Annotated in this window: 45 protein-coding genes and 1 riboswitch (1 of these 46 running past the window's edge); of the genes, 3 read left to right on the top strand and 42 right to left on the bottom strand. The window is 42.7% G+C overall.

Annotation, left to right across the window (positions count from 1 at the left end; genetic code table 11):
• The 23 genes from T541_RS19560 to T541_RS0112545 form a co-directional block, all read right to left on the bottom strand.
• Nucleotides 1–950, bottom strand: partial view of a sensor histidine kinase gene (locus T541_RS19560; protein ID WP_051538238.1) — the 5' portion only. 385 nt of this gene lie to the left of the window's left edge; only the first 950 of its 1,335 coding nucleotides appear in the window; it begins with the start codon at nucleotides 948–950; its stop codon lies off the left edge, out of view.
• A gap of 54 nt (nucleotides 951–1,004) precedes the next feature.
• Nucleotides 1,005–2,624, bottom strand: a complete 1,620-nt coding sequence (locus tag T541_RS0112650; protein ID WP_034467065.1) for a response regulator — start codon at nucleotides 2,622–2,624, stop codon at nucleotides 1,005–1,007.
• A 69-nt stretch (nucleotides 2,625–2,693) separates the two neighbouring features.
• The gene (dusB, locus tag T541_RS0112645; protein WP_026653075.1) at nucleotides 2,694–3,686 is read right to left on the bottom strand and encodes a tRNA dihydrouridine synthase DusB; all 993 of its coding nucleotides are present in this window, start codon (nucleotides 3,684–3,686) and stop codon (nucleotides 2,694–2,696) included.
• 60 nt (nucleotides 3,687–3,746) lie between these two features.
• On the bottom strand, nucleotides 3,747–4,226 hold the full coding sequence (locus T541_RS0112640) for a DUF6145 family protein (protein ID WP_242840784.1): 480 nt from the start codon (nucleotides 4,224–4,226) through the stop codon (nucleotides 3,747–3,749).
• Between the two features lie 79 nt (nucleotides 4,227–4,305).
• On the bottom strand, nucleotides 4,306–5,121 hold the full coding sequence (locus T541_RS0112635; RefSeq protein ID WP_026653073.1) for a type III pantothenate kinase: 816 nt from the start codon (nucleotides 5,119–5,121) through the stop codon (nucleotides 4,306–4,308).
• A 69-nt stretch (nucleotides 5,122–5,190) separates the two neighbouring features.
• Complete coding sequence (locus tag T541_RS19555; RefSeq protein WP_034467063.1) at nucleotides 5,191–6,042, bottom strand: biotin--[acetyl-CoA-carboxylase] ligase; 852 nt, start codon at nucleotides 6,040–6,042, stop codon at nucleotides 5,191–5,193.
• A gap of 61 nt (nucleotides 6,043–6,103) precedes the next feature.
• Nucleotides 6,104–7,093 (bottom strand): ornithine carbamoyltransferase, encoded by a 990-nt coding sequence (gene argF / locus T541_RS0112625; protein ID WP_026653072.1) that lies wholly within the window; start codon nucleotides 7,091–7,093, stop codon nucleotides 6,104–6,106.
• A gap of 230 nt (nucleotides 7,094–7,323) precedes the next feature.
• Nucleotides 7,324–8,433 carry a cell wall hydrolase gene (locus T541_RS0112620; protein WP_026653071.1) on the bottom strand — a complete coding sequence of 370 codons (1,110 nt, stop codon included), beginning with the start codon at nucleotides 8,431–8,433 and terminating at the stop codon, nucleotides 7,324–7,326.
• A gap of 189 nt (nucleotides 8,434–8,622) precedes the next feature.
• Nucleotides 8,623–9,417 (bottom strand): pyrroline-5-carboxylate reductase, encoded by a 795-nt coding sequence (gene proC / locus T541_RS0112615; protein WP_026653070.1) that lies wholly within the window; start codon nucleotides 9,415–9,417, stop codon nucleotides 8,623–8,625.
• A 70-nt stretch (nucleotides 9,418–9,487) separates the two neighbouring features.
• Nucleotides 9,488–10,291 (bottom strand): TrmH family RNA methyltransferase, encoded by an 804-nt coding sequence (locus T541_RS0112610; RefSeq protein WP_026653069.1) that lies wholly within the window; start codon nucleotides 10,289–10,291, stop codon nucleotides 9,488–9,490.
• Between the two features lie 316 nt (nucleotides 10,292–10,607).
• On the bottom strand, nucleotides 10,608–11,576 hold the full coding sequence (gene pfkA / locus T541_RS0112605) for a 6-phosphofructokinase (protein ID WP_026653068.1): 969 nt from the start codon (nucleotides 11,574–11,576) through the stop codon (nucleotides 10,608–10,610).
• 204 nt (nucleotides 11,577–11,780) lie between these two features.
• The gene (locus tag T541_RS0112600) at nucleotides 11,781–15,320 is read right to left on the bottom strand and encodes a DNA polymerase III subunit alpha (protein WP_026653067.1); all 3,540 of its coding nucleotides are present in this window, start codon (nucleotides 15,318–15,320) and stop codon (nucleotides 11,781–11,783) included.
• 176 nt (nucleotides 15,321–15,496) lie between these two features.
• The gene (locus T541_RS0112595; protein ID WP_026653066.1) at nucleotides 15,497–17,248 is read right to left on the bottom strand and encodes an SGNH/GDSL hydrolase family protein; all 1,752 of its coding nucleotides are present in this window, start codon (nucleotides 17,246–17,248) and stop codon (nucleotides 15,497–15,499) included.
• 67 nt (nucleotides 17,249–17,315) lie between these two features.
• Nucleotides 17,316–18,806, bottom strand: a complete 1,491-nt coding sequence (locus T541_RS0112590; RefSeq protein ID WP_026653065.1) for an ABC transporter substrate-binding protein — start codon at nucleotides 18,804–18,806, stop codon at nucleotides 17,316–17,318.
• Between the two features lie 83 nt (nucleotides 18,807–18,889).
• A complete protein-coding gene (locus T541_RS0112585; protein WP_026653064.1) occupies nucleotides 18,890–19,900 on the bottom strand; it encodes a carbohydrate ABC transporter permease in 1,011 nt (336 codons plus the stop codon).
• Nucleotides 19,893–20,672 carry a carbohydrate ABC transporter permease gene (locus T541_RS0112580; protein ID WP_242840783.1) on the bottom strand — a complete coding sequence of 260 codons (780 nt, stop codon included), beginning with the start codon at nucleotides 20,670–20,672 and terminating at the stop codon, nucleotides 19,893–19,895. Before T541_RS0112580 ends, T541_RS0112585 begins: the two co-directional genes overlap by 8 nt.
• A 145-nt stretch (nucleotides 20,673–20,817) precedes the next feature.
• Nucleotides 20,818–23,424: a DUF5696 domain-containing protein gene (locus T541_RS0112575; protein WP_026653062.1), complete on the bottom strand. Its 2,607-nt coding sequence runs from the start codon at nucleotides 23,422–23,424 to the stop codon at nucleotides 20,818–20,820.
• An 18-nt stretch (nucleotides 23,425–23,442) separates the two neighbouring features.
• Nucleotides 23,443–24,102 (bottom strand): YIP1 family protein, encoded by a 660-nt coding sequence (locus T541_RS0112570; protein WP_026653061.1) that lies wholly within the window; start codon nucleotides 24,100–24,102, stop codon nucleotides 23,443–23,445.
• Nucleotides 24,099–25,628 (bottom strand): hypothetical protein, encoded by a 1,530-nt coding sequence (locus tag T541_RS0112565; RefSeq protein WP_155839521.1) that lies wholly within the window; start codon nucleotides 25,626–25,628, stop codon nucleotides 24,099–24,101. Before T541_RS0112565 ends, T541_RS0112570 begins: the two co-directional genes overlap by 4 nt.
• A 19-nt stretch (nucleotides 25,629–25,647) precedes the next feature.
• Nucleotides 25,648–26,511, bottom strand: a complete 864-nt coding sequence (locus T541_RS0112560) for a carbohydrate ABC transporter permease (RefSeq protein ID WP_026653059.1) — start codon at nucleotides 26,509–26,511, stop codon at nucleotides 25,648–25,650.
• A 1-nt stretch (nucleotide 26,512) separates the two neighbouring features.
• Nucleotides 26,513–27,451: a carbohydrate ABC transporter permease gene (locus tag T541_RS0112555; RefSeq protein ID WP_026653058.1), complete on the bottom strand. Its 939-nt coding sequence runs from the start codon at nucleotides 27,449–27,451 to the stop codon at nucleotides 26,513–26,515.
• Nucleotides 27,452–27,483: 32 nt separating this feature from the next.
• Nucleotides 27,484–30,423 (bottom strand): extracellular solute-binding protein, encoded by a 2,940-nt coding sequence (locus T541_RS0112550; RefSeq protein WP_026653057.1) that lies wholly within the window; start codon nucleotides 30,421–30,423, stop codon nucleotides 27,484–27,486.
• Between the two features lie 29 nt (nucleotides 30,424–30,452).
• Nucleotides 30,453–31,805, bottom strand: a complete 1,353-nt coding sequence (locus tag T541_RS0112545; RefSeq protein ID WP_197025174.1) for an endo-1,4-beta-xylanase — start codon at nucleotides 31,803–31,805, stop codon at nucleotides 30,453–30,455.
• Nucleotides 31,806–32,163: 358 nt separating this feature from the next.
• Here T541_RS0112545 and T541_RS0112540 point away from each other — a divergent pair, with 358 nt between their 5' ends.
• Nucleotides 32,164–33,108 (top strand): helix-turn-helix transcriptional regulator, encoded by a 945-nt coding sequence (locus T541_RS0112540; protein WP_026653055.1) that lies wholly within the window; start codon nucleotides 32,164–32,166, stop codon nucleotides 33,106–33,108.
• 147 nt (nucleotides 33,109–33,255) lie between these two features.
• On the opposite strand, the gene T541_RS0112535 is transcribed toward T541_RS0112540, so the two are convergent.
• Complete coding sequence (locus tag T541_RS0112535; RefSeq protein WP_242840782.1) at nucleotides 33,256–34,884, bottom strand: glycoside hydrolase family 43 protein; 1,629 nt, start codon at nucleotides 34,882–34,884, stop codon at nucleotides 33,256–33,258.
• 237 nt (nucleotides 34,885–35,121) lie between these two features.
• Between T541_RS0112535 and T541_RS22085 the strand changes: the two genes are divergently transcribed.
• Both T541_RS22085 and T541_RS19550 read left to right on the top strand, forming a co-directional pair.
• Nucleotides 35,122–37,899, top strand: coding sequence for a carboxylesterase family protein (locus T541_RS22085; protein ID WP_155839520.1), 2,778 nt, complete (start codon nucleotides 35,122–35,124; stop codon nucleotides 37,897–37,899).
• Nucleotides 37,900–37,950: 51 nt separating this feature from the next.
• Nucleotides 37,951–39,315, top strand: coding sequence for a glycoside hydrolase family 5 protein (locus T541_RS19550; protein ID WP_242840781.1), 1,365 nt, complete (start codon nucleotides 37,951–37,953; stop codon nucleotides 39,313–39,315).
• A gap of 136 nt (nucleotides 39,316–39,451) precedes the next feature.
• Here T541_RS19550 and T541_RS0112520 read toward each other — a convergent pair whose 3' ends face one another.
• From T541_RS0112520 to T541_RS0112425, 18 genes are all read right to left on the bottom strand, one after another.
• Nucleotides 39,452–39,943 (bottom strand): hypothetical protein, encoded by a 492-nt coding sequence (locus T541_RS0112520; protein ID WP_026653052.1) that lies wholly within the window; start codon nucleotides 39,941–39,943, stop codon nucleotides 39,452–39,454.
• Between the two features lie 37 nt (nucleotides 39,944–39,980).
• A complete protein-coding gene (locus T541_RS0112515) occupies nucleotides 39,981–40,610 on the bottom strand; it encodes a hypothetical protein (protein ID WP_026653051.1) in 630 nt (209 codons plus the stop codon).
• An 87-nt stretch (nucleotides 40,611–40,697) separates the two neighbouring features.
• Entirely contained in the window at nucleotides 40,698–41,132 is a 435-nt protein-coding gene (locus T541_RS0112510) for a hypothetical protein (RefSeq protein WP_026653050.1), read from the bottom strand.
• 180 nt (nucleotides 41,133–41,312) lie between these two features.
• On the bottom strand, nucleotides 41,313–42,503 hold the full coding sequence (metK, locus tag T541_RS0112505) for a methionine adenosyltransferase (protein ID WP_026653049.1): 1,191 nt from the start codon (nucleotides 42,501–42,503) through the stop codon (nucleotides 41,313–41,315).
• A 127-nt stretch (nucleotides 42,504–42,630) separates the two neighbouring features.
• Nucleotides 42,631–42,748: riboswitch (SAM riboswitch) on the bottom strand.
• 171 nt (nucleotides 42,749–42,919) lie between these two features.
• Nucleotides 42,920–44,209: a CapA family protein gene (locus T541_RS0112500; RefSeq protein ID WP_026653048.1), complete on the bottom strand. Its 1,290-nt coding sequence runs from the start codon at nucleotides 44,207–44,209 to the stop codon at nucleotides 42,920–42,922.
• 175 nt (nucleotides 44,210–44,384) lie between these two features.
• Entirely contained in the window at nucleotides 44,385–45,854 is a 1,470-nt protein-coding gene (xylB, locus tag T541_RS0112495; protein WP_026653047.1) for a xylulokinase, read from the bottom strand.
• 213 nt (nucleotides 45,855–46,067) lie between these two features.
• Entirely contained in the window at nucleotides 46,068–46,979 is a 912-nt protein-coding gene (locus T541_RS0112490; protein ID WP_026653046.1) for a hypothetical protein, read from the bottom strand.
• Nucleotides 46,976–47,455, bottom strand: a complete 480-nt coding sequence (locus T541_RS0112485) for a hypothetical protein (protein ID WP_026653045.1) — start codon at nucleotides 47,453–47,455, stop codon at nucleotides 46,976–46,978. Before T541_RS0112485 ends, T541_RS0112490 begins: the two co-directional genes overlap by 4 nt.
• A 222-nt stretch (nucleotides 47,456–47,677) precedes the next feature.
• Entirely contained in the window at nucleotides 47,678–48,181 is a 504-nt protein-coding gene (locus T541_RS0112475) for a hypothetical protein (RefSeq protein ID WP_026653043.1), read from the bottom strand.
• 75 nt (nucleotides 48,182–48,256) lie between these two features.
• Nucleotides 48,257–48,727 carry a hypothetical protein gene (locus tag T541_RS0112470; protein ID WP_026653042.1) on the bottom strand — a complete coding sequence of 157 codons (471 nt, stop codon included), beginning with the start codon at nucleotides 48,725–48,727 and terminating at the stop codon, nucleotides 48,257–48,259.
• A gap of 103 nt (nucleotides 48,728–48,830) precedes the next feature.
• On the bottom strand, nucleotides 48,831–49,049 hold the full coding sequence (locus T541_RS0112465; RefSeq protein WP_155839519.1) for a hypothetical protein: 219 nt from the start codon (nucleotides 49,047–49,049) through the stop codon (nucleotides 48,831–48,833).
• Between the two features lie 101 nt (nucleotides 49,050–49,150).
• On the bottom strand, nucleotides 49,151–49,627 hold the full coding sequence (locus T541_RS0112460) for a hypothetical protein (protein WP_026653040.1): 477 nt from the start codon (nucleotides 49,625–49,627) through the stop codon (nucleotides 49,151–49,153).
• A 352-nt stretch (nucleotides 49,628–49,979) separates the two neighbouring features.
• A complete protein-coding gene (locus tag T541_RS0112450; protein WP_026653039.1) occupies nucleotides 49,980–50,405 on the bottom strand; it encodes a hypothetical protein in 426 nt (141 codons plus the stop codon).
• A gap of 15 nt (nucleotides 50,406–50,420) precedes the next feature.
• On the bottom strand, nucleotides 50,421–50,882 hold the full coding sequence (locus tag T541_RS0112445) for a hypothetical protein (RefSeq protein WP_026653038.1): 462 nt from the start codon (nucleotides 50,880–50,882) through the stop codon (nucleotides 50,421–50,423).
• On the bottom strand, nucleotides 50,882–56,587 hold the full coding sequence (locus T541_RS0112440) for a DUF6531 domain-containing protein (protein WP_026653037.1): 5,706 nt from the start codon (nucleotides 56,585–56,587) through the stop codon (nucleotides 50,882–50,884). The genes T541_RS0112445 and T541_RS0112440 overlap by 1 nt, the downstream gene beginning before the upstream one ends.
• A gap of 47 nt (nucleotides 56,588–56,634) precedes the next feature.
• Nucleotides 56,635–56,913, bottom strand: a complete 279-nt coding sequence (locus tag T541_RS0112435) for a hypothetical protein (RefSeq protein WP_026653036.1) — start codon at nucleotides 56,911–56,913, stop codon at nucleotides 56,635–56,637.
• Between the two features lie 18 nt (nucleotides 56,914–56,931).
• Nucleotides 56,932–57,297: a DUF5082 domain-containing protein gene (locus tag T541_RS0112430; protein ID WP_026653035.1), complete on the bottom strand. Its 366-nt coding sequence runs from the start codon at nucleotides 57,295–57,297 to the stop codon at nucleotides 56,932–56,934.
• 74 nt (nucleotides 57,298–57,371) lie between these two features.
• On the bottom strand, nucleotides 57,372–57,671 hold a 300-nt coding region (locus tag T541_RS0112425; protein WP_026653034.1), incomplete at its 5' end, for a WXG100 family type VII secretion target.

Here is a 57,671-nt window from a genome sequence, read left to right as displayed (position 1 = left end):
ACATCTATCTCATAGCTAAGAATATCCTGGTATCGGATCTGCTGAATCTCCAGATAACTCCTGACGTGGGCCAGTTCCTCCTCAATGGATATGATCTCTTTTCCCTTATTAAGAGAGGTGCGGAAAAAGCTGGAAAGACTTCCAACCATCTTAACTACCTGCTCCTTGTTGCCTCCCTCTGCGCTCCAGACAATGGCGTCCAGGGTGTTGTAGAGGAAGTGGGGATTGATCTGGGCCTGCAACAGCTCAAACTCTGCCTTTCGCAATTGCTTTTGTTCTCTTTTTACCTGCTCCTCAATTGGGCGGGTGATCCAGATAGGACCCACAAAGGAAACCACGATGACACTTATGATGATAAACACCAGGATTGCCATGGAGATGCCGATGGACTTAAGGTACATGGCTTCGTTGGCGGCCTGACCAATCTGGAGCTGTTTGTTCTCGTAGTAGATGTACTCGTTGATGGTCTCCTGCAAAAGAGCTGTCACGATCTGGACGTCGTTCTCCCAAATGACCATGTTAGCTTCGTACTTGTCGTCGTGCTCTAAGTTATCGATGATCCTGTTGGTGTAGGTGCCAAGGTTGGTCAGGTATTTCTCGGCGCTACGAAGACGATTCTGGTTGTCCTCGGTGCCGGTGTAGTCCTTAAGGCCCACCACGACTTTCCTTGCATCCACCAGCATCTGGTTAAGTGGCGTCTCCTCTGGGCTTACGTTACCTACGATAAGAAGGTAGGTCTGATAATCAAAGTCCTCTTTGAAATCCAAACTGAACTCGCTGGCGGTAACGACAGAGCTTATCATGTCGTTGTACCTGACGTTGGCGGTCCAGAAGGTATAGGAGGCGTACACCATGAATATGATATTGGGCAAAAGAAGTACCAGATAGGTTATACGTATCTGGGTAGCAAGACGGGATTTCTGTCTTACTCTTGGGTTATTCTTTACCATTACTCGTTCTCACTCTCACATAGCTTTGAGTTGTTATCTGTAGTTGCTGCTCTGTCACTCACTCTCCGCAAAGCTTCTGGATCTGTACTGTGTAGGGTTAACGCCCTGGGTTTTCTTAAAGAGATATGAGAAATAGTGCGGATCCTTGTAGCCCACCATTAGTCCTATCTCGTTGCTCTTCTTGTTGGTTCTGCTAAGGAGCTCTTTAGCCTCATTCATGCGATAGTCCGTAAGATATTTGATGAAGGGCTGGCCTGTCTGCTGCCTGAACACGGCGCTTAAATGGTTAGGAGATACGTTAACCTGGGCAGCCAATACGTTCAGGGACAGGTTCTCTTCGGCATAGTGCTCTTCGATGTAGGAAAGGGCCTCTTTTACCACATCCTTGTAATGGCCTCTGGTGTCCTCTTCCCTAAGGATAACGGCCTGCTCTAAGACTTTGGTCAGGTATTCCATGGTTCTTGCTTCATCTGAGAGGATTTCTGGAGAAAGCTCTTCAACACGCTCATCCAGGGCCTTTCTTGGAAGTCCTAATTCGTTTTCAACAAATTCTGTGGCGCAGAAATAAACATCCATGGCCACGTACTGCCTTAGCATGGTGGATTTGATGGCGCTCTCACCCATGCCCTTTATGAATTCCATCATAAAGAACGCAGCTTCTGCCTGGTCTCCGCGGCGAAGAAACTCGCGGATCAGCTTTCTGTCTATGTGCTTTGGATCAATTTCTGAAAGGGTGACCTCGTCTTTGCTGGATTTAAGGGACTCCTCGGAGCCGTACAAAAATCCGTTGTCTGAAGTCAGATAGATATGGGCAAAGGCTCTGCTGGCCCATCTGAAGGTCTCAGGTATTTCCGAAAGGCGCTCCACGTTCTGGCCGATACCACCAAAGTATCTGATGTGATGGTACTCTGAAAAGATCTGCTGTAGCTCTTTTACCGCAGTCTCGATATTCTCATCCAGTGCCCCGTCGTCATCCGCCTTGAACAAAAGAGCTATGCCTTCCACGTTAAGGTCAAAGTAGAGGGCGCCATGCTTTTCAGCCACGGCTTTGATTCCATCCTCTGCCTTTACCACGCTGTTGGAATACTCGAAGGCGTCGTGTCTTGTGGACCATACCTTAAGTAATAGGATATTGTAGCGAAGTGCTGTTAGATCAAGGGAGAGCTTCTTGGCAGCCTCTATAAGGTCAGATGCTGTCTTACCGCCTGTCACAAGGCTTCTGAAAAGACCTTGTTTCTCAAGCTCAGTTCTCTCCTTCATTTCTTCTTCGAATCTTTTAGCTGCTTCTCTTTCCTGTCTCTGCTCCTGGATGCGCTCTGCAACTGCATCCACCTCTTTTAACAGATTATCACCACTGATGGGCTTGGAAAGATAGCAGGATATGCCTATCTTGATGGCTTCCTTGGCATACTGAAAGTCCTCGTAGCCTGTAAGGAGGATTATCTCCATCCAGGGATACTCGGCCTTTATCATCTTGCTAAGTGTCAGGCCATCCATAAATGGCATCTTAATGTCTGTGATAACAATGTCCGGAAGGAGCTTCTGTATCATGGAATAAGCAAGCTCCCCATCGCTGGCTTCTCCGCAGAAGTCGTAACCGTGCGCCTCCCAATTGACGTTGTTCTTGATTCCCTCTCGAACGACAAACTCGTCCTCAACCAAAAATACCTTCATACCTTTGTTCCCCAAACAATTATAATTCATTAACCAAACTGCGCTGCTATCCCATCAGCCAGTGTAAGTTTACCCCATGCTTAGATCACCCAGCATGACTTTCTTGCAGGCTTCCTTAAGGGAGTCCATGTCAGTCATCTGATTGATCTCATTCCTGAATCTGGCGCTGCCAGGCATTCCGTAGGTGTACCAGGACACGTGCTTACGCATCTCACGAATTCCAGTGTATTCCCCTTTGTACTGGAGTTGTAAGTCTGCGTGTCTTATGACTGTGTCGTAGATCTCCTGTCCTGTTGGCCTGTCGCAGGCCTTGCCAGTTTCAAAATAGCTCTTTATCTCTCTAAATATAAATGGATTGCCCTGAGCAGCCCTGGCTACCATAACCCCATCGCAGCCGGTCTGTTCAAACATGCGCTTTGCGCTCTCTCCATCCACCACATCTCCGTTCCCAATTACAGGGATGTGGAGGGCATCCTTAACTTCTTTTATAATACTCCAGTCCGCCTGACCTGAGTAGTACTGTTCTCTGGTTCTTCCGTGGACTGCAACCGCTGCCGCTCCGCCTTCCTGAGCTGCCAGTGCACATTCCACTGCGTTGACTGAATTCTCGGTAAATCCTTTTCTTATTTTAACAGTTACCGGCCTGTCTGACACCTGTACAAGAGCCTTGACGATTTTTTCAATAAGGGCCGGATTCTTCATAAGGGCTGAGCCCTCGCCGTTACTTACAACCTTTGGTACTGGGCAGCCCATGTTCACATCCAGGATGTCGTAGGGCCTGTCCTTGATCATCTCTACGGCGTGCTGCATTACCTCAGGCTCTGAGCCAAAGAGCTGCAAAGAAACCGGATGTTCATCTGGGTGAATCTCCATGAGGGCGCCTGTGTTCTTGTTCTTGTAGGTGATGGCTTTGGCGCTGACCATTTCCATACACACAAGGCCTGCGCCCATTTCTTTGCATAATATACGAAAAGGCAGGTCCGAAACACCTGCCATTGGGCCAAGTATTATATTGTTCTCCAGGGTGACGTTCCCTATAGTTAACTTTCCATATCCTGACATATGTTTATACCCGGACGGTTCCATCCAGAAATAATTTCTGAATTGAAACCTGTCTACTTATTAATCCTCATCTCCTAATATGTCTGCTGGACTCTCATGAAGTACGTAAAGCCTATAATATAATCCAAGCGCTTCAAACAAGTCTTGGCGCTTTCTTCTTACCTCGCTTACGAGGAGGCCTGCGGTGATTTCATCGTAGGTGATGTCTTCTTCGTCGGCGTTGGTTTCGATTGAGATCTGGCCGTCTTCTTCGAAGACGATGGTAAAGATGCCACCTGCTTCCTGTGTGAAGAGGACACTGATGATGTTGAGCTCTTTTTTGATGCTCTCAGGAATCTGCTTGAAGATTGGGTTGAAGTAGTACTTCTGCTCATAGGCGTTGGCACCACACAGTACCACGCGGCCATTAGCAACGCCTTCAAAGACGCGTCCCTTGTTGGTCTTTTGCATCTCGTCGATCTTGAGGTCATCCTCTGTCTGGTTCTTTATATTCTCATTAAATTCTTTGTTGTATTCTCTTTCAAATTCTTCTGCGCTCATTTTTACTCCATACTTCATTCTGGCAATATCAGTTATTGCCATTATTCATCTATAACTCATTGTCTCAGTAATTCTCAGATCACTCTGGCTTATCAGTATCTGCAAATTCCCCAATCTGTGGCTTTGTCTTACGGTTCTTCTCATAGAGGATCTGAAGTCCGCGAAGCACAAGGTTTGGATCGTAGATGTCGATCTCATCAACTTCTTCTGAAATGATTCTTCCAAGTCCGCCTGTAGCAACGACTTTCATATTAGTAAGGCCTGACTCGCGCTTCATCTCGTTGATGATGTACTTAGTCTGACCGATCTGTCCGTAAATAAGCCCGGCCTGCATACTGGAGATAGTCTCCTTAGCAAGGATGCTGGCTGGCTTCTTGATCTCGATCTCAGGGAGCTTAGCTGTATCCTGCCAAAGTGCCTTAGCAGAAATCCTGATACCAGGTGAAACAACACCGGTGAAGAACTCGCCCTTTTCGTTAACTGCGATATAAGTAGTAGCTGTACCAAAGTCAATTACAAGAACTGGTCCGCCGTAGAGTTCGTAACCTGCAACGGCTCCAACGATAAGGTCTGGTCCGATCTCACGAGGGTTATCTGTCACGATCTTAATGCCTGTCTTGATTCCAGGGCCAACGATGTAAGGTCTTTTGCCCAGGTACTTAAGAATTGCATTAACCAGAGCGTGCATAAGCTTAGGCACTACGCTGGCGATCATAACACCCTCAAGGCTATCCTTGTCCACTTCCTTCATGGCAAGCATGCCCAGCATGGTCATTCCGAATTCGTCGGAGGTTCTCTCAGCTCCTGTGGTCATTCTAAAGGAAGTGACCAGCTTCTCGCCTCTGAACACACCAAATGTAATATTTGTATTTCCAACATCGATTACAAGAATCATCTTATCTCTCCTCAACCTTAACTGCACAGCCCATCTGCACAAGCTCACAGCCAGTTTCTACATCTATGATCATACGTAGCTATACAGGCCCCTGACGGTGACTTCCCCTGCGTTAATCTCCTGGGTCTTGCCGTCTTTGGTCCTGATGATCAAAGCACCGCCCTCAGTAATTCCAAGAGCCACTGCTTCGTACTCCTTCATTGTATCAATAACCCTCACATCTTTGCCAATATTAATTAACCTTTTTTCATATTGCTCTTTTAGTAGTGAAAGGTCAAATGTGCTGTTATATTTCTCGTAGTTCTCTTCGAATCTCTCCATGACTGCCGCCACAACAGCGCCTCTATCAAGCCTTACGCCGGTGGTACTAAGAACTGATCCAGCGATCTCACTTATCTCCTTAGGAAACTCAGTCATGTTAACGTTAATTCCAACACCAATTACCACATCTGCGATCTTATTGCTATCGTCCATGTGAAGCTCTGTAAGTATACCACAGATTTTTTTACCTGCAATAACCACGTCGTTGGGCCACTTAATCTGGGCTACACAGCCGCTTTTCTCTCCTCCTCCAATCCCGTCTATCCTGTCAAAAGAGCTATCTCCAAGGCACTGCTCAATTCCTTCCGCCACGGAAAGTCCCATGATAAGTGTAAGCATTGATATCTTATCGGAAGGTGCGATGGGCCTTACAATTAGCGACATGGCGATGTTGGTGCCAGCAGGAGTCTCCCAAGCTCTTCCCTTAGAGCCTCGGCCCTTGTCCTGTCTGTCAGCCACCACGAGGGTTCCGTGGGGCGCGCCATTTTCCGCCAGCTCTTTGGCATCGTCGTTGGTGGAGGTGGTTATTTCTTTATAATAATAATTATGGGCAGCCCACTTTGTGTGAAGCTGCCCTTTAATATGCTCGTTATTAAGCATCCTATTACTCCTGTATTATCATTGCCCGAGAAAATAGATCATATTTGATTCATTTCGACGGTCAATCTTTAAGCGTTGCAAGCATCACTGCCTTTATAGTATGCATGCGATTTTCCGCTTCGTCAAATACTATTGACTGACTTGACTCGAAGACCTCGTCAGTGACCTCCATCTCTGTAAGCCCGTACTTTTCGTGGATCTGTTTGCCAATTCCAGTGTTAAGATCGTGGAAGGATGGAAGGCAATGCATGAAGACGCACTGGTCGCCTGCATTCTTCATGATGTCACTGGTCACCCTGTAAGGAGATAGCTCTTTTATCCTCTCTTCCCAAACGCTGTCTGGCTCGCCCATGGATACCCAGATGTCAGTGTAGATAACGTCTGCGCCCTTGGTTCCCTCAATAGGATCCTCACTAAAGTCGATGATGGCGCCAGTTTCCTTGGCAATGGCCTGGCACTGATCGATGAGATCCTGGGATGGGAAGTATTTCTTGTTGGATACGGCGGTGAAGTGCATGCCCAGCTTAGCGCAGACAACCATCAGCGAGTTACCTGTGTTGTACCTTGCATCGCCCATGTATACCAGGTGGATTCCCTTGATGTGGCCGAAGTGCTCTCTGATCGTGAGAACGTCGGCAAGCATCTGAGTTGGGTGGAACTCGTTGGTAAGGCCGTTCCAAACTGGGACCTTACTGTACTTAGCGATGGTCTCCACGATTTCCTGCTCAAAGCCTCTGTACTCGATTCCGTCGTACATGCTGGCCAGAACCCTTGTGGTATCTGCGATGCTTTCCTTCTTGCCGATCTGGGAATCTGTGGGATTAAGATAGGTAGAACCCATGCCAAGATCGCTGGCAGCAACCTCAAAGGAGCATCTGGTACGAGTACTTGTCTTTTCAAAGATAAGAGCAATGTTCTTGCCCTTGAGCTCGTCGTGAAGAATTCCCTTTTTCTTCTTGTCCTTGAGCTCTGCAGCAAGATCAACAAGGTAGAGGATTTCCTCTGGGGTGTGATCAAGTAACTTAAGTAGATGTCTTCCTTTAAGATTCATAGCAGTTCTCCTTTGTAGTAATTATTTGCAAAAAAAGTAAAGAGGAATCGTATTTACTACAATTCCTCTTTCATCTTAGCATAATTATTCAATTAATGATACTACTTTTTAATATTTATTCACTAATTATTGAATTTTTACATTTTTATGCATTCATTATGCATAACATATTAGCTCTGAATCATATCAACCATGCAAAAGAGCTGTCTCTTCTCAGTATTTGCACTGAATTACCAGAATACGTGTGCTCCGATGATGATACCTTCACGACCGTTGCAACGTCTGAAGTGAAGAGCGTCGCCGACTGTTGTCTCGCCGTTTATGGCTGCCTGAGCCGCCTGGTAGTTAAGGTCTGCGATGTTGCCTGAGTTATAAACCTTGGCAACTGTTCCATTAAGAGCTGGTGTAAACTGTCCTGATGCATAGATAACACTGTAAATTGTGTTAGGGTAAGCACCGCTTTTAACACGGTTCATAACTACTGCACCAACTGCAACTCGTCCTTCGTATGGCTGGTTACCAGCCTCACACTGGATAAGAGCTGCAAGAAGCTTAACCTCATCAGCATCTGCGCTGACTGCTCCACGATTCTTGGTAAGAGCGTTCTTTTTCTCTTCCTCTTCACGGATCTTGATGGCTGCGATTGTCTCGCCCTGGTCGATCCTGAATTCTGTAGTAACATATTCTGCCTGAACATACGCTGTCTCGTCGTTATAATCAACACTGATCCAGCCATTGCCCAGATCTTCGATCATATCTACAAATGTCTTTTCTGTAAGGACTCCGACTACCTCTGCGTCCTCTGATGCCTCTTTTCTTACATTGAGGGCACTGCTCATGCTGGTAACAACCTGCTTGCCTACATCCTGTGCAGCCACCTGAGCGTCATCGTCAAACAACAGGTACTCGTCCTTGGCCCATCCGATCAGGTCTCCTGACTGGATCTTGGACCATCCGTCCTTTCTTTCGAGAAGCTTACCGCCGCAGTCCTTGTAAAGGACTCCTACCTTCTCGCTATCCTCTGAGGGCTCTTCTCTTACATTCATGGCCTTACTTACGTTGGCCATTACGAGCTTGCTTTCCTCTTCAGAGGTTGATGCACTATTCGCTGCGTCGTTCTTTTCATTCTTCTCCATAGCCTTGGCTTCTGCTGAATTATCATCAATACCAAGAGGAGCAACAGGACTCAAAATACTAGAAATACCGATAGCCTGATCAATACAACTGGCTCCAGTTCTTGCCTGTGCTGAAATCCCCTGGGAAATAAAAAGAACTACGATGAGACTGCAAATCATGATTGGTCTCATTATCCCAGCGGATAACTTTATTGCCTTATTCATACTTTGCCTTCCTCGACTAGATAATTGTTAAGAATGTATTTCGACTTATTAAAACAAAATACCAAAAGGAATATTAGCAAAACTGAAATAATTTGTCAAATTATCGAAAGAAAAGCCCCATAAAATGGGGCTTTTCGCGCTTTATCAAACTATATTCTGCTACATTTGTGCATGTAGAAATGACTACAATTACAGGCTGCGACTCTTGTCAATGCAGGCAGTTACTGCATCCATCACAGTGCCTCTAAAGCCCTGTTCCTCAAGAACCCTTACTGCCTCTATTGTTGTACCTGCTGGTGAGCAAACCATATCTTTTAACTCGCCAGGATGCTTACCTGTTTCAAGGACCATCTTGGCACTTCCAAGAACGGACTGTGCTGCAAACTCATAGGCCTGCTTTCTTGGCATTCCGCCTGCAACTGCGGCGTCTGCCATTGCTTCGATGAAAAGAAATACATAAGCAGGTGAAGATCCGCTTACACCTACAACTACGTCCATCATATTCTCAGGCACTGTATAGGCCTTACCAAAGCTCTCAAGGAGCTCCATTACAAAGTGGAAATCGTCGTCTCCAACAAGATCGTTTCTGCATACAGCTGAACAGCCTTCAAGAACAAGAGCTGGTGTATTAGGCATTACACGAATGATCTTAGTTGGCTTTTCAAACTCGTTGGCAAGCCAGGATATAGTCTTGCCGGCAGCGATGCTTACCACGATCTTGGAATCATCGATGCTGTCCATGATGTCAGCAATTACAACCTTAAGATACTGAGGTTTAACAGCAAGAATGATGATATCAGCCTCTTTGGCAACAGCTTCATTGGAGCTTCTGACCTGAATTCCATACTTATTAGCAACCTTGAGTCTTGTTGTCTCTGTGGCTGCTGCGCCTATGATCTCGTTAGGTCCCATAAGGCCCTTTGCAAGAATTCCACCAATCATGGCCTTCGCCATATTTCCAAGTCCAATAAATCCGATAGTCATTGTTAACTCCTCCTACATGTAATGTGCAAATCAATTGTTGTGTATATGCTATGTCGCTCTACTGGCTACATTACCCACGACGCTGTCTGGATGCTTCAAATGTAAGAATTGCTGATGATGTGGCTGCGTTCATGGACTCTACTTCACCCTTCATAGGAATGAGAACGTAGATGTCTGCTGCATCTGCAGTCTCCTTGGTAAGTCCATTACCTTCGTTACCGATCAGGAAAGCTGTTGGCTCTTTATAATCAAATTCATCGTAGCTCTTGGTTCCCTTAAGGTGAGCTGCGTAGGTCTTGATTCCGTTTCCTGATAACTCTTTTATCACTTCTGGAAGGTTGTCCACATATATAAATGGCATTCTAAAGATAGATCCCATGGTGGATCTGATAACCTTAGGATTGTAGATGTCTGCTGAGCCTTTGCTGAGGATCACGCCGGTAACACCTGCGCCCTCTCCTGAACGGAGCATGGTTCCAAGGTTGCCTGGGTCCTGGATGTTCTCAAGGATGAGGATGAGGGGCGCTGCGCCTTCGTTCTCCTGGTTATAACCTTCCAAGACCTCTTCCATTGTGTATTCATACTGGCTTATGACAGCCAATACCCCTTGCGGTGTTTGAGTATCAGCCATTTTCTTCATAACCTCTTCTGAAACTGGCTCTGCACCGTATCTCCAAAGGATTTCCTTATCTTCTTCAGTTGCTTTATCAAGGAACTTCTCAGTTACATAGACTTCTCTAACCTGAAGAACAGGCGCTTCCCTGAGCATTTTCATTCCTTCTATAACAAAGACCTTGTCCTCACGTCGAGCCTTACTCTTTTCTACGTAAGTTAATACCTTCTTGACGCGGTCGTTATTCACACTTGTAATCATAAAACTTCCTCAAATCTATTAACGGGTTAGTAACTAGTATAACACATTTTTTGTACCAACCTGCAAGTTGTAATTTCCCTTGCGGATAAAACAGCTGATTCATAACATCTTATCCACCATATATTCCCGCAAGCACTATAGGCTTGGCACGGCTGCGAAAATGCGCTGTTCTCGGACGAGGAGATAAATCATAAAATAAAAAATCTCAAATTGGTCGACTTCTCTGAGCAACGCCGAAAGGAGACCAATTTGAGATTTTGAATTTTAATGATTTACGACGCAGACGAAAACAAGCATTTTCGCAGCTGCCGACTTATTAGAGAATACGAGCGATTTCGTACATATACTCGTTGATGTTCTTCTTCATTGCAAGAGCCTCGTCGATATCGTAATCAACGAACTGGCCGTTGCGGTAACCAACTACACGGTTTGTCTTGCCAGCTGTAAGGATATCTGCTGCGTAGCATCCCATCATTGATGCATATACACGATCCTTACATGTTGGGCTACCACCACGCTGCATGTAACCAAGGATTGAAGCTCTTGTCTCAAGACCTGTAGCAGCCTCGATACGACGAGCCATTGATGTTGAATGTCCAATACCCTCAGCGTTAACGATGATGTGGTGTGTCTTACCCTTCTTACGGTTATCGATGATGTTATCGATAATACGCTGCTCGTTGTAATCATACTTCTCTGGAAGAAGGATATCATCAGCTCCGTTAGCGATTGCGCACCAAAGAGCGATGTAACCAGCATGACGACCCATAACCTCTACGATACTAACTCTCTCGTGTGAAGAAGATGTATCACGGATCTTGTCGATAGCTTCCATTGCTGTGTTAATAGCTGTATCGAAACCGATTGTATAATCTGTACAAGAAATATCAAGGTCGATTGTTCCTGGGATACCTACTGTATTGATACCCTGCTGTGAAAGCTTCTGAGCTCCACGGTATGATCCGTCACCACCGATAACTACCATACCATCTATACCATGCTTACGGCAGATCTCAGCACCCTTAGCCTGTCCCTCAGGTGTTGTGAACTCCATGCAACGAGCTGTTCCAAGGATTGTACCACCACGCTGGATGATATCAGATACGCTACGTCTGTCCATATCAATGATTTCTTCATTGAGAAGACCCTGATAGCCCTTCTTGATACCCTTAACCTTGAGTCCGTTTGCAAGTGACTTACGAACAACTGCACGGATGGCAGCGTTCATTCCTGGTGCATCTCCACCACTAGTAAGTACACCGATTGTTTTGATCTGCTTTGCCATAATTAAATCCTCGATTCTAAATAAAATACCTTTTCCTATTGATAATACTTTGTCATTTTTCTTCTATATATTAGCGCAATCTTTTTTAATCTGCAATCATTATGAAAACGATTTCACTAATTTTTTTCAAACAATTCCCAATCAGTTTCCAAGTTGCACTAATACTGGCTTCTGACAATGCTTCATATCAATATCTCATATCCATCACACCAGCTGCACATTTTCAGCCCCGAATCGCTCTTCCAGAGCTGTTAAAAGAGCTTTATCCGCCTTTACAGAGTACTGCCTTCCAAGCTTCTTAACCTGCTTGGTATCTGTAAGGAAGATTGTGACCTCATCCTTGCCATCACTGTCTCTAAGCATCTGGATAAGCCTCTCCTCAGCTGCCTCATACTCTTCCTTGTTGCTAAAGCGGATCCAGAGAGTCCTTGGAACCTCGTCAAACATAGTAATCTTGCTGGCGATGAGCTTGGCATCCCTGTCCTCTTCCACAGAAATCCTGCCTTCCACGAAGATCTTGCCATCTTCGTTAAGGCGCCCTGCGTTAGCCTCGTAGGTCTTAGGAAATACGATAACTTCCACAGAGCCCACCAGGTCTTCCAGGGTGATAAAGGCCATGATCTGGTCATTCTTGGTATATTTGATCTTCTTCTCGCTGATGATACCGCCAATTACAGCATTGTTGCCGTCTTTGACGATAGGCTCCCCTGTCTCATCATCAAGATAGAAGTCTGTAGTGGTATTGGTTATTTTCTTTTTCCACATGGAAACGTATTCTTCAAGAGGATGTCCACTGACGTAGATGCCAAGTACATCCTTCTCAAACTCAAGAATAAGCTCCCTTGGGAATTCGCCCACATTGGGGAGTTGGATCTCATACTGCTTCTTATCCTGCTCTCCAGCTATGTCAAACAGGGTCATCTGACCAGCCATGCTGTTCTTACCTGTTGAGTGGATCTGATCCATAATAACGGAATAAACCGTCATAAGCTGCTTTCTGGTGCCAGGGAAGCAGTCAAAGGCTCCCGCCTTGATGAAGTTCTCCACGGCTCTTTTATTAACGTCTCCCTCGCTTCCATCCATTCTTGTAAGGAAGTCGTTGAGATCCTTAAATTTGCCCCTTAACTGCCTCTCATTAACTATAGAAGCAATTACTGGTCTTCCTACGCCTTTGATAGCTGTAAGGGCGTATCTGATAGCTTTTTTCTTATTATCAGGACAGGTCTTAACGGCCCCAGGAATATCCCTGTCCCCGTCTTCTCTATCGATCTCAGCAACAGAAAAGCCGTCAAAGCCCTCGTTAATATCTGGTGGCAAAAGAGGTATATTCATATTCCTGCAACTCATGATATAGCCTGAAACCTTGCCGGAGTTATCGATGACGGAGGTCATAAGGGCTGCCATGAACTCTACAGGGAAGTAATACTTAAGCCAGGCTGTCTGAAGGGCAACCACTGCATAGCAGGCAGCATGGGACTTATTAAAGGCATACTTAGCAAAGTCCATCATGGAATCGTAGATTGCGTTGGCAACCTCAGCTGGAATGCCCTTGGAAGCACAGCCAGGAACGCCCTCAGCCTCATTACCATTTACGAAGTTCTCGCGCTCAACCTCCATAACGTGCTGTTTCTTTTTACTCATGGCTCGTCTAACCAGGTCCGCTCTACCAAGAGTGTAGCCACCAAGCTGCTGAACGATCTGCATAACCTGCTCCTGGTACACGATACAACCGTAGGTAGGCTTAAGGATTGGCTCAAGCTCGCCGGTCTGGTAGGTGATGGAGCCGGAATCGTTCTTACCTGCAATATACTTAGGAATGAAATCCATTGGGCCTGGGCGATAAAGAGATATGCCCGCTATGATATCCTCTAAGGACTGGGGCTTAAGCTCCTTCATGAAGGCCTGCATTCCACCAGATTCAAGCTGGAAGATACCGTCGCACTTACCACTTCCGATAAGGCCCAGAACCGCAGGATCATCGTAATCAATCTCATCTATATTAATGAAGCCCTTATCGCCTTCCTTAACTCCAAGGGATTCATTGGCAAATCGGACAGCGTCCTTGATAACAGTAAGGGTACGAAGACCCAAAAAGTCCATCTTAAGAAGGCCCAGTTCCTCGATGGTAGTCATGGTGAACTGAGTTGTGATATTACCTTCTGCAGACCTTGATAAAGGCACCAGATCCTCAGCAGGAGCCTGGCAGATAACCACGCCGGCCGCATGAATTGAGGTATGCCTTGGAAGGCCCTCAAGCTTCATACACATGTCGATGAGCTTGTGCACTGTAGGTTCAGTCTCGTACTGGGTTCGAAGCTCAGGATTCATGGAAAGAGCTTTCTCCAGTGTGATGTTAAGCTCGTTAGGAATCATCTTGGCAATCTGATCGCCGTAGCTGTAGGGAAGGTCCATAACACGGGCCACGTCCCTGATAACGCCCTTAGCTGCCAGAGTACCAAAAGTGATGATCTGAACAACCTTGTCTGCGCCGTATTTCTCCGTTACATAGTCGATAACGTCCTGGCGCCTTTCATATTCGAAATCCACGTCTATATCAGGCATGGATACACGTTCCGGGTTAAGGAATCGCTCAAAGAGAAGATCATACTTGATAGGATCTATGTTGGTGATGTGCATGCAGTAAGAAACAATACTTCCTGCAGCAGAACCTCTTCCCGGTCCTACAGCTATGCCATTCTCACGACAGTAGTTGATGTAATCCCAAACAATAAGGAAGTAGTCAACATAGCCCATTCTCTTGATGACAGACAGCTCGTAGTCAAGCTTCTCCTTAAGGGTTCCGTCATCCTCAGGATATCTTTCATGAAGTCCATCAAGACACAGCTTATTAAGATATGTCCAGGAATCATAGCCCTCAGGCACATCGAAATGTGGGAGCTTGGTTACGCCAAACTCAATCTCCACATGGCATCTGTCCGCAATCTTTTGTGTGTTGTCGATGGCTTCCTGAGCATATGGAAAAAGAGCTCTCATCTCCTCTTCACTTTTAACGTAGTACTGACCGCCTTCGTAGCGCATACGATCTTCGTCTGTAACTTTTTTACCAGTCTGGATGCAAAGAAGGAGGTCATGGGCCTCTGCATCATCAGCGTAGGTGTAGTGACAGTCGTTTGTGGCAACCATAGGAATATCAAGCTCCTGAGAAAGAGCCATCAGGGCAGAGTTAACCATTCTCTGCTCAGGAATTCCGTGGTCCTGAAGCTCTAGGAAGAAGTTGCCATGGCCAAAGATCTTATCAAGGCGCAAAGCAGCCTCTTTAGCCTTGGCATTCATGCCCTTTACGATGTTCCTTGGAATCTCGCCGGCAAGACAGGCGCTGGTTGCAATGATGCCCTCGTGATACTGCTCAAGAAGCTCCATATCAACTCGTGGCTTGTAGTAATAGCCTTCTGTAAAGCCTCTGCTGACGATGTGGGAAAGGTTGGCATAGCCCACGTTGTTCTCAGCAAGAAGAACCAGGTGATAATATCTCTCATCTTCTATAGAAGACTCTTTTTCAAACCTGGAACCTGGAGCCACATAGACTTCGCAGCCCAGGATAGGGTTGATCCCAGCATCCTTGCAGGCTTTATAGAAGTCTATTACGCCATACATAACGCCATGGTCGGTAATAGCCCCTGCGGTCATACCAAGGTCTTTAAGCCTTTTCACATATTCTTTTATCTTATTGGAACCGTCCAAAAGACTGTATTCTGTATGGACGTGTAGGTGTGCAAATGACATTCATCTCCCCCAAAAATTTTATAAAAGATTTGCTCGCAAATCTTTTGCGCACGAGTGGATTGCGTATGCAATAACTTCCCTTCCACGAGTTGCGCATAATTATTTTTTGCTTTGTAAAAGCAAAAAATCTTACCTTTAGATAATAACATATCCAGGCAAGATTTTTTGAATTATTCCTATGCTATTCCAAATCCTAAGATTGTAAATTTCTTATCTTCAAAGCCTTCCTTCATTGAGACCTTGATCTCATGAATGGCTGCATCTTTCTCATTTAATACAATAAGAGCATTGCAGTGAGTCCAGCCAACTACCAGTGGATCTGCCACAAGACATAGCTTGCCATCCACATATACTTCAGCAGTGCCGTATTCAGGGCTTCCTGAGTCCTTAAACACAAGAAGAAGCTTACTGCAAAGAGCCTTCATCCTGAATGGGCTCTTAGTGGATTCGCTGGAGGTTTTAGCCCAGTTGTATGGGAACTGAGGAGATCCATCCTCTGAATAATCAAGTTCCGCCATCTGAACCTCTTTATCCACATCTGCAAAATCACCAAGCTCAATACCGGATATTCTGTATCTTTCCTTGAGCATAGGCAGCTCTTTTCTATCAAGAAGTGAAATGTAATCGAAGTCGTTACCAATCGCTGGCCTTATATCAGAGAGCTTCCTCTCTTCGCCTTCACTCTTGCAATGTCCTTCGTTGACAGCATCCATCAGGTTAAGGAGACAGTCAGCCATTACTCTGTGTCCCAAGTTACTTGGATGGTACTGATCGTAAAAGAACTGATTCTTTGAAATAACTCTTCCGTCTTCAGGAAGAAGTGAAAACTGTGGAGTTACAGCATCCATGATGCTTACCATAGGAATGTTGTATCTGGTTCCTACAACTCCAAGTCTGTCCTGCAGATTCCAGTCAAAGGAGAATACTGCGAACAAAAGAACTACTGCGGGATGCCATGGAAGAGACAATGCCTTCCTTACAAGAGACTCATAGCATACGCCTTTGGTCTCATCTCCCTCGTCGTTAACTGCAAATTCAATAACAATAATGTCAGGTCTTTCCTGACCGTGTCTTAGGATATCTCTTTCGAACCTGATCATACCAAGCTCTGAAGGGGTTCCTCCAACACCTGCCTTAACAAGCTTAACCTTACCCTTTTGAGAATATTTCTTTTCAAAGGCTTCGGTAAATACTCTGGCGTAGTTTCTCTCATGAAGCGGAACAGCTCCAGCTCCCTGAGTTATTGAGCCTCCGATGAATGCCAGGGTAAGTTCTTCTCCTGATCCGGCCTTTTCAAAGACCTTCTCAAGACGGGAAACATTGCCTGCATACATAAGGCTTCGCTCTATCATTTTCTTGTAGTTATCAGAAGCAAAGTCAACACTGGTCTCAGTGGTCTGTGGTGGTGCTGTAAATCCATCGTTAAGATAGAAGCACACGTCTGTTGTAGCCTGAATTCCAGGTGTATCAAATTCAAATCGGATTTGACCCACTTCCTTGTCAGTTGGCATGAAATCTATATCTTCAAGGTTGATGACATATTCCATTCCATCGCAGCTAAGATCTGCTGTAAGTTCTGTGGCCTTGTCCTCCTGATGTTCTCCATACATCTGAAGAACGAAATGAACCTTGTCTGTGCTTACTCTTGAGCTTACACTTACTCCCACACTGTGCACTAATCGCCTAAAGCCCTTAGCGCTTCTAAGAAGCTCAAGTATTTCCTGGTCCTTGACATTACCTGTTATCTTGGCAGAATCAATAAGTCTCCCACTGTCTTCAAATATAAACTGAATACCCCTTTTGTCAGGCATTGGAGCACCATATATCTCTTTTCCCTGCATGATAAAGAAATAAGGTCTTTTCTTAATTGGATCCTTTGGTGCGATTGGGCCTGATTTTGGTCTTTTGTTTAATGCAACTGCTTCCATAACTCCCCCGTTTTTTGGTATAAAAAGGGCGGCATAGATATGCCGCCCCTAATAATCGTAAAACTAATTACTTGCTGTTAGCATCATCTACATATGCTTTCCATGTATCACGAATAGCTTCAACCTGCTCTGAAACTACACAACCAGGTGTGATGTTCCATACGAAGTCTGAACCAAGTGAAAGGTTAGGAACCATTCCGTGGAATGCGATTGTTCCCTTCTCAGTCATCATTGTGATTGTCTCGTCAACGGCTCTTGTATCGAAGATACCGTTTCTTGCTGTTGAAAGATATCCGTTGTAGTCATAGTACTCTGCTGCTGGTGGATTTGTGTAAAGGTTCCAAGCAAATGCGATCTTCCAAGCTCTGTCAGCATCGTAGCAACCAGGGATACATGCTGGGTTGTTTGACCAAACGTTGATGTAGTCAGAAGCCTTAGGTCCCTTAGGGAACATTACGAATCCAACTTCATCCTGCATATCCTCAAGGAAGTTACCAGGTGTTCCTGCATACTCATCCTCTACAAGGAATGCTGCCTGACCGTTAACGAACTGCTCTTTGTAGTAATCCCACTCAGCGCCTTCTGGGTTAGCAACTTCTGCGTCATACTTTGTGAAGATGTTTACTGTCCACTCAAGAGCCTCAAGAGTCTCAGGATTCTCAAGGTCATATGTGAAGTTACCGCTTGCATCCTTACCAATGTAATCACCTGTATTTGAGAATACAGCCTGTGTTGTCATAACACCTTCGTTAAGTGTAAGACCATAAACATCGATTACACCATCGTTATCTGTATCTCTCTGAACCTTTGAGAGAAGATCTTCGAATGCATCCCATGTCCATGTTCCATCTGCCTGCATGTCATAGATTGATTCTGGATCGATACCAGCGTCTGTAAGAAGTCTCTTGTTGAAGTAAACGCCTGTACGAGCCTCTGAATATCCAGCGAACATAGCGTAGATAGCGTCACCCTTTGAATACTGCTCGTGAAGAAGGTTTCTCTGGAACTTGTCCTCTGAGAAATCAAGACAGTCAAGAGTTGAAAGGTCATACATAAGACCGTTAGCCATAGCTGATGTGATAGCTGGGTCATCACGTACGATGAATACGTAGTTATTCTCATCTGGAGCTGTAGCATAGTCTACGAAATCCTGAGGTGTTGTTCCCCAGTCAGAAATAGCCTGCTGCTTGATTGTGAAGTTGTATGTCTCCTGGATCCAATCTCTGTAATCCTGAAGAGCCTCTTCATAATCGTTCTGTGGTTCTGTTGGGTCACCTGACCACCAGTCACGGATGATGATTTCCATTCCGCCGAGGTCAACTGTGTTTCCGTCTGCATCCTTAATTTCAACGTATGGATCATATCCATCGCCTGCAGATGCAACTTCTTCAGCCTCTGAAGCTCCATCAACTGCTGCTTCTGTAGCTTCAGAACCTGCTGTGTCTGGCTGTGTCTCGCCGCCAGCATTCTGTGCGCCGTTTGTACAGCCTGCCATGCTAAAGAGCATAGCTGCCATTGTGATAATGGCTGTAGCCTTTGTTGTTAAAGACTTTCTCATACTAAAATCCTCCTTAGTAATGTAACCCCCTTCATAAGGGCTTGTTTGTTTTAACGGGCAAAAGCCCGGTGGAACCAATACATTTACATCTTAATACCTGTACTACTGATACTCTCAACGAATGCTCTCTGTGCAAAGAGATAAAGAACAATAAGAGGAACGATGATCATAAGTGTTCCTGTTGAAAGGATACAGTTAGAGTAAGCAACTGAAATAGTTGTCTTAACACCGTTAATTCTCTGAATATATGCACCAAGACTATCTACAATTCTTGAAAGAGCTGTACTTACGAGCTTGGTATTTCCAAGGAACATTCTTGAATAGAAACCATCTGTCCACTGCCATACAAAGGCGAAAAGGAAACATGATGTAAGAATTGGCTTAGCCTGTGGAAGCATGATTCTAAGGAATGTCTTAAATGTTCCGCAGCCATCAACGTATGCAGCCTCTTCAAGGTCTCCAGGAATGTTTCTAAAGTACTGTCTGATCATGTAGATATACAGACCGTTCTTGAGTCCCATACAACCTGCACTCATAAAGTAGTATGGAAGTTTAGAACCACGTAAGTTTATTGTATCACCGGTTAACAGTTTAAAGATACCCAAAATATCAAAATATCTAAAATGAAGGTGAAGTGAGCTGGCAATTGTCTGTGGTGGAATAAGGATTACAAGGATTACACATGCAAACCAGAACTTCTTAAGAGGAAATTCGAATCTTGCGAATCCGTAACCAACTATTGTACACATGGCAATCTGAAGGAGTGCGATAGTAAATGAAACCAAAAGTGAGTTAATCGCAGCCTGCTTGAAATTCATCAGCTCAGCAGCCAGTCTGTAGTTACCTGTCGTAAAGTGCTCTGGAATTGAAACAACAATTGGGTTATAAAGATCTTTTTCTGTCATGAAGCTGACTGAGATCTTGTTTAAAATAGGCTGGATGATAAGGAAGCACATACCAAACAGAAGAATGAATCTGATGATACTTACTGCTCTTTCTCCAACGATCTTCTTAAGAAGATATCCGCCAGATAACTTATTTCTTTCCCAAAAGCTTAGCTTTGCATATCCTGCTTTATTTTCCACATTAGTCATAGTAATAAACCCTCTTTGAAATGAAGAATGATGTAATTCCTACAAAGGCAAGAACAATAAGGAAATAAATCCAGGACATTGCCGATGCATTTCCGTATTCCTGATTCTGAACCATAACGGTCTGAATCTTCTCAATTACTGAGTTATCTGATCTCATACAGAAATCAACTACTGTGTAGATCCAGTTTACAAGGAAAAGTGAACTGATCATTGGGAATGTGATCTTCCAAAGGCTTTCCCACTTTGTACATCCTTCGATATCAGCTGCCTCATACATACTTGATGAGATTGTCTGAAGTCCAGATAAGAAAATGATGATCTGGATACCAGAAGCAAGTGCTACATCGTAGATGTTATCAATTACTTCGAAGACCTTCTCGTAGGCTCTTACACCTACACCAGCTGTTCTAAGAATGCTCTCAAGAGCTGCTGTTACACTTACACCACTTGCTGAATCTTCAATGGTCTGTGCCAGGTTAGCCATAAGCTGGTTGTTAGACTCAAGTCCGATGATAACACCGGAAGAAAGGATAACTGGCAGGAAGAAGATTGCTCTTACAAGTGCTCTTCCGTGGAACTTCTGGTTAAGAATAAGTGCTACGAAGAAACTGAATACTATGATCGCCAGAGAGTAAACCATCATTCTGGAAATCTCTTCTGTGAGAAGTCTGAAATATTCAGGGTCTACTCTGAGGGCGTATTTGTAATTTACTAGTCCTGCTAATGTCTTTGTTACTTTTCCAGCTTCAAGATTTACATTACAAAAACTCATGTAACAGGATTCGAAAAGTGGCTTAATCATGAAGACTAAGAAACCGAAGATAAAGGGTGATATAAAAAGATAACCCGATATTGCCTTACGTTTCTGTAGTCCGGCTAATTTGTTTTTGTTTTTACTCATAACTTAGTGCCCTTCCTTACCTGACAACAACGTAATCTCTTGCTGGAACTTTTACTCCGTTATCAGTTACATATTCGCTATAACCATAGTTGACATAGACCTTAGTTCCATCTGCATATTCTGTGCAGGAAACATCAGCTGTAAGGTTGTCGTGTCCAACCATTTCCTGATTGAAGGTATGTCCAAGCTCTGTGTTATATCTGTTGTAAATCTCAAGCATGTCTGCCTTCCAAGCATCATAGGTAGAACCATAATACTGTGTGTAAAGAGTCTTCTGTGTTGCAAATGAAGATTCTTCCATGAATGTGAAGTACAAACCTGCGCCGTACTCTGCGCTGTAGAGAATCTCGTTCTCTTCGTTACCGCAGATATTGATTGGATCTCCTGTGTAGCTTACTCTTCCGTGGATTGCCAACTGGAAGAATGGAACACACTCATCAAGGATTGTGTACTCAGATCCTCTAAGATCCATTCCAGTTACCATATTTACATATGGTACTGCGTAGTCGTTACCCATGCTGATCATAAGGTGATTACCGTTATCAGCATATCCCTTAAGGAGTTCTTCCTGTCTGTTAAGAACTTCCTGTCTTGAATAGGTCTTTTTCCTATAGAAGTCAGATGAAAGATCCATTCCAAGATCATCGAAGGAAGCACCTGCGCCATACTTAGCTGATGTCTTTACCAAGTTGTTAGCCATCTTCTCAGCAAGTTCTGTGTGGAGAAGGAAGTATGGATCAAGGTCATCTCTCTCACCGTATGTAACTCTGCTGTAATCCCTGAGCTGAGCTCTCTCCTTACTGATGAACTTAGCTGCATCTCTGTAGGAGAAGAATCCGTTAAAGATATTGCTATCTACTGCGTACTGTGTGATGCCGTTAAAGTAAACATCAGCCCCCAGGCCGCTTGCTGTATTTACAAAGTTCTTTAGGTCTTTCTTACTTCCAAGTGATCTGATTGGTCTGATTGATGAAAGCATCTTCTGCTTAACACCGCCGTTACACCAACCTGTGAGCTTGACGCTCATGTTTGAGACTCCGGAATTATTTAAGTCTGTAACGATATTGGTTGCATCCTTATAAGTTGTAAGCTTAAGTGGCTTAGATACTGGAACACCAAGAACCTGCTTAACCTTATCGATTGCTCCAACGATCTCAATTGCTACAGGAGTGCTGGCTTCTGTCTGCATTTCCATATAGCCTGCATACTGATCCTGAAGGTACTGACCATAGGTCTTTGCCATGTCTACATAATCGCCAGAGTGGATGAATTTATATCTCTGAGTGATTGTCTCATTAGGAAGATCCTTGATGTACTCGTAGATCTCACTGTTAGCGATATCACCAACGTCGTACTGTTCTCTCTGACATACGCTGTAAACTGCATTTACATAGTTGTAACTGTTGTTCTTACCTGCGATGTCTGCTCTTACTGAAGCATAGGCCTTACCGCCTTCAAGAACACAGATAAAGGAATCATTTCCTTCTGAAATACCATATACTCCGTAGTACGCTCTTGTGTTGTGTACTACTGCGTCTCTGGAAAGGCACATGTCCCAACCATAGAGGTTTGTATAATAACTACTCTGGGCTGTCTTACCATTGTTGAAGTTGATAAGAGCTCCGCCTCCCTCAGGAACCAGCATGTAACCCTTATCGTTAGGGCCGCCTGCTCCGAAGTATGGAAGAGGTGATACTGTGTAGATAGGAGTTTCCTCATCGTACTGCATATCCTCGAAAGGAACTTCAACTACAAGGTCATCGCCGTCGAGCTTATAAATAACGCTTACATTAAATACAGGGTTATCAGATGTCTTTTCAGCCATATCAAGCTCTTTATCTGCCTGATAATCATCGTAAGTATATCCAACTGCTTCAAAGATTTCCTGAATCTGTTTTCTTACGTTCTCCTTAGTTGTTGGTCTGAGAACATAGATAACGCCGTCTGCAAGAGATGGATAGCTGGCAAGGAGCTCGTCCTTGTTGTCCTTCTTGGAAAGCTTGTTGATATCGTACTTCTTGAAATACTCACCGATGAAGGTTACGTTCTTAGCCTCCATAAGGCCTGTCCATTTATCCCAATTCTCCTGAGTAAGTACTGGAGGAACAACGTATTCCTTCTCAACGTTACCAAGAGAGTAGTTAACTCTGATCTCGTTATCACCAGGAATGATCTCGTAGATACCGTTCTGTACACTGTACTGATATGAGTTATAGGTTGTCTCAAGACCCTGTGTGATTGAGTAGCTCATTACAAGAGTTGACTGCAAAAGAGATTTCTCATCTGTAAGAGCAACTGTGTCATCCTCAACGTTCTGTGGGTTTGAGTACCAGATCTTACCTGAATCTTTAACTTCGATGGTGAATTCTGTTGTAAGTGGATCCATGGTAAGCTTAAGCTTGCCATTGTCGATCACTACTGGATCTTCACCGCCTGCATATGCGTATGGTGCGAAGCCTTCTTCATCTTCAACTGGTGGCTTGATGTTCACAATTACCAGTACTCCCACAATGACGATAGCAAGAAGAACTAAAGCAGGGATGTGTGAAAGAAGCGCCTTACCAATCGCACTAAGTATTTTGTTCTTTGGTTTGTTCTCTGTTTTTTTCTTATCCGTCTTCAATTCGGTCACCTCTTATCACTAAATTCTGAACATAAATTCCTTTGCCAGGGAGATGAAGTATGCAACACCCTGGGAAATCATGCTAAAGAAGATCATCAAAATGAAGATCATAACTAGCATTGCAAACAAAGTAGCTACGGTGAAGAGGATGTTCTTAGCAGCTGAATATTCATGTATCTGTCCCATGGCCACCACAACCAGTATTCCTGCGTAGACAAGGCTCAGAGCACTTACTACTGAATAGAAGCCTGCTTCCTCAACTGTTACAAAGTTACTGAATATCATCAGTGGGAACTGAATCAGTGGATAAGGAGCTAAGGCGTAACATGTTGCCATGTAAACCTGTCCAAGTCTTCCTTTACCATCAAACAGTGTTGTAAGTCCCCAGTTTCCTAATACCCAAAGTGAAAGTGGAAATAGAATACTTGCAAGGTAAAGGAAAATGTTGATTCCTTCCCAGTACACTCTTAAGAAGATGAAGCTTGTGTAGCGAAGCTTTAAAAGTCTTACAAGAAGTGTAGCTATAAGGATTGTATTAGCCGCTGCCATTGTTCCTCTTTTTTCATGGGTAAGATCCCAGAAACCATCCAGAGGATGTGAGATACAATAAAGTGAAAACTTCAGCGAGTCTATGTATTTTTCTTTTGGATCTGTAATCTTCTTAGTATTCGCTATCATGTGTTTTTACCTTTTTCCTTGCCAACTACAAAAATATCAGCTGTATCTATTTCATGACGTATTGCTTTAACTCTGCCTATTGAAAGAGGAATCAGGAACAATGCCAGAATCACAAGAACTATGACAACTATGTGTTCCTCAACCCACTCTTTTCTGTATTGCTTGTAGGCCTTTGAATAATTATCTTCATCGTACTTAAGCTCGAAGTATCTCATAGCTTCTTTGTATCTCTTTTGTCTAAGAAGAGATCTTCCGATTCCGATGTATGCAAGATCGTAGTTACCATCAAGGTCCATTACTCTCTGCCAAGCTGCACCTGACTCTTCGTAGTGACCAAGATCGAACTCTTCCATTGCTGTGTAGATCAGCTCACCGAACTCTGTTGTTGAGAAGACTGTGATTGAGCAGTCAAGACTGTCAAGTACGTAGAGCTCATGTCCGATATGCTCGATGGCTGCTGGTCTTCTGAAGTAGCCATCCATGTTACCATTTCCACCGAAGGCAAATACCATTCTGCCCTGATCGTCATATCCGAAAAGTCTTCCTCTGTTTCTGTCGAGGCAAACGTAAACGTCGTTATCAAGAACTGTTATGTCTGTGAGGATTGAAATACCTTCGTATCCACCGCCAGATCCTACATAGAGGTCACCACAGATTTCCCATTCGCCGTTCTTAACCAGGATGTCGCTACCCATAAGGTTAAGCTTTCTTACAGCGTTGTCGCCGTTACCGTTTGGCTTATCAATGCTAAGAGCCATTGTTGTGTAAATGAAACCCTCTTTGTCCATGTAGATGTTCTCGTACTCGGTTGGAACAAAGGATTCCATCTTAGCTCTCTGCTCCTGAGAAGCAAATTTCTTCCAAAGGTAGTCTGTAAAGTCGAAGGAAACTGGTGTAGCTCCTACGAAGCCTGAGAATGTACCGTCGTTCTCATATTTGATAAGACCTTTGTTGATACCAGTTGCGATGCAGTAAACACGCTCTGCTGTATCAAGTACGATCTTGTTTGGCTGGAATACCAGTGAAGGATCCAGTGTGTTATCCACAGGCTTAACGAATTCCATAATGTAATTCAGGTCTTTATCCACTTTGACGATTCTGGCGTTTCCCTGATCTGCAATGAAGATATCTCCATTTGCAGAAACCGCTACGTCTGTAGGACCTGCCAGAGTATTTACATCTGAGCCCTTGATCTTGTCGATTATCCTTACAACTTCAAGGCTCTCGGCACTCTTTCTAACAAGCTCGATTACTCTGTTATTACCTGTGTCGCAGATAAACACGCGACCATCGTCTGTTGTATATAGTCCCTGAGGATTGTTAAGTTTAACATCAAGGCCAAGATCTGATGATGTAAGAACCTTACTTACTGAATACAGATCAGGGCAATCCTGAACGTCTCCCCAGTAGTCGTAGTTGTATGTATAACTTCCTTCTTCAGCACTTACGCTCAGCGGTGAAAGCAATGCCAGGCATGCAGCAGCAAGAGCTGTGGCTGTTCTTAGTAATATTTTCCTCTTATGCATATCTAAAAGTCCTTTCAAATCAGTCTTTCAAACCTGAGCTAGCCATTGTCTCAAGAATCTGGCTCTCAGAGAAAACAAAGATGAGAATTGGAACTATCATTACTACTACAAGTACTGCAGCTCCCTGACCTGTTCTTGCGATACCACCACTCTGAATCTGCTGAAGAGCATATACAAGAGTCTTACGTTCTTCTGAATAAATAAATGTTGAAGCTCTGTTATTCCAAAGTCCCTGTACTGAGAAGATGATAAGTGTCATCCACGCAGGCTTAACGTTTGGCATAACGATTCTGGAAAATACTGTCCACTCATTGGCACCGTCGATCTTGGCAGCTTCAATAAGTGAAGTTGGAAGTCCTTCCATGAACTGTTTCATAAGGAAGAATCCCATTGGTGCTGCGAAGGCTGGAACTATGATTGCCCAATAGGTATCGATCCAACCAAGCTTGTTGATGATAAGGTAGTTAGGAATCTGTGTTACCATACCTGTGAACATCATGGATACTGTGACAATCTTGAAGAATGTCTTTCCACCTGGGAATTCATACTTAGCAAGTACAAAGGCACCCATTGATGCGATGATAAGATGTCCTGCTGTACCAACAAATGTGATAAATACAGTGTTGAAAAGATATCTTGAGAATGTTACTACACCAGTCTTACCCATTGTTACAAACAAATCTGAGAAGTTATCAAATGTTGGATGCTGTGGGAAGATTCTTGGTGGGAATTTAAACAACTCATCAAGTGGCTTCAAAGCACTGCTGACTGCATATACAATTGGGAATACCATGACCATTGCAACCAGGATAAGGAAAATGTAAAGTGCTATATCTCCGGCAATTGATCTGTTTGGTTTTCTTTTCTTAATTAGCTTACTCATATCAAGTTCCAACTCTCCTTAACAGGCTTTGAATTGCTTTATTACAAAGAATCATCATTAAGAACAATACTGTTGCTATTGCGCAAGCGTAACCCATCTCAAATCTGTCAAAACCGTAGTCATAAAGGTGTGTTACGATTGTTCGTGCTGCGTAGTTTGTACTTGGATATCCACAAAGGGCCATTGTTACTTCACAAACACCAAAGGATGATGTGATTGCCATGATAGCTCCGAACATAAGCATTGGCTTCATGTTAGGAAGTGTGATATACCAAAGCTCCTGCCATCTGTTCTTGATACCATCCACGTAACCAGCTTCGAACTGTGCTCTGTCTACACCCTGAAGACCAGCTACGAAGGAAAGGAATCCTGTTCCCAAACTCATCCACAAAATAACGATCATACAGATTGGAAGCATGTATTTTGGATCGATGAGCCAAAGCTTAGCTGTGTCGATGATTCCCAGATTCATAAGGAAGGCGTTTACGTATCCGTATGCATCACCTCTGAAGAATACTGAGAAGATTACGTAACAGTTTCCTGCAATGGACGGTGCGTAGAACACGACAACAGCAATACTTCGAATCCATCTAGGCAGCTCATTGATGAGCCAAGCAAAAAGGAATGACAAGATATAACCTAGTGGACCGGTGATAAGCGCTATCATCATTGTGTTCTTAACACCAATCAGGAAGATATCGTCCTGGAGTACCAGTGAGATATAATTCTGAAGTCCAATGAATCTAGGAGGTTCAAGTATGTTGTAATATGTGAAGCTGTAGAAGATTGATGCAACTACAGGGAACACATAGAACATCGTAAATAGTATCGCGTATGGCGCCAGGAAGAGGTAACACATCTTTCTTGCTTTTGCCTTCTTCCAAGCAACCTGTGCATTATGCTTTCGTAATGTAAAATATTTGTTCAGATATTCCTTCACTTTTCTATTTCTCCCAACTACCAGACACGGTATTAGTCATCTATCGGCATACCAAACTCGGTTCGTTTCTTCTTGATCTCTTCATCTATAAGGATGGAGTAGTCAATAATTGTTTCTCGTGAATCATCTTTATCAGTAAGAACTTTACGGATCGCATTAGAGATATGTCTTCCTGTGAAGTATCCACCAGGTACCTCTCTGATACCAACTGTCTGATCCCACTGAGCATTCAGTACTTCGATATCATTTGCACTCCAGGAAAGATTTGTAAATGCATCTCTGTTGGCTGTTGCATATCTTGCAGAAGAACCAAGGAGCGCCTCGATCTCACGACCAAATCTAATCTGTGTATCAGCTGATGACCACCACTTCATGAACTCCCATGAGTTCTGTCTAAGCTCTTCATCCTCAGTCTTGATCATCATTGTTGCACTACCTGTGATGAAGTCTGATCTATCGATGTAGGTCTTTCCATCTGGTCCAGCCTTCTCTGTTCCAGGGATGAGAGTGAAGTCCCAAAGGCCTCTGATCTCAGGTGCTGAAACCATAAGAGTGTTGTAAGTTGAATATGGCTGAATTACGATTGGCATCTCACCAGATCTGAATCTGCTGACTGCGTCGTAAATTGTAGGAATGCCATAGTCGTTAAAGTATCTTACGTAATCATCGAATGCCTTTACACCAGCCTCAGTGTTAACTGTGGTCTTGGTTCCTGTCTCGTTGTACATGTCTCCGCCGTACTGATAAAGCAGTGAGAAGTACATTGAAAGGTCAGGTGTGTTAGACATGATCTGTGTTGATGCTGCTGCTGCACCACTACTACCTGCTGCTGTTGGAATACCGATTGAAAGGTTGTTACCCTGAATTGTAGGAAGCATTTCAATCAGTTCCTGCCATGTATTTGGAACTTCAAGTCCAAGTTCCTCAAGTACGTCTTTTCTATAGAACATAACGTTGAAGGTCTGTGTCTCTGGAATACCGTAGATGTGACCATCAAGTCTGTACTGCTCATAGGAACTTTCTGAATAGTGGGACATTACTTCTTCCCAACCATCAAACTGTGTTATATCCTCTGCCGCTCCTCTAAGTGCGTAGTTAACTGGCTTCTCGGCTGAAACTGAAAGAGCTACGTTAGGTCCTCTTCCTGCAAGAACCGCATTAAGAAGTGCTGCCTGATCAACGATCTCAACGTTAACCTTGATTCCTGTATCTGGTGTAAAGGAATCATCAATCATGGATTTGAGGATTGTACCCTGGTCTCTACCAGTAAGTACCCAAACCTTTATAACCTTATCGCTGTCGTTATCATCATATACATCACCGACTGCGTTGTAGTCTACAAAGAAGGAAGCAACGAATGATCTGATCTCGTGAGCTGCACTTGTGAAGAAGTTTGCCTTATCCTTCTTAGGAGTCTTCTCTGTTCCTGTGATTGTGATGTAGTCTACATCAAGCTTGGTCTCACTCATGTTAAGTGATGCAGTACCAAGAGCTGTGATGTTATCCTTGAATGCTACGAACTCAGTTGTGATCTTCTGTGGCTTAGCGCAGAATCTTTCAAGCTGCTGAGCAACTGTCTGAGCTGTTGCAATGTTGTTAGCCTTCTGTCCAGAATAAGCAACCATGTCATCTACAAGCTTATAAAGTCTCTTGGATTCAAGATCCATAGCTTCCATGATTTCTGGATAGGTTGTATCAATGTGATAATCTCTGTAAATATCAGGTGTAGCACCTGTATAAATAAGAAGTCTTCTGTAAATCTGGTTAAGTCTGTAGGTTGAATCCTCAAGTGATTCAAGGATTGTACCCATTCCTCCAAGAGTTGCCTCAAGTCTTATTGTGTGAGTACCCTTTGTGAGGTAGATGTTGTAAGGAGTTCCATCTTCAGAAGCAAGATCTTTGCACTCCCAGTCGTTAGCATAGCTAAAGGAAATTTCCTCAAGTTCCTTAAATGGAACTTCGCCGTCGATCATGACCTTTCTACTTGATACAGAACCTCTCTGATAGTTCTGACGACCCTTGATCATGATATTGTAGTAACCATCCTCTGGAACCTCGAAGTCCCATTCGATCCACTGTCCTGAGCTTCTCCAGCTATCACCACCTACGTAGTTAAGAACTGTAGTAGTTACACTGTTAGGGACTGTGGTAGGCGAGGAACGGTCGTATTTAGCATATAGGGAAGATTCGGAACGTAGTGTTGAATCCTCGCCCTGGACCACCTGCTCATATGTCTTGGCAGTTTCGCTGCCCTCTGAACCAGTCTGTGCTGCAAGGTACTCCTCGTATGTAGGAGTCTCTTCAATGCCCTTTACAACAAGCTTTCTAATGATCATTGGCTCGTTGTCAGCTTCAAATGTAAGTTCATTAGTTCCTTTATTAAAATAGAAGAGATAAGGTTCTGGAACATAACCCATATCATCTCTGAAGTAAGCGCTCTGCCAATCGATGTACTCAACCTGGATAGGACGAATCTCGTTACCCTGGTTATCAATTCTTACATCGCCTCCATCCATCCACATTCTTGTGAATGCGATGTTTCTTGCTCCCTCGAAAGGAATTTCGCCGTTGATGTAAACTGTTCTCTCAGCTGCAACTCCTCTTGATTCTGGAAGTTTGTATTCAACAAAGAGCTGATAGAAGCCTTCCTTAGGAACATCTATGTTCCATGTAACCTTAGAACCAACGCCTGTTAAAAGGCCTCCATCTGAAGTCTTAACATCGCCTTCGCTTTTGTTGTCCATAAGATCAACTTCTATGTCGCCTGCCTGCTGTGCTGCATTCCCGTGATCTGCAAGGTATCCTGCATAGCCGCCAGCTCTTTCCATGCCTTCGATCTCTTTTGTAAGATCTGTGCCTTCGTACTTGTTTGCGAAATTCTCAATTGTCTTGTTATTGATTACTACAAATACCGAAGCAACAAGTGCTACAACAAGGACAACTGCTATTATCTTCTTAACTGTTTTGCTCATATTGTAATGTCCTAACTTCCTTTACCTTATTATTCAGTCTGCGCAAAAACCCAGAATGCAGGCTTTGGTTTATAGAAATCATCAAAGAGCAGTGGGCATTGACCCTGATTGGTCTTACTGCTGCCTCCTACATTTGATCTGAACTGCAACCAGGACAATCTGTCGATTGTTCCCCAGAAGGTAATTCCTGTGATGTTGGCGTCGCCGTTCTTCTGTGCATTGAAGAGTTCGTAGTACATAAGGTTGTAGGTCTTTCTCTGTTTCTCGTACTCTTCCTCTTTGGCTTCGTCGGATCCGTCGTAGCCTTCGCTGGCACTTAAATCCCACTCAGTTACCTGAACGTTGCCAATTACTTTGCCGTAGGCTTTAACTGCTGCAGCAAACTCTGTTGATGAAGGAGATGCTACATTGTAGTGCCCCTGCATTCCAAAGGCATCAATTCTTGTTCCTACGCCAGGTTCTCCCTGATTCTCAATAACTGTTTCAAGAAGTGTGATTATGCCGTTTCTCTTTTTAACATTGCACTCGTTGTAATCGTTGTAGTAAAGCTCAAGATCAGCAGGTGCATATTTGTTGGCATATTTGAATGCATTTATAATGAACTCTTCGCTCTGGTATACATGCCACCAGCTTGAGTTATTACCGTGTCTATCCTCTGAAAGGGCCTCGTCAGGATTCTCTGTATCTGTTCTGTAGGTTCCTGTTGCATCAGATATTGCTTCGTTAACTACATCCCAGCCATAAAAGAGATCTTTGTATGGGCTGTCCTCTCCGGTAAAGTGTGTAAGTACTTCTCTTATGTACCACTCAAGTCTCTTGTCCATTTCTTCCTTGGAAACATAAGGCTTGGTCTTGTCGTAGTCCTCATGGAAGAACCACTCAGGTGTCTGTGAATGCCATAAAAGAACGTGTCCTCTTACCTCTAAGCTCTTCTCTGGATGAGCTTCGTTCCATTTAAGAATCTTATTAAGAATCTTCTCTGGATTTTCAAAGTTAAGATTGGGAACTGTTATTGTCTCTCCATTAAGCTCTGCCTCGCTTGTGCCCGGACAGGTTGAAACGCTGTAACCAAAAAGTGAATCCGGTTTAAGCTCGTTGCCAAGAGTGACTGCATTGAAATGCGTTGTAACAAGGTTCCAAAGCTCTACATCCCAAGGATCATTACCTGTTATGCAACATCCAATCCTGCATCCCATCTTCTGACTGACACAATCTCGAAGTGCCGGAATCTGTTCCTCATCTGTGCTCACGTCTGAACTCCCTAAAGCTGCTGCATCCTGCGTCGATGCCTCCAAAGCACTTGTTGCCTGTACTGAAGCATCTGTAGCAGCTGTATTTGTATTACCGCAACCATTTAATGGAATTGTTAAAGCTGAAATCATTGCGAGAACCGCGGAAAATAGCTTACCCCTTCTGCACAATTTCATTTCCTCCCAAAAATGTAATTAACAAATTTTGCTACCCCATTTTGTTATGTTAGTAATTAGTATATAGGCTGAGTTATGGGGCTGCCTACCATTTTTTGCCCGATGCCTTTCAGATATTGCGATTCATGAGCAAAAAATGAACGACGTTTTTTGTGCACTTTTCACAAAGCCTCAGAATTTTTCTTGTAAACCATTAGCAAATATGAATCGCATTTTTTGGGCAGTAGCAATTTTTGATAGGTTTGAGATTTCTAATTGTGCTATTATATGGAAAATTCATTGTTGAAAATAGACATGAATAGGAGACTTTTTTATGGTTAATTTGAACGAAACCACCAACCTCAACTATTATCAGCAGAATACAGACTATAGAGAAAGAATTCTCGACGGGGATAATGAGAAGTACATTTTCCCACAGGATAGTTCCATTAGAATATGGTACAACGTCGAGAAATATGATTATTCATCTCACTGGCACAACGCCTTAGAGATCATATTTCCAATTGAGAATTACTACGATGTAGAGATTGAGAACGAGTCACATCATGTTCTTCCAGGTGAGATCCTCTTTATCCCACCAAGAAAGTCTCATACTCTCCACGCTCCCAAGACCGGCGCCAGATACATCTGCCTCTTTGATATTGATTTCTTTTCATCAGTTCGAGGCTACTCAGGTCTTATGGCCAATCTGGAGGAGTGCATCCACATAACTCCGGATGACTATGCTCCTATATATAATGAGATCTACGATCTCTTTACCCAGATCTGGAATGAGTACTTCCGTAAAGCCGAGTTCTATGAGTTTTCCAATTACTCACATCTGTTCCAGATACTAACTATTCTGTCCAGATTCCAGCTTGGTAAGATGCAGCTCTTTAATGAGGCTTCTCCAATCAAGCGCCGTGAGTACTTCGACAGACTCAACAATGTTATCGACTACATCGACAGTAACTATACAACTAAGATCACTTTGGAGGATGCAGCTGCTTACAGCGGTTTCTCCAAGTTCCATTTCTCAAGACTGTTTAAGGAATACATGAACTGCACCTTCTATGATTATCTGATCAACAGACGTATCAAGGCTACGGAAGTTCTTTTAACAAGAGATGATCTGTCAATTACAGATATTGCTCTTCAGGCGGGATTTTCAAGTATCCCTACCTTTAACAGAACCTTCAAGCTTAAGAAGGGATGCACTCCAGGTGAGTACAGAGCTCTCTTCTCCAAGGCTCCAACTAAGGACAGTTCACTTAACTAAGCTTTTTATTCAATAGGAAATCCAAAGGAATTTCCTATTGAATAAAAAGCGCTCCGCTAAGGATGCGACTGGTGCGCAGATGAATTATGCAAGCTAAAGCTTGCGCGCACCAGCGCGCAAAGAGTCGCAAGCGACTCTTTGTTCTATTTATTTTACGAATTTCCAGCTGTAGAACTCGTAGCCTTCACCTTCAAATACGAAGTAAACATCGTGGGTTCCAGTTACTTCCTTACTAAGGTTTTCTTTTACCACTGCAAGGTCCTGTCCAGGATTGTCTACTGCAATGATTCCAACAAGCTCACCGTCTGGAGCATCAAGATATACACCGATCTTACCGCTGCCAGTTCCCTTAAGCTGAAGCTCAATTTCTTTTGCCCCATCTGTTCCAAAGTCAGCGCCCTTAACACCAACATAAGCTCCATCGCAGATTCCGCAAAGGATCATGTCGCCTGAGCCGTACTCCTTAGCAACATCGCCGTACTGCTTGGTGGATACGCCAGCGCTGGAACTCATGGTAACTGCCTTGGTCTCTGCAAATGGATCAAGGGCCTTTACCTGTGCAACACCTGCCTTGGTGCCCTTACTTGCTGTTGGCTTACCTTCCTCATCAAATACCAGCTCGTCGATGTTGGTGCTTCTGTAACCACCGTCGATGCCCATGGACTGCTCAAGGATTCTGCTGTGATATGTGATGTACCACTTGCCTTCGAATTCGAAGATGCAGTGGTGGTTGTTGCCGCCTCTTCCGAAGAACTCCTGAGGGTTCTTAAGTACAGGAGCGCTCAGTGTGAATGGTCCCATAGGTGAATCGGAAACCATAGTAACGATCTCGCCGTTCTCAAATCCGAACTCCTTGGTTGCCTCAGGGGTAACGTTGAAGTTGGAGCAGTATGAGTAGTAGTATTTATCGCCAATCTTGTTAATTCCTGAATCCTCGAAGAGATAAGGAACGTTCTCAATTACAACAGGATCGCCGTCGAGACTGATCATGTCATCAGACAGCTTTGCCACTCTTGCTGTTCCTGGGTTGTCAGTCTTGTCTGGTCCTGGAACTCCGCCGCCAAAGTAGATATATGCATTTCCGTCATCATCCATAAGAATTGCTGGATCGAAGAGCCATGTTACTTCTGCACATGTAGGTGTGTCTCTTGAAATAAGGGCCTCTCCAAGAGGATCTGTGAATGGTCCCTCTGGTGAATCTGCAGTCAGTACTGCGATTCCGTTTCCGTTATTAGCAAAGTATAAAAAGAACTTATCCTTGCCATCGATGTTCTTGTAGGCTGCAGCTGGTGCCCAGGAGTTGTTGCCCCAGCTTGCTGCACCGGTCTTACCTGCTGCGTACACGTTGCCGTGATCTGTCCAGTTAACAAGGTCATCTGAAGAGATAACGTTGATGGTGTTAATGTTGCCATAGGTGTTCTCTTTAAGAGTCTTGTCTGGGTTGTAAGAAGGTGTATCTGCTGTCATGTATAAATAAACTCTTCCGTTGTAGACAAGGGCGTATGGATCTGCGCCAAATCTCTGTGTCATAACCGGGTTGTTCTCTGTTGTCTTCTTAAATGGTGTCATAAGTTCAGCGTTCATTGTTAGTTCTCCTGTTTCTGTGGTAGCTGCGTCACTACCTGTATTATTAGTGGTTGCTCCACCTGTTGCCGAATCGTATGTTGCGGCGTTGCCACTGCCTGTGCCGTTTGTCCCTGCTATACCACAGGAAGCCAGCACAAATACGGTCATTGCCAGGGACAGTATGGTCTGCCATTTATCATTTCTTTTCATTCTTTGTACCAATCGCGATAGTTCTTTTAACATAAAAGCGTTACCAACAAAATATAAATTGTGACCCTAGGGTGTCGCCACCAAAAAGTTGCGGACTTGTATTCAGTAATTGCGCAAATGCCCTATTTAGCACTCTTTAGCGAGTCCATAACAATATTTGATAAGAATAACCAGGGGGCAATATTTAAAATGTGAGTATAAAAAGCTATACATCACAACGTATTAGGGGAAAAAGCTATGTTAAGAGAAGTCACAGTTAAAAACGGTAAAATCAGAGGACTCACTGGGGCAGACCCAAGAGTCACAGTGTTTAAGGGCATTCCTTTTGCAGCTCCACCAGTTGGAGAGAACAGATTCAGAGCGCCTCAGCCTTGTCCAGACTGGGAAGGCACACTTAACGCCTTTGAGTTCGCACCTCTTTCCTTCCAGGATCACCCTGGCAACGGAACAGGCCTCTACGACAGAGAGTGGCACTGCAATCCTGATGTTAAGGAGAGCGAGGACTGTCTCTATTTAAATGTTTATTCACCAGCCAAGTCTGTGGATGACAAGCTTCCAGTTCTTGTGTGGATCTACGGCGGCGCCTTTCAGTGGGGCTATTCTTCAGAGATGGAGTTTGACGGCGAGCGCCTTGCAAGACGCGGAATCATCGTGGTTACAATCGCTTATCGTCTCGGATGCTTTGGTTTCCTTGCTCACAAGGACATCACTGCTGAGAATCCAGATGCTCCTTCTAACTTTGGCCTTCTTGATCAGCAGGCGGCCCTTCACTGGGTTTATGACAATATCAGCTCTTTTGGCGGAGATAAGAACAAGATCTCTATCGCAGGCCAGTCCGCAGGCGGATCCAGCGTTATGCACCAGCTCACCAATGAAAAGAACTATGACATTATCAAGGGAGCTGCCATCTTCAGCGGAATCATCAGACACCCTGACGAGGACTCAGATATCTTCAAGCCTCTTAATCTTGAGAAGGCTGAGGCCAACGGCGAAGAGTTCTTTAAGAGCCTCGGCGTAAGCAGTCTTGAGGAAGCAAGGAAAATCCCAGCTGCAGACCTTCTTGCAGGCTACAACAAGTTTGCTCAGGACCACCAGAGAATGTTCCCAATCCTTGACGGCAAGTTCTGCGACCAGGACCCTGTTGAGAAGTTCGTCCTTGGTAAAAGAGCTAAATGCCCTGTGATCTCAGGTAACACTTCCGATGAGTTCTTAATTGGCGGCGTTAGCATGGTGGAGAATTCTGTTAAGTCAACCTTTGGCGATGCTCTTAAGAATGATCCAAGCGCGCAGCTCTACTACTATAGATTTGATCCGGATATCCCAAGTGATGGCGATAAGAACGAGCCATATCCTGGTACCTTCCACTCCTGCGATCTGTGGTTCTTCTTTGATACTCTCTACAAGTGCCACAGACACTATGAGGGAAGACATTTTGATCTTGCAAGACAGATGGCTGACTACTTTGCTAATCTTGTTAAGTTTGGTGACCCTAATGGAACAGATAAAAATGGCGCAGAGCTTCCTAAGTGGGAGACCTACAGAAATGAGTGCCATGCTGAGATGGAGTTTCTTGGAAGAGGTGCTGTTCCTAAGATTGAAGGCGGCATCAGACAGAATACTTCTAAGCAGGCTGTGAATCCTTATCTTCCATCCTGGGAGTACATTCCAGATGGAGAGCCATATGTATTTGGCGACAGGGTTTATGTTTATGGATCCCACGATCTTTATCAGGGCGAGACCTTCTGCCTTGGTGATTACATCTGCTATTCAGCTCCTGTTAACGATCTTGGCAACTGGCACTACGAAGGAGTTATCTATCCTAAGACAGCAGATCCACTTAATCCAGACGGACATATGTGTCTCTATGCTCCTGATGTGACTGTTGGTCCTGACGGAAGATACTACTTATATTATGTTCTTGATAAGGTAAGCGTTGTTTCTGTTGCAGTCAGCGACAGACCTGCGGGGCCTTTCGAGTTCTACGGATATGTTCATTATGAAGATGGCACTAAGCTTGGTGAGAAGGCTGGCGATGAACCACAGTTTGATCCTGGCGTATTAACTGAAGGTGATGAGACATATCTTTATACAGGCTTCTGCGGACAGGGTGATAAGTCAAGACATGGCGCTATGTTCACTGTTCTTGACAAGGATATGCTCACAATTAAGAAAGCGCCTGTGTTTGTAGCTCCTGGCAGTCAGTACAGTGCTGGCACTGAGTTTGAGGGACACGCTTTCTTCGAGGCTCCTTCTATCAGAAAGGCTAATGGCAAGTACTACTTCATCTATTCTTCTGAGGTTATGCACGAACTTTGCTACGCAGTCAGCGACAAGCCTGAGGGACCATTTAAGTATGGCGGAGTAATTGTAAGTAACTGCGATAAGGGTATTGATAGCTACAAGGATGCGGACAAGTGCACTGCCTTTGGTGCCAATAACCACGGAAGCATTGTTCAGATTGGTGATGAATGGTATATCTTTTACCACAGACACACAAGCGGAACCTGGTACAGCAGACAGGGCTGCGCTGAGAAGATTACATTCCTTGAGGACGGCTCTATTCCTCAGGTTGAGATTACATCCTGCGGTCTCAACGGCGGACCACTTTCTGATGTGGGTGAATATCCTGCTTACATTGCTTGCAACATCTTCACTAAGGAAAACAAGATGTATGTTGAGCCTGGCGCTCCAAGAGTAGTTCAGGACGGCGGCGATGGCACTCCAAACCCAGGCTACATCAAGGGTATCGTAGATGGCACAACTATTGGATTTAAGTATTTTGACTTTAAGAACGTAACTGGCGTCAAGATCAAGACCAGAGCTTACTTTAACGGCAAGTTCCAGGTTAAGACAAGTCTTGACGGTGAAGTTCTCGGCGAGATCTCAGGCTCCAACACTAATGTCTGGACCGCAGGCAGCTGCAGCTTTGATGCTGTTTCCGGCGTGCTTCCTCTGTACCTTGTGTACTGCGGAACTGGCAGTCCAAGCCTTGAGTCTGTGGAGTTGTTGCACTAATATATAATAGTGTCACAGACTTTATATCATTAGTTTTGGGGAGGTTATATTTTGAAAAAGAAAAAAATAAGAACAGCCATAGCTTCATTCCTAGCTATGACTACAGTTGTTGCGTGTCTGGGAGGATGTGCAGGGGCTGGAAATAGTGGAGAAACCGGTAATAACACTGGTAATGAAGCATCTGTAAGCACTGATTCAAACAGTGCTACAGGTAACAATGATTCGAGCACATCGGCTAACACAGATGATTCAGCTAACCAATCAAATTCTTCTGATGCATCCGATAGTTCAGCAGACGCAAGTAGCGCTGCATCTGAAACCAGCAGCACAAATGCCAGCACTGACGCCGGCGACACAACAAACGTAGGTAAAGAAACCATGCGAGACATTACACCAACAGAGCTTGTAGCAGAGATGACTACAGGCTGGAACCTGGGCAACACCTTTGATGCCTGGTCTGAAGGTAAGGGAAGTCTTTCAGATGAAACAAGCTGGGGCAATCCTAAGACCACCAAGGAAATGATCGATGCAGTTAAAGACAAGGGCTTCAACACCATCAGAATTCCAGTAACCTGGGCTGGACACATGGGCTCAGCGCCTGATTACACAGTGGATGAAGAGTGGATTGAGCGAGTTGAAGAAGTAGTTAACTACTGCCTTGACGATGGCATGTACGTAATCCTTAATTCTCACCACGAGGAATCCTGGAGAATTCCTGATAACGCTCACATCGATGCAGTTGATGAGCAGCACAGAGCTCTTTGGACACAGATTGCAACTCACTTTGAGAAATACGGTGATCACCTGATCTTCGAAGGCCTCAACGAGCCTCGAGTTAAGGGCGGCGAAAATGAATGGAACGGTGGAACTTCAGAAGGCAGACAGTGCCTGGACAGACTTAACCAGTCCTTCGTTGATGTAGTAAGAGCAACTGGTGGCAACAATGAAAAGAGATTACTCCTTATCACAAGTTTTGCTTCCTCTGCTTCAACAACTACAATTGCATGCCTTAAGATTCCAGAGGATGATCACCTTGGTGTTTCAATCCATGCTTACACTCCTTACCAGTTCACTTATCACACTGGTGATGCTTCTGAGCAGTTCGTATGGGATGGCTCAGCTAAGATGGATATCATCAATGTTATGTCTGACTTAAAGAGATTCTTTATTGATAAGGGAATTCCTGTAATCCTTACAGAGTACGGCGCAGTTGATAAGGACAAGAACAATGAAGAAGTTTGCAAATGGGTAACAGAGTATCTTACCCGTGCCAAGAACGTTGGTATTCCATGTGTATGGTGGGACAACGGCCTCTACAACACAGGCAACGAATACTTCTCAATCTTCAATCGCCGTGAGCTTACCTGGTATCGTGAAGATGTAGCAGACACAATTGTTGGAATGTACAAGGATTAAAACACGCGACTCATATATCAAATAAAAAAGAAAGATGGATCATTTCCATCTTTCTTTTATTTTACAATCAAACCAATTTGTTTTTTTCTATGTATATTTACCATACATGTTCACTAGCTTCGTCTACTAGCTCTTTTTACTGCATCTGTCTTGGTGAAGTATACACTGTCCCGCTCTGGGCCTGATTACCTGCACCATATGCCTGCTGGCCCTGGAACTGATTATTAAGTCCATACACCTGCTGGCCTGTAGGAGGGTTCATTCCGTACACCTGCTGATTCTGGTATGCATTAGGATACATACCATACTGTCTAGCCATCTGGTTTTCTCTCTCAATCTTGGCATATCCCTTGAAAAGCTTAACAGCAAGAAAAACAAATCCTACCACAAAAGCATCCAGGATCAAAGCAACAATGAGCATCTTTCCACCGGTTGATAAAGCCATCTTAGAAGCCTCATCGCCATAATACATTTCACCATTTAATTCAAAGGAATCCATAATCGGTGATCCAATCACAAAAATGAGTGAAAATAACGTGAGAATAACCCCTGGAAATCCCAAAATGACTGCTAATATTGTAGAAATAATTCCTCCAACTAATCTTCCTGTTCCGCTTTTCTGTGGCATTGTAATACTCCTCCAATTCCTATAGTTCTTTTAACAATTACTGATTCTGATTATATTGATTATTAAAACCCTGATTCATCTGGCCAAACTGTCCGTTGCCATTCATCTGGTTGTTAAATCCGTTCTGATTATTGAATCCCTGATTCATCTGATTAAACTGGCCGTTCATCTGGTTATTAAATCCACCCTGATTGTACTGACCACCGAAATTGTTCTGATTATTGAATCCCTGGTTCATCTGATTGTTCTGACCATTGAATCTATTCTGGTTATTGAATCCCTGGTTCATCTGGTTAAACTGACCGTTCATCTGACCATTGTAACCACGCTGATTCATATTGTTGTAATAAGCACCATTCTGCATCTGCTTTTTAGCCTTTGAAGCTTTTTTCAAAAGAACTATGCAAAGAACTAAGAAAGCAATGAATAAAACTGCTGTGACACCACCAACTCCAAGGAAGATTTTTCCAAGCTTTTCTGCAAGCTCAACAGCTTCTTCTCCGGTAACCTCTTCTCCATTAACAGTGATAGAATCCATTTTATCCTGGTTGCTTACAAAGATGCTTCCCAAGACGATGAAGACAACCGCACAGATTGCACTTGCAAAAGAAAAAAACGCACTGATAATTCCAAGAATAACTGACCCCGTATTACTTTTCTGATTCATTTTTTGTATTTCCTCCCAATACCTATATGATTTATGCACCAAAAATTATCGTACAATTCTTCGCCATTTTCAACACTTGCGATCTACTTATCCGAAAAATAGCTTCATGCTTCCAACGCCATAAAAAATAGCTATTAACAATGATAAAACCATGTAGACACTTGCAAGTACAAGAGCTATTAATCCTTGACTTTTAAGCTTTTCCAAATATGTTGGTTCAAAAAATGAAGCAGCACGGTTACTGTCCAGTTCCATCTTTTGCTTTAAAACAAAGATGAATGTTGGAATGGATAAGACTCCAGCCATTATCATGCCAATGACTACGGCCTGCATTGGATACAAGGTAAGAATCTTAATTCCTGCATACTCACCGCCTCCAAATAGGATTGTGGCAATAAGTCTTACCACCCAATACAAAAAGCCAATTATATGACCTGCTACCGGAGTCAGAAATACCAGAAGAATAGGTGTGCTTCCGGCTTTATTTGGTTTTCTATATATATAAGGCAATTTATTTCCCATGTTCTCATCTCCTATACTATTCATACAGATGTAATCCAGAGAATGTTGCACATCGTATGCAAAAAATCTCACACCATTCAAAAAACATCTCTAAGACGCGCCACATCTAGCTACATCCAACATCTGCCCAAAAGAAAAGCGCCAGCAAAATCGCTGGCGCCAAATAACTCAAATATTGAATTACTGTACAGCTGCCTTAAGCTCTTCTACCTTGTTAGTCTGCTCCCAAGGAAGGTTAAGATCGTTACGTCCGAAGTGACCGTAAGCTGCTGTCTGCTTGTAGATAGGACGACGAAGGTCGAGCATCTTGATGATACCAGCTGGACGAAGGTCGAATACCTTACGAACTGCCTCTGTAAGCTTCTCATCAGAAACCTTACCTGTACCAAATGTATCTACAAGAATTGATGTAGGCTGTGCAACACCGATAGCGTATGAAAGCTGGATCTCTGCTCTGTCTGCAAGACCTGCTGCTACGATATTCTTAGCAACGTATCTTGCTGCGTAAGCTGCAGAACGGTCAACCTTTGTGCAGTCCTTACCAGAGAATGCTCCGCCGCCGTGACGAGCTGCTCCACCATAAGTATCAACGATGATCTTACGACCTGTAAGACCAGCATCACCCTGAGGTCCACCGATTACGAAACGGCCTGTTGGGTTGATATAGATCTTTGTATTGTCATCAACAAGTGCAAGATCAACTACTGCATCGATAACGTGCTTTCTGATATCTGTGTGGATCTGCTCCTGTGTAACCTTCTCATCGTGCTGAGTTGAGATAACGATAGCCTCAAGTCTCTTAACCTTACCATTCTCATCATACTCAACTGAAACCTGGCTCTTTCCATCTGCTCTAAGGTATGGAAGTGTGCCGTTCTTACGAACCTCTGTAAGCTTCTTAGTAAGCTTGTGTGCAAGGCTGATTGCGTATGGCATGTAGTCGTCAGTCTCGTTTGTAGCGTAACCGAACATCATACCCTGGTCACCAGCACCGATAGCTTCAAGCTGCTCATCTGTCATCTGGTTCTCTCTAGCCTCAAGAGCCTTGTCAACGCCCATAGCGATATCAGCTGACTGCTGATCAAGTGCTACGAGTACTGCACATGTGTTACCATCAAAGCCCTTAGCTGAATCATCGTAGCCAATCTCTTTGATTGTCTCACGAGCGATCTTAGCATAGTCAACGTGAGCCTTAGTTGTGATCTCACCTGTGATAAGAACGAAACCTGTGCAAGCTGCTGTCTCGCAAGCTACACGGCTCATTGGATCCTGCTCCATGCAAGCATCAAGGATAGCATCAGAGATGTTATCACAAATTTTGTCTGGGTGTCCTTCTGTTACTGATTCGGATGTGAAAATAAACTTATCCATATTTGTCCTTTCTTTTCTCGTCTCGTTATGGCAGACTCGAAATTGCTTCGCCATAACTCGAAAAAAACTCCGTTTATTTTGTTGCGTGCACTAACAAAACAAACGGAGCTGATTATCGTATCAGATCCTCTTATTGCTCGTATTCCAAAAATGGAACTGCACGCTCAGGTTGGCACCTTCCTGAATACTCAAGGGGTTGCCGTGGCTTCACAGGTCCTATGTACCTCCACCACTCTGAATAAGAGAATTTCAATTGTAACAATATTCTCTCGAATATCGAATTTGATAATAAACTATGTTCCTAATAAAATCAATAGGGCAAATGATAATTTTTGTCTAAATATCATATTAAACATTCTAAAAACCTGATGAACAATGCCCATGACCATCAGGCATTTACTGCATCTTGCTACATTCTATTTCCAGAGCTCTCCCCAGATCTTGTCGCAGAGCTCGACGCAATATTTCATGGTAAAAGAGCTATCTTGAAAGCGAATCTCATTCTCCCCGGCAAGTTCTTCAGAATATTCTGAAAGGGGATAAACTGTGACGCCTCGTTCTGCGCTGGTATCATGGCACACCAAAGCTTTTACCGAATGGTCTTTTATGACCACCTCTCCATCAGCGCCTCTTTCGATAGTGACCATGGCCATTCCGCCCACATTTCTATTGGCGATTCCGCTTCCAGAGGAAGAAGTCCAGCTGACAAAGTTCCCAAGAGAATAGTAAACAAGCATATCTCCGCCGCCATGGTTGTTAGTAATGCCCTGTTCATCGTCTTCCAGCATCTCTATGGGCTCTATCACATGAGGATGAGTTCCTATCACCAGATCTGCACCTCCAGCCCTGAAGATTTCAGTCCACTTCTTCTGAGAGGAATCTGTTCCAAGGCTATATTCTGTCCCCCAGTGCGGACATACAATGGTGAAGTCGGCGTTCTCTTCTGCGTACGCAAGGTCTTTTTCCACCTTAGCTTCCTCCAACATGTCCACTGCGTGGGGCATATCTGAGGGAAAAGAAATCCCATTGGTGCCGTAGGTATAGTTAAGTATTGCAATCCGAATCCCGTCCTTTTCAATAATATCGATGTTCTCGTAATCGCTCTCGTCGCCATTAAGGCCCACCACCGTTATCTCAGGGTGGTTCTGCTGCCAGTAATCATAGCAATTAACGATTCCTCTTTTACCCTTATCAAGACTGTGATTGGTGGCGTGACATACCACGTCAAAGCCTGTATTTACCAAGGCGTCGCCAATCTCAAATGGGGCATTAAAAGCTGGATACCCAGACACACCAAGGTCCTGGCCGCCGATGATAACCTCCTGGTTAACCAGAGCAATGTCTGCAGCGGAGATATCATCTTTCATGTGCTCAAAAATGAAGTCATAGTTGTAATTACCAGCTTCATCCTTTGCCACCTTCTCGATAGGGTCGTGAAGTAAAATGTCGCCAACCATGATTAGGGTTACTTCTGCGCTCGCCTGTGTATCGGCATCTGACTCCAATTCAGTTCCTGATATTTGTGTATCTGTAGACTCACTTGATTCCGCCAGTGTACTAGAATCAGAAGATATACTAGAATTCTCAAGCACAGTAGAAGCTTCTGAACCTTCCGCTCCAGCCACAACTTCCTCAGGCGTCGAACTACAACCCACTATGCAATTAGTCAGCAAAAGAGCTATCAGAATCCCTGTTCTTTTATTCATTAATTTACTATCTCTCATAAGATATTTCTTTTAACAACTCCTGTACCAATTAGTACAAACCCAATAAAAAACTCACTGCAAAAAACTTTGCAGTGAGTCTCGTATAAATCTTTATAATGCTTGGTGAATCTCGAATTGTCTCACGGCAATAGTCGTTACTTCAATTCTACAATCATCAGATAATCTTATCAAATGTATCAGCAAGAGCTGGGTAAAGAGTCTTGAACTGCTGATATCTAGCTTCGTACTTAGCAACGAGCTCTGGATCTGGCTTCTCAGTCTTGTCTACCTTAACGATAGCTGCTGCAGCATCTTCTACAGAAGCATAAGCTCCGCAAGCTACCATAGCTAGCATAGCACCACCCATTCCAGGACCCTCTTCGCATACAGGAACATCAACTTCTACGTTGAGGATGTTAGCGATCATCTTTCTCCAAAGTGGGCTCTTAGCACCACCGCCGCAGATCATTGTGCGCTTAGGAGCTACGCCGATTGACTTAGCAACCTCGTACATATCTCTTGTTGCAAAAGCAACGCCTTCAAGAACTGCCTGTGTCATGTCCTCTCTTGTTGTATCCATTGTGATACCTGTGAATGTAGCACGAGCATTAGGATTGTTCCAAGGAGATCTCTCGCCCATAAGATATGGAAGGAAGAATACGTGGTTCTCACCAAGCTTCTCAATTCCCTTCTGCTCTGCTGCGTAGTCCTTAGTCTTAAGGATTTCATCGTTCCACCACTTGTTGCAACTTGCAGCACTGAGCATACATCCCATGAGATGGAAGTGTCCATCAGCATGATCAAATGAGTGAAGTGCGTTGTTGCTATCTACTGCGAAGGAATCAGCTGACATGAAGATTGTTCCACTTGTTCCAAGAGAGATGTTGCACTTGTTATTACCAACTGTACCTGTTCCAACAGCTGCTGCCGCGTTGTCACCAGCACCTGCCGCAATAACTACGTTTTCTGAAAGACCTAGCTCTTTTGCCAGATCAGCCTTCAGTGTGCCAACCTTCTCAAAACTCTCGAAGAGCTGTGGAAGCATATCCTCTGTGATTCCGCAGATGTCACACATCTCCTTGCTCCACTTACGATTCTGCACATCAAGAAGGAGCATTCCTGAAGCATCTGAATAGTCTGTGCAGAATGTTCCAGAAAGCTTGTAAGCAAGATAGTCCTTAGGAAGCATGATCTTCTTGATCTTACCGAAGTTCTCAGGCTCATTCTCTTTTACCCAAAGGATCTTAGGAGCTGTGAAGCCTGCAAATGCGATGTTAGCTGTGTACTTGGAAAGTGTCTCCTTGCCGATCTCTCCGTTGAGGTAATCCACCTGCTTCTGAGTTCTACCGTCGTTCCAGAGAATTGCTGGGCGGATAACGTTGTCGTTCTCATCAAGGATTACAAGACCGTGCATCTGGCCACCGAAGCTGATACCTGCAACCTGAGACTTGTCTGCATCCTTAAGAAGCTCCTTAAGGCCCTCGATTGCCTGTGTATACCAGTCCTCTGGCTTCTGCTCAGACCAGCCTGGCTGTGGGAAGTATAAAGGATACTCCCTTGTGACTGTTCCATGAATCTTACCCGTCTCATCCATAAGCACAAGCTTAACGGATGATGTCCCCAAATCTACACCTATATAAAGCATACCTGACCTCCTTATAATCAGCGCCTTTCCACAAAAATAAGGCGCAATAATTACATATTACGCCTTTAATTATATCTTTTCCATATAGGTTTATCACTTCAGATTTTGCTTAATACTCACTAAATATTGCAGTTACAGCGCTTTTCCCTCCAGCGTTAACGCTTACGTCAGCAAAGAAAGCTGTCGCCTCTTACCGTAGGCTCACTATATCTTTCAAACATTGGATAAAATCTTAAACGTCTCCTTGTAAAGTGCTGTCTTTCCGTTCTCGTGCATGCCACCAAAGTATGCTTTGCCTGTAGATTTGTCTACAAGAACTGCCTGGATTGCGCCAACATAGGTACTGGTTACCTTGTCGGCGAATAGATGATCTTCAAGTTTTTGTAATGCCGAATCGTCAACGTTTTCCATCTTTATGATCCAGAGAATCTTCAAGATCTTGGTGGGCATTTTCCTTTTTTCAGCTATGAACTGGCTGTGGAATTCCATGAATTCGTCAAAAGAGCTACTTTCTTTCACCAGAGTATTTCCAAGAAAACCGCCCTTTAGTATCAGATACTCATTTAACTCACCAATGATGCAATCTCTAAATACCTCGTTAAGAGGCTTGTTCATGGCATTACTAAAATCAAGAATTTCAACCTTATAGCTTTTCCCATAAACAAACTCATTCAAGGATTCATTACTGCGCCTGGTCCTAATCAGCCACAGGTATATTGCCAGCGGAACCAACGCCAATATCACAATTAAGAACACCACAAATCTACGCTGCGCCCCATTTACCTTCGCCGCCAATGTTCGTTCAGTGAAGGTATAGTAATTCACAGCTCCGCTTTCATATGCATATACCAGCACGCTTCCCTTCATCTTGTCATTATCCACAATGAGAACATGTCTACCGTTAGAAAGATCTATCTCAATGTTAAAGGGTTGTCCATGAGATGGATTCTTGGGATAACAAGCCGTAACCTTGCCAGGATACTTATGAATCTCATCCTTATGCTCTATGCACCAGTTATCCAAGAACCTGGTGTACACAAAGAGAGCCAGTGCCATCAGCAGACCTGACACCAGGTACATAAGTAAAAGATATATATTTAGTTGTTTAAATGTGTATTTCTTCATTGTTCTACCACTTCACACTTAGATCGATCTACTGATTCAATAAGGTATTCCTGAAATATAAAGAAGTTATTTGTGAACGTATCCTGTAGTATCAGTTCTTTTTTGCCATATCTTATCACTATCATACAAATTGTTTTTCCGATCCTGTACTTTGTTTCTGTTGCCAGAAAAGATATGTCTTTAACACTAATCTCAACGGGCTTATTGAACTTCTTTATCGTCAATTTATCACCTTCTACTAAAACGCTTTTATATATTGGCAACGCAGCAAAGGCAAGAAGGAGCAATGCCGCAACCCCAAAGAGCATAGCTATTATTGCCATATCACTTTGCGTATAATTTCGTGGAGGATTTCTCAGCTCATTGAAAAGAAATATCATACACACTAAGCTTCCCACGCAAAGCAAAGCGCTATAACCATAGGCTGTAGCACTTGGCTTAACTATAAATGATTTTCTTTCATTACTTCCGTTCATATTAGTGCCTCAATAAATATATCTATAGTTCCATTTATTTACGCGGTGAAATAGGCTTAGGATTCGCATTCTTAATAAGATACTTTGCAAACAAGTCGTAATTCTTCGTAAATGTATCCTGAAGAATGAATGTTTTATTGTCAAACTTTACGACAATCATATGTACATCTTTTCCAATTTTATAGTGAGTTTCAAAAGCATATTCTTTAATATCCGAAACCTTCAGAACACTTTTTTGGTGGAAAAGCATCCTTGTACTATGCTATCAACTCTTTTTTCAGGACAGTACTTTTCAAGATATTTTTCCATCTCGTCAAAATTCTCATGTACTCTATAATCTAGATCTACATATTTTCTTCCAATTGATATAGTTATCACTGAAGTCCAATAATATCTAACATGATTCATAGTAATACACCATTTTTTGATGTCTTCTTTATCAAATTCGATTTCTTTTCTGAATAATCTTTTCACTACAATCTGGCGTTTATATACCGTTATCTCGTCAAATACCCTATGAAGAATATAAATATCAAACACAGCCAAAACAAATCCCGATATTACTCCAACCGAATAAGTCAGAATGGTAAATTGACGATCAAAACGTAAGTCAGGAAGCACTCTGACCATCACATATACATCAAAAAAAATATATCCAAGCAATCCAACCGCTAATAAAGTATAGAAAATCCTTGCTGCTTTTGACCCTGTCACTTTAAATCTCATTGTTTTTCTCCAATTTATTCCACGATTCTTACTCAAATAATAATTCTTTCTTTAGCTTGGATTCCTCTTTTTCTATCAGCTAATAACTATTTTGCACTTTTCACTATCAACATTTGCTTTTAGATACTCTACAAATACTTCGTAATTGGTTATAAAAGTATCCTGCAACGATAATCCTCTCTTTTGGCTTCTGATCAGCATAAGATGTGAAACTCTGCCAATACGATATCGCGTTTCGCTTTCAATATATTCTATCTCATGAACGTTAATAGTTTCTATCCTCTTCAGATGTTTTATAGTTATAATATCTCCACACACATTTACTATTGGTGTCAACATAGAAATACCATACACTAAACAGAATAGGCTACTTGCTCCAAGAATGAGAGATACAATAATTATTTCATCAATTTTGTTTTCTCTAGTTATCCCCAATATAAAATCAAGCAAAAGAAAAAAAGATGCTACTGCTCCAACAAAAAAGATAACACTATATGTTATCGCATAATTATTTGGTTTTAGCTCAAATTTTATCCCTTTTTCCATCGTCACTTACTCTATGTACTATTTAAATTGCTTATCATTTTCGATTACTAAATATTCAGAATATTAGATATCATTTATTCTTCTTGTTCTAAGCATTCTATTTCTACCAATAACACTTTAAATCACTGCTTACCACCATTAGGCTAGAATTTTCTTCATTCCATTCTAACTTCATATGTGGCAGAGATAATAAGGCTTTCCCATATTCTGCTGCCATCTTCATTAGAAACTCTCTTAATTCGTCTCCTTCATATTTGCATACATCCTTGTAGCATTCATCCAGATATCTAAATTTTTCAAGCGTAGTCCACTCTTGATTCATTGGATAGTCATCCTCAAACAGAGTGGCCAATTCATCAAATCTATGAAATATCATGTTATGCTATGGCTCCAAAAGCATCATCTGCCTTGTTTCATGGTTTTTTACCAATGATTTATAATATCAACTTGCTTTTCAGGGCAATGCTTTTCAAGATAATCCCAAAACTCATCAAAGTTGGTATGATAGAGCTGATTGAAATCAAGATACTTCTTTCCAACATGCACAGTTATAACATTATCCCAATAAGTCCTGAAATGTTTTCTCGCTATACTCCATTTACTGATATCTGATAAGTCATATTCCCACTGCTTTCCATAGAATGTTCTTACAACAATTTGATTTCCATCTATGTTTGTTTTATCGAATGCCATATGAATCAATAGATTATTAAGGCTTATGGATACCAGCCCGCAAGCTACTCCTATCCCATATACCACCAAAGCCTCTCTTTTAGAAGGAAAACATGTCGGAACAAACTTTATCATAACAAAGACCAAAAAGCTCATTACACCTACCATGCAAAGCGAAATAAAAATATGGGTAAATCGCATTATTTTATTGCCAGTGATACAAAACATTATTTTCTCGTAACTCCATTCATTTACGTGGTGAAATAGGCTTAACAGTTGCATTCTGGCGAAGATACTTCGCGAATAAATCGAAATTCTTCGTAAATGTATCCTGTAGAATGAAAGTTTTACTGTCAAATTTCACGACAATCATATTTATATCTTTTCCAATTTTATAGTGAGTTTCAAAAAGCATATTCTTTAATATCCGAAACCTTCAGAACACTTTTTTGGTGGAAAAGCATCCTTATGGTTAACTCCTCACCTTTTACTTCAACCCTTTTATAAAAAAGCGACAGGTAATATGGATTTCATCTTCATATTACCTGCCTTACTTATTTTGTCTCTGTATGAAATGTCATTAACTATACATTCTTTCTATAGCAATTCCATTTGCCTTAACAACTTCTCGTATGCCATCTGGATCCTGAAATAAGTTAATATCAACTACTATCTCATTACCGCCAACTAGTAAAACAAGCTTGTTTTCTTCATCAATACATTTGGTGACGTCATCCAAAATAATAGTTTTGTGAAATATACCCCTATAGATTTTCATCTTATTGCCAACAACAACAATCTTATTCCTTAAAGCAAACAAAACAATTATAGTAATAAAAGATATACCAGAAAAAAAGCTGAGATAATTAATGATTGTCTCTATTAAACTCTCTCCTTTTAAATACATAAAACAAGATCCCGACAATCCGCACACAACAGCAACTGTAGCAATCCGAACTCTTCTGTATGCCTCTTTTGTGTTTTCTTTAAAAACCATATCGCGCATTTTTACTTTCCTTCTTCACGCATGTTCGACTTTTACTCCAGATTTTAACACGAAATTCTTCCATTGATGATAGTTTTTGAAATATTCACTAGGATGTTCAGGCAGCCATATTTTCTTATCACCAATGAATATAGTTGTAACTTCGGATCTAATTCCTTTATTTGAATGATAAGAAAAAACAATTTTAGATACATCATTTATTTTAAAGCTATATCTCTCCTTACCAGCAATAGAAATAGTTACTACATTGTTTTCTACGCTAATCTTTTCAAAATATGAAAGAAAACTAATAAAACCATAAATTGAAATCGTCATAAAAATGAAGAAACATGCAATTCCAAAAACAGCTATCCAGCCTCCATCCGTAACGCATAAAACTATTGAAGATATAGTAAGGGCCAAAAATACAAGTACAAAAATAGGTCCAAATATAAAACCAAAAAGGCGATATTTCATCGTGAGTTCAAAGCTTTCCATCAACATACACCTTCTTCTACATCACCCTGTCCAAAAGGATCCATGTAATTATATACGTCGGAAACAACATCCTTTGTCGCTCCAGACACTGTTTGCCCTTTAACTACATCTTTGGCCACTTTTTCAACAAGCTTAAGCCTTTCTTCGAGCTTTGCAATACGTTCACCTATAACTTTAGTACAACCATCGTCATTCTCTATCATTCGCTTCAAATCATTAATCTTATTTTTTATCTGGTCTGCAGTGGTAAGAGTACTATCATCTGTATAGCCGCCCATACGTTTTCTTACTAGTGCGTCTTCATCTACAGTATCTCCCCAATGTCCAATCGTCGAAAAGAGTGAAGACGTAACAAAATGCTCAACCACGTCCTTTCCTGTAGGACACTTGGTTCCGAATAATATACTTGAACCAGCTTTTACAAAGGTATCCACTGCAGTATCAAGAGTACCCTCGACAACCCCTGCCAAAGCAGCGCCTGCTGGTCTAGCAAGAGCAGACACTACTTTACTTCCGCTTCCAGACATCAATTTCGTAACTCCTTTACCCAAATCTCCTATCGCAGATCCAAAATATCCAGTCACTGCGCCAGAAACAGCTGAAGCACCAACTGAAGCCCAATCAATTTTAGTTGTCGATATTTTTCCAGTATCTGACGTAATTAATTGCATTCCTAAATCAGCTGCTGCAGACGTAGCTGCTCCCGCAGCTGCTGCAACAAGAGGGGCCGCAGCTCCACCAGTGCATACAGTTAGTGCCACACCACCAGCTATAGCTGCACCTACCAATATACCTCCAACAATCTTAGGGTGCTCATCAAACCATTTTACAATCTTTCCCCAATTACCATCTAAGTCTATAAATGATAATGGGTTATTCCAACAGTATTCATAGTGGTTAAGGGTTTCTGGAGCTTCTATAAATCCTCTAACTTTATCTTCACCATTGAATCTGCCAGCGTTTGGATCATAGTATCTTGCCTGAGCAAAGTTAAGTTCTGATACTTCATCTTCCTGGTATCCAGTGAATGCAAATGGCTGAATGATGTTTCCATTCTTAGTGTAAGCATGGGATTTGTTTTCTTTGCCGAGTCTGTTTCTTAGCTTACCTGTGTATGGATCTACCCTTCTACCAAAGTCATCATAAGCATAGGCATCAACTGTAAGGCCATCTGTACCGGTAAGATACATTGTACTTCCAAGTTCATCCTGGAGGTAGTAGTAATTACTTCCGCCCCTATTCATACTTACAACGTTGTTATCGTAGATGAAACTCTCTGTTTCACCATTTACTGTTCTTTCAAGAAGGTTATAGTAATCCTTTGAAAGATCGCAAAGATATTCAATCTTCTCTTCAGGACGTACTGATTCAACCCTGAATCCAAGACCATTGTATGTATAAGAGATATCACCCTTTTCTGTATCTGTTGCATGAGTCATCTTGCCCATCGCATCATACTTGAAGGTCTTCTTGATGATATCACCAGAAGTAAGGGCTACCTGGTTACCTCTCCTGTCATATGAATAGATGTTACTTGTCTCATTGTTTGAAGAATCTCTAACAATGGATCTTGTAAGTCTGTCGAGGGCATCGTACTCATAAGATGTCTTTGTATCAGCTTCAGTCATCTCTGTTCTGTTACCGAAGGCATCATACTTATACTCTGCTCTGAGGTTACCATTTAATGTACTCTTTGTAAGTCTTCCAAGATCATCATACTCATAGTGATATGTACCAGAAACAGCATCCATTCCACGTCTGTTTCTCTCGATATCTGTAACAAGTGATGTCTCTTTTTCATAGTTATAGACATACTTATCGATGATCCCCTGAGTATCAGTGCTTGTCATGGACTTAAGAAGTCCGCCCTGATAGTAATCAAGAGCTGTCTTAACTCCATTAGGGAAGCTCTTTCCAGAAAGTCTTCCTGCAGCATCATAAGTGTATGTGATAGGCTTATCTGAAGTTCCATCAGTTAGACTATCTAGTCTTCCAAAGGCATCGTAGGTATACTCTGCCCTCTTTCCATCAGGATAGATGATGGCGCTCTCATTATCATAAGGGCCATACTCATAGCCAACTGTTCTTCCCTTATAGTCTGTTACGGATACAGTTCTTCCAAGGATGTCGCTCTCAATCTTGGTAAGACCAAGGTGATCCTTAACTTCCTGAAGTATGTTAAGAGCGTTATACTGCATCTTTACACTCTTACCATCAGCATAGTTAACTCCTGTTACGTTACCATTGTTATCCCTTGTATATACTGTTTCATAGCCGTCACGGTCAATATGGCTCTTAACGTTACCAAGAACGTCATAAGTATAAGTATCCTTCTGACCAAGAGCATCAGTGATAGAAAGGAGATTTCCTGCAAGGCTATATTCATTGATTGTTACATGACCGTTATTATCAACCTTAGGGAAGTTACCGTTCTCATCTGCAGTAGTTTCTTCATCACCAAATCTCTCAACCTTTGTAAGAAGGTCAAGTTCATTGTATGTATACTCCGTTCTGTTTCCAAGAGCATCTGTTACGCTCTGTAGCCTTCCTGTTCCTGTGTAAGTATTCTTAGTGATCTTACCTGCATCATTTATCTCAGCCAATCTTCCGCGAACATCATACTTGTAAGATACTGTCCTGCCATTCGAACCAGTAACCTTTGAAATACGTCCTGTCTTTGTGTATTCCATTGATACCACAAAGCCATCTGCCTGAGTCTCACTCTTAACTCTTCCAAGGCTGTCATACTCATAGCTTCCTACAAGGTGTTCCTCATCTCCAGCCTTCTGAACGATCTTAACAAGCCTATTGTCCTTATAGGTGTTCTCTGTTACTACACCATTAGGATCAGTAGTTGTCTTTCTGTTTCCGTTCTTATCGTATGTATAGAGAGTCTCTCTATCAGCAGCATCGATTTCTTTTACAAGTCTTCCTGCCTTGTCATACTCTCTTGCAATAACACCACCGTTAGGATCTGTTACCTTTGTGATGTTACCGTTATTATCATACTCATATGATGTTACATTGCCGTTACCATCAGTCTCTGTCTTGATCCTTCCAAGACCGTCATATGTATATGATGATACAGTGATTGCACCATCTTCGGCATTTGCCTCGATAGTCTTATCAGCCTTTTTGATGGTAAGGATGTTACCAGCCTTATCATGAGTATAGCTTGTTACTCTTCCATCTGGGTCTGTTACCTTTGTAAGGTTACCAAGAAGGTCATACTCATAGCTTATGTTTCCGCTATTTGGAAGTACGATCCTTTCTTCCTTGGCTGAAAGGTTATAGTAAACACGTGTTGTTCTGTTATCTTCATCTGTATAAGCTGAAGGCTTTCCAATAGCGTTGTATTCCCAGGTCTTCTTGGTTCCATCAGGGTTTGTGATGGCAGATACTTTACCAAGAGCATTGTACTCATATGAAGTAACATTTCCTTCTGGGTCTACGACTCTCTTAAGGTTATCGCAAGCATCGATATCGTAAGTAGTTCTGTTACCCTCTGCATCTGTTGTGGCAACAACTCTTCCAAGACTATCACACTCATACTTTGTTGTAATACCACTTGGATCTGTTATGGACGCGATGTTTCCACGCTCATCATAGGTAAGGTTTGTTCTCTTATTCTCTGCATCACGGATAGAGATAACCTTTCCTGTCTCATCGTAGTAGAATGTCACCTTTTCTCTTAATGGATTAACTACAGCATAAAGGTTACCATTAAGGTCATACTTAAACTTGGTTACATTACCCTCAGAGTCTTTTCTTGCTGAAAGCTTACCATCTGCATCATAGGTATAGAACTCATGGAGTCCTTCTGGTCCGATGATACTGGTAAGATGGCCTCTGTTATCATATGTATATCTTGTTGTATATCCGTTTCTGTCTGTATGGGATGTCTTAAATCCCTTGTCGTTATAAGTAAACTTCTCTTCAATGCCAAAGTCAGGGTAACGAGTTCCGATATGACGCTTTAACTCATCAGAAAGATACTCAACCTTACATCCATTAGGCTCTATGGCTGTTGTTATGTTCTTCTCATCATCATAGCTATAGTTAAACTCACCGCCATCTGGCATTACCTGATGTATTACTCTGTCTTCATCATCATACTCATTGACTACACCTACAACTCCATCTGGTCTTGTTGATGTATATATAAGTCCGTTGTCTGTATAGGAATACTTTCTTTCTGTTCCGTCAGGCGCAGTAATAGAAGTAAGTCTGTACTTATCCTTGGGATCTTCATACTTATAGCTTACTGTTCTTCCAGTATGATCTTTGGCTTCTACAAGAAGTCCCATTTCATCATACTTAAATACCAGTTCACTTCCCTCTTTGGTACTTACTTTAACTGGAAGCGCCTTTTTCTCTACTTTTCCATCGATCTCTTTTTCGATGACATCATAATCAACAGTTGTATGCTGACCGAAGCCATCACCATAGGATGTAATATAGCCTTCATTATCAAAATCGATATAGCTGTTATCATCGTATGAAAGACGATAAGAGTTATCTAATTCTCGAAGTGTTCCCTGCTCACCATGGATCTCAAAGAATACTTCTTCTTTGCCTATATTTGTCTTCTTAAAGCAACCTTCTTTTCCATCACCATAAAAGACTGTGATAGTTTCATCGTCTTTCTTTGTAAGGTGCTGCTCATAGTTAAGAGTCCACCCTCTTCCAAGAGCACCTATAACATCAGACTGAGCGTTATAGAATCTCTTTACTACTATAGTATGGGCTCCGCCAACAGTAAGATCTGTCTTACTGCTTACAAAGTTACCTGTTGTCATGTTTACAGGGTCGTACTTATATACCTGAGATCTTGGCTCCTCACCATTAATATACTTTTTGTAGCTGTCAACATAAGCATCATAGTCAGCGTTGTCGCTGCCCTTAATGTATTCAATATCATTAAGGTTTGCGACTGTGATATCAGGATCATATATGCCATCGCCAAGTCCAGCTTTAAAGTTATCAAGATTGGTGTTTATGTTCTCGATAAGTGTATTGAACTCACAATTGTAAAAATCACAATCGTGCTCATTTAAAAAATCCGTGAACTTAACTAAAAGCTTTGGAACAGTTCCATCTTTCCCATCTTCTGTTACAAACTCATCCATATATCTTTGAGCAAGGTCAGGTGATGGATCTGGAAGCTCTCCCACAGAAATAACCATGCATCCTTTAACCAACGAATTAGCAGTATCACGCCATTCCTTGATTGTAGCAGACTCTGTTTTAAAGTTTTTATTATACTCAGAAAAGTCAGTAATGACTTTCTTAAGATTCTCAACACTTAAAATTGCAGTTTCATTCTCTGAAAGATCATTAATAAAATCATCCAGCAAAGGTACACTACCCTCAAACCCTGGTGGTACCATCTTTCCCTGTAAGATCTGGGATGCTCGTATCATATCAATCAAAGTTGGATAAAGTTTATTTAAAACAAAATCCTTTGATGCTTCTGCCTCATATCCAGAATGAGATTCATCATTAACAAACTCCATTAAGTTTGCAGCCAACTCACTGCCCTGCTCATTAAGAGCTTTCAGCTGATCCAGGCACTCCTGAAAGTACTGGGCGCATACTTCATGATCCCAAATTTGCTCTCCCCCAACATACTGGACTCCTGCTCCAGGTATTGTGGTGTATACTCCATTTTTTCCTACTGTATATTTATTTGAATTATCACTCACTTGTGCTATACCTCACTTAGTTTAATAGTAATCTTACGGTTAAAATATCAGCCACCTGATGCCTCTTGATCAATTCCTTTGTGATAATTCAATACATTTCTCATCAATCTTGTCACCACATCCATAGTGCTCTGAAACTTTGTTAGCGTGTTAAACATTGACTGATCCGCAAATTCATAATCAGGTATTACGCAGTTTTGCTTACATGCCTCTGGTGCCTCCTTTGGCTCTTTATCTGTCAATATAGCATCTGCACTCTTATCAATTTTCTCCACATATTTTGAATACTTGCCTGTTTTAAGTTTTATATCTCCCTGGTTTCCCATACCATTTTCTCCTATACCTTAAATTCCCAGCGCTGCAATCTGAGCATCTATCTCATCTATCTTTTCCTGAACCTGGTCTATAGCTTCTTGAATCTTGCAAAGCAATCTATCAACAGCTCCATCATAATTACTGACTGCTGTTCCAATATATCCAGCATCAGACTCAGCAGTGTCGTAGTTACTTCCACGCCATAATTCGCCGCCTGCTGACAGATCGTAAGGTGCCGTTATAGGCTCCTCAACTCCTGTTCGTATGTTATCTAACGAAGTACTTATATTATCCCTGCATTCTTCGAGTTTAGCCTTCAGCTGCTTATAATAGCCTTTCTGCTTCTCTAATTCTTCTCTCATCTTTTGTTTTGCATAGTATTCTTCGTTTGTCATACATTATTTCTCCTTCTTCTAAAATACAAGTAATCCCCACAGCCGCTTTGACACGGCCGTGAGATAAGAACTTCTTAGTTGTAAGAAAGTCCTGATGAAGCTGCCTCGTCGATAGACTCGAGGTTGTTTGATGATGTCATTACGTTCTTTGAAAGAGTCTCAAGCTCTGTAACGTATGTCTTAAGATCGTTATCAAGCTGATAGTATGTAGATGTAAGTGTCTCAGATGCTGTACCGTATGTGATAGCTGAGATGTCATCTACTGTTCCTCTAAGTCTTGTAAGTGTGTCGTTAAGCTCTGTTGAAAAGTCTCCAAGCTTTGTTGCGCTCTGCTGAATCTGTTCAACATCACCTTTAATCATTCCTGCTCCCAT

The sequence above is a fragment of the Butyrivibrio proteoclasticus P6B7 genome, assembly GCF_000622085.1.
In the GTDB taxonomy this organism is placed as follows: Bacteria; Bacillota; Clostridia; order Lachnospirales; family Lachnospiraceae; genus Butyrivibrio; species Butyrivibrio proteoclasticus_A.
This window is presented reverse-complemented; position numbering and strand designations above follow the sequence as displayed.

Bases quoted from the DNA above. Each gene is read 5' to 3' on its own strand.
- T541_RS0112545 (WP_197025174.1), bottom strand. From the start codon at position 31,805: ATGATTTCAGCTTTAACAATTCCATTAAATGGTTGCGGTAATACAAAT.
- T541_RS0112445 (WP_026653038.1), bottom strand. From the start codon at position 50,882: ATGGAAAGCTTTGAACTCACGATGAAATATCGCCTTTTTGGTTTTATA.
- T541_RS0112475 (WP_026653043.1), bottom strand. From the start codon at position 48,181: ATGAGATTTAAAGTGACAGGGTCAAAAGCAGCAAGGATTTTCTATACT.
- T541_RS0112460 (WP_026653040.1), bottom strand. From the start codon at position 49,627: ATGTTTTGTATCACTGGCAATAAAATAATGCGATTTACCCATATTTTT.
- T541_RS0112640 (WP_242840784.1), bottom strand. From the start codon at position 4,226: ATGAGCGCAGAAGAATTTGAAAGAGAATACAACAAAGAATTTAATGAG.
- T541_RS0112490 (WP_026653046.1), bottom strand. From the start codon at position 46,979: ATGAAGAAATACACATTTAAACAACTAAATATATATCTTTTACTTATG.
- T541_RS0112450 (WP_026653039.1), bottom strand. From the start codon at position 50,405: ATGCGCGATATGGTTTTTAAAGAAAACACAAAAGAGGCATACAGAAGA.
- T541_RS0112635 (WP_026653073.1), bottom strand. From the start codon at position 5,121: ATGATTCTTGTAATCGATGTTGGAAATACAAATATTACATTTGGTGTG.
- T541_RS0112510 (WP_026653050.1), bottom strand. From the start codon at position 41,132: ATGGGAAATAAATTGCCTTATATATATAGAAAACCAAATAAAGCCGGA.
- T541_RS0112570 (WP_026653061.1), bottom strand. From the start codon at position 24,102: ATGATAGCGAATACTAAGAAGATTACAGATCCAAAAGAAAAATACATA.
- T541_RS0112465 (WP_155839519.1), bottom strand. From the start codon at position 49,049: ATGAATCAAGAGTGGACTACGCTTGAAAAATTTAGATATCTGGATGAA.
- T541_RS0112430 (WP_026653035.1), bottom strand. From the start codon at position 57,297: ATGACAAACGAAGAATACTATGCAAAACAAAAGATGAGAGAAGAATTA.
- T541_RS0112500 (WP_026653048.1), bottom strand. From the start codon at position 44,209: ATGAATAAAAGAACAGGGATTCTGATAGCTCTTTTGCTGACTAATTGC.
- T541_RS0112540 (WP_026653055.1), top strand. From the start codon at position 32,164: ATGGTTAATTTGAACGAAACCACCAACCTCAACTATTATCAGCAGAAT.
- T541_RS0112470 (WP_026653042.1), bottom strand. From the start codon at position 48,727: ATGGAAAAAGGGATAAAATTTGAGCTAAAACCAAATAATTATGCGATA.
- T541_RS0112585 (WP_026653064.1), bottom strand. From the start codon at position 19,900: ATGACTAATGTGGAAAATAAAGCAGGATATGCAAAGCTAAGCTTTTGG.
- T541_RS0112535 (WP_242840782.1), bottom strand. From the start codon at position 34,884: ATGAAAAGAAATGATAAATGGCAGACCATACTGTCCCTGGCAATGACC.
- proC (WP_026653070.1), bottom strand. From the start codon at position 9,417: ATGACTATCGGATTTATTGGACTTGGAAATATGGCGAAGGCCATGATT.
- dusB (WP_026653075.1), bottom strand. From the start codon at position 3,686: ATGTCAGGATATGGAAAGTTAACTATAGGGAACGTCACCCTGGAGAAC.
- T541_RS0112565 (WP_155839521.1), bottom strand. From the start codon at position 25,628: ATGCATAAGAGGAAAATATTACTAAGAACAGCCACAGCTCTTGCTGCT.
- xylB (WP_026653047.1), bottom strand. From the start codon at position 45,854: ATGCTTTATATAGGTGTAGATTTGGGGACATCATCCGTTAAGCTTGTG.
- T541_RS0112435 (WP_026653036.1), bottom strand. From the start codon at position 56,913: ATGGGAAACCAGGGAGATATAAAACTTAAAACAGGCAAGTATTCAAAA.
- T541_RS0112590 (WP_026653065.1), bottom strand. From the start codon at position 18,806: ATGAGAAAGTCTTTAACAACAAAGGCTACAGCCATTATCACAATGGCA.
- T541_RS0112485 (WP_026653045.1), bottom strand. From the start codon at position 47,455: ATGAACGGAAGTAATGAAAGAAAATCATTTATAGTTAAGCCAAGTGCT.
- argF (WP_026653072.1), bottom strand. From the start codon at position 7,093: ATGAATCTTAAAGGAAGACATCTACTTAAGTTACTTGATCACACCCCA.
- T541_RS22085 (WP_155839520.1), top strand. From the start codon at position 35,122: ATGTTAAGAGAAGTCACAGTTAAAAACGGTAAAATCAGAGGACTCACT.
- T541_RS0112550 (WP_026653057.1), bottom strand. From the start codon at position 30,423: ATGAGCAAAACAGTTAAGAAGATAATAGCAGTTGTCCTTGTTGTAGCA.
- T541_RS19555 (WP_034467063.1), bottom strand. From the start codon at position 6,042: ATGCTTAATAACGAGCATATTAAAGGGCAGCTTCACACAAAGTGGGCT.
- metK (WP_026653049.1), bottom strand. From the start codon at position 42,503: ATGGATAAGTTTATTTTCACATCCGAATCAGTAACAGAAGGACACCCA.
- T541_RS0112560 (WP_026653059.1), bottom strand. From the start codon at position 26,511: ATGAGTAAGCTAATTAAGAAAAGAAAACCAAACAGATCAATTGCCGGA.
- pfkA (WP_026653068.1), bottom strand. From the start codon at position 11,576: ATGGCAAAGCAGATCAAAACAATCGGTGTACTTACTAGTGGTGGAGAT.
- T541_RS0112595 (WP_026653066.1), bottom strand. From the start codon at position 17,248: ATGGAAGCAGTTGCATTAAACAAAAGACCAAAATCAGGCCCAATCGCA.
- T541_RS0112515 (WP_026653051.1), bottom strand. From the start codon at position 40,610: ATGAATCAGAAAAGTAATACGGGGTCAGTTATTCTTGGAATTATCAGT.
- T541_RS0112620 (WP_026653071.1), bottom strand. From the start codon at position 8,433: ATGAATAAGGCAATAAAGTTATCCGCTGGGATAATGAGACCAATCATG.
- T541_RS0112580 (WP_242840783.1), bottom strand. From the start codon at position 20,672: ATGAGTTTTTGTAATGTAAATCTTGAAGCTGGAAAAGTAACAAAGACA.
- T541_RS0112650 (WP_034467065.1), bottom strand. From the start codon at position 2,624: ATGAAGGTATTTTTGGTTGAGGACGAGTTTGTCGTTCGAGAGGGAATC.
- T541_RS0112600 (WP_026653067.1), bottom strand. From the start codon at position 15,320: ATGTCATTTGCACACCTACACGTCCATACAGAATACAGTCTTTTGGAC.
- T541_RS0112520 (WP_026653052.1), bottom strand. From the start codon at position 39,943: ATGCCACAGAAAAGCGGAACAGGAAGATTAGTTGGAGGAATTATTTCT.
- T541_RS0112610 (WP_026653069.1), bottom strand. From the start codon at position 10,291: ATGATTACAAGTGTGAATAACGACCGCGTCAAGAAGGTATTAACTTAC.